The following is a 54,980-nucleotide window of genomic DNA, read 5'->3' as shown; positions in this document are numbered from 1 at the left end:
TACCGTCGCGCAGCGTCCAGTGGTCGGCGGCGGAGACGACGAAGAGGGCGCGGCCGGGTGCTGCCATGTCCGGAACTCCAGGGGTGCGAGGGGGCTTGCCGGGTCGAAGCTACGGCCGGGCGGGACGGGTACGGACGACGGCGCGCCGGGCGCGGACCCGGGCGGGTTGGCGGAGCTGTGCCCGGGGCGGCCGGATTCCGCCCCTCGAAACTCCGTTGACGACCCGTCGGCCCAGCCGGTTCGCTGCTGCCGGGAGCGATCCCGCGCACCCGGACGGAGAACGGAGCAGGCATGGCGTACCGACTGCAGGGCCCGGTGCTGGAGGGGCGGCTGGTCCGGCTGGAGCCGCTGGAGCAGCGGCACGCCGCGGGGCTGGCGCGGGCGGCGGCGGAGAGCCGGGACAGCTACGGGTTCACCTGGGTGCCGAGCACGGAGGAGAGCGCCGCCGAGTACGTCGCCACCCAGCAGGGGCGGGCCGCCGCCGGTCGGCTCGCCCCGTACGCGCAGGTCTCGCGGGCCACCGGCCGGGTCGTCGGCGCCACCGCGTTCTGGGACCCGCGGACCCTGCCGGACACCGGCGTGCTGTACGCCGTCGAGATCGGCTTCACCTGGCTCGCCGCCTCCGCGCAGGGCACCGGGATCAACGCCGAGGCCAAGCTGCTGCTGTTCCAGCACGCCTTCGAGCAGTGGCGGGTCAGCCGGGTCGACCTCAAGACCGATGCCCGCAACGCGCGCTCCCGGGCCGCGATCGCCGCGGTCGGCGCCCGCTTCGAGGGCGTGCTGCGCAAGTCGGGACGCTCCTGGGCGCCCGGGGAGGACGGCAGGCCGCGGGACGCCGCGGTCTTCTCGATCGTCGACGACGAGTGGCCGCAGGCCAAGGCCGCCCTCCAGGAGCGCGTCGCCCGCTACGGGACGTGACGCCACGGGACGGGACGCCACAGGACGTGACGCCGCGGGACGGGACGCCGGGGGAGTGGCGGGCGCGGCGTCACTTCCCGTGCGGGGGCGGCGGGTTGGCCGGGCCGGGCGGTGGCGGGGGCGCGCCGCCCATGCCGGTCGGCTTCCCGGACGGAGCTTTCTGCGGTGCCACGGTTCCCCTCCTCGGTGCGCCCGGCGGCGGAGCGGGCCGCCGCCGGCAGGTGCGGTCAACGGCTGGATTCCCTCCGGGCGCCGGGCTATGCGACCGCACATCCGTCCAGCTCCACCCGCCGCGGGCCGATGATCCGATCATCGGCCCGCAGCGCGGGTGCGCTCATCCCTCGGACGGGCCCCCGCCCGGCGGTCCGATCAGCGCACCGGTGCGCTCATCCCTCGGACGGGCCCCCGCCCGGCGGTCCGATCAGCGCACCGGTGCGCTCGGCCCGCCCCACGCCCCACGCGTACAGCGCCTCCAGCACCGGCACCAGGCTCTCGCCCTCCTCGGTCAGCCGGTACTCGACCGACGGCGGGACGGCCCCGTCCGAGTGCCGGGCGACCAGGCCCGCCGCCTCCAGCCCGCGCAGCCGCTGGACCAGCACCTTCTCGCTGACCCCGGGGATCCGGCGGCGCAGCGCCCCGTACCGGTGCACCCCCTCCTTCAGGTGGGCCAGCACCACCACCGCCCACTTGCCGCCGATCACGCTCAGCGACAACTCCACCGCGCAGTTGTGCCGCTGACCGTCCGTCAGTTTTCCCACCTGGCTCCCCGCCGGTTCCGCCACCGTTCAGCTCCCCCGTTCGGCTACTTACCGTGAAGTGCGTTCTTGTCCCGGGACGCGCCCTGCGGTTGGGTTCCGATCATGACGGTCGAATACATCCGCTACCGGATCGACGGGGCGCGCGCCGCCGCGTTCGAAGCAGCCTACGCCCGCGCCGCCGAGCCGCTGGCCCGAGCCGAGCAGTGCCTGGACTTCGAACTGAGCCGGTGCACCGAAGCCCCGGACCACTACGTCCTGCGGATCCGCTGGACCTCCACCGAGGAGCACCTCGAGGGCTTCCGCAAGGGCGAGCACTTCGCCGCGTTCTTCGCCGAGATCAAGCCGTACGTCGCGGACATCCAGGAGATGCGCCACTACGAACCGACCGCGGTGGCCGGCCGGGGCGGCGCCCACCCCACCCTGTACGACTGGGCCGGCGGCGCCGAAGCCCTGGAACGCTGGTTCACCCGCTTCTACGAGCACGTCGACGCCGACCCGCTGCTCGCCCCGCTCTTCGCCGACAAGCACCCCGACCACGCCCGCCACGTCGCCGCCTGGCTCGGCGAGGTCTTCGGCGGCCCCCGCACCTACAGCACCCGGTACGGCGGCCACCGCGGGATGGCGACCCACCACCTCCGCCGCGGCATCGACGAGGCCCGCCGTCGCCGCTGGGTCGCCCTCCTGACGGACACCGCGGACGAGGTCGGCCTCCCGGCCGACCCCGAGTTCCGCGCCGTCCTCGCCTACTACCTCGAGTGGGGCACCCGGATGGCCGTCCTCTACTCCGGCCCCACCCCGCCGCCCGTCCTCGAAGCCCCCGTCCCCCGCTGGGACTGGGGCCTCACCCCGCCCTACCGCGGCTGACCGGCGGCCCTTGCCGTCGCTGCTGTCGTCGTCGGAGCCGTCGGAGTCGTCGGAGCCGTCGGAGCCGTCGGAGCCGTCGCCCACTGGTGCGCGGTGCCCTGGTGCAGGGCCGAGTAGACGCGGTCGCGCAGGGCGTTGGCCTCGGCGTCGGTGAGGGTGCGGTGCAGGTCGCGCAGGACGACCTTGAGCAGCAGGTTGTGCTGGTCGGGGTGGGCGCCGAGGCGGGCCAGGGCCTGCGGGGGCAGGTCGCGGCAGGGGGTGGCGGCGAGGACCTCGACCGTCTCCACCCGGTCGGCGTCCGCGCCGAGCGCGTCCCGGACGCGGTCGCCGAGGTCCTCGGCGAGGTCGGCGCCGTCCACCGCGACGGACAGGTCGCGGCGGACCGCGGGCAGCGCGGAGACCGGCCGGTACGGGGCGAGGTCGGTGAGCTGGGCGGCGACGGCCGGGTCGGCGGAGCGCAGCAGGCGGATGTCGGGAATGCCCTTGCGCAGCATCAGCACCCGGTCCAGGCCCAGGCCGAGGGCCAGCCCGCTCCACTCCGGCCCCAGCCCGGCCCCGGCCAGCACCCGCGGGTGGGCCAGCCCGCACTCGGCGACCTCCACCCACTCCTCCTCGTCCGCGCCGCCGTTCCCACCGCCGTTCCCGTCGCCGTTCCCGCCGGCGTCCCCCTCGCCGTTCCCGCCCGCCGCGACGTCCAGTTGACGCCCCGCCAGGGTGTACGGGTGGACCCGCTCCTCGGTGCGGTACGCCGCCCCCGGCAGCAGCGCCCCGGCCAGCGCGGCGATCATCCCGGTCAGGTCGTCCGGCCCGGCCGGGAGCGGACGGCGGGTCAGGTACCACAGGTCCAGCTGGTGCGGGGTGCCGCTGTGCAGCCGGTCGATGCTGTCGCGCCGGTAGACCAGGCCGGGGCAGACCAGCAGCACCGACTCCGGCGCGGCACCGGCCGCGGCCCGCGCGGCGAGCGCCCGCAGCGCGCCCGGGACCAGCGCGCTGGAGTGGCTGCGCAGCATCCGCCGGTCGTCGACGTACCGGGTGTAGCGGGCGTCCCGGGTGATGTCGTCGGCACGGTAGTTGAGGTGGTCGTAGTTGTCGGCGACGGTCACCGCCCGCTCGCCCCGGTGCACCAGCACCTCGCACCCCCAGCGCCCGGCCAGCGCCCGCGCCGCGCGGTCGACCAGCAGTTGCAGGGCGTGCGGCCCGGCGGCCGGGTCGGTCAGGTCGCGGACGGCGAGGTCGCGGGCGAGCTGCTCCGCGGACAGGTGGCGGACGGAACCGCGGGTGGCGGTGCGGTCGGGAGCGGCAGTGCGGTCAGGGGTGGTGGACATGGCGGCCTCCGGGCCTGGTCGGAAGAGGGCAACGAGGGGGGAACACCACACCCCCCGGCCCCTGGGCACGACCCGCCACCGGGGGCCGACCCGCTCCGCCGGAGCCTCGCTACCGGCGCGACGGAACCCGCCCCCTGCGGCACCCATCGGGAGCCGGGGGGCCGGTAAATCGGCGAGAGTTCGCAACGACGGCCATGCCCGGAGTCTAGGCACCCCACCCGGCCCGCCCGCAACGCATTTACCGCCCCGGTCCACCGCCCCGCCCGGAACCCCGGCCCCGGCTAGGCTGAGCGCTTCCCCGGCGCCGGACGACACCGGCCGCCGGACGGGACCGGGCAGCGGGCGACGGACAGCAGGCAGCAGGCAACGGACAGCGGGAGGCGCGGGATGGGGACGGACCACGGGGTCGGACTGGCGTACGACGGGGTGGCGGAGCTGTACGCCAACCTGTTCCGGGGCGAACTCGCCACTCAGGAAGTCGAGTTGGCGCAGATCCGGCGGCTGGTAGAGGCGCCCGCGGTGGCCGGGCGCGGGCTGCCGGTGGGCGACCTCGGCTGCGGGCCGGGGGAGGCGACGGAGCTGCTGGCCGGCCTGGGCGTGCGCGCGTTCGGGCTGGACCTGTCGGCCGGGATGCTGGCGCAGGCCCGGCTGGCGCACCCCGGCCGGCCGTTCCTGCGCGGCTCGCTGCGCGCGCTCCCGCTCGCCGACGGCAGCCTCGGCGCGGTGCTCGCCCGCTACTCGCTGATTCACCTCCCGCCCGCCGAACTCCCGTCCGTGCTGGCCGAGTTGCGCCGGGTGCTGGCCCCGGGCGGGCTGCTGCTGACCGGGTTCTTCGCCGCCGACCCGGAGCTCGGCGACCGCGACCTGCCCGTCCCGTTCGACCACAAGGTGTCCACCGCCCACCGCTGGCCGGTGGACACCCTGGCCGGGCTGTTCCGCGCGGCCGGCTTCACCGAGACCGCCCGCACCCGGCGCGCCCCCGGCCCCGGCGAGCGCTTCCCGCAGGCCACCCTGCTGCTCACCCGTCCCTGAACCGGGGCCCGCCCCCGAACCGTGTCCGCAACCCCGTCCGCTCGTCCGTCCGCCCGTCCGCCCGTTCAGTCCGCCCAGCCCCGCCGGTGCGCCTGCCAGCCGAGTTGGATCCGGGTGTCGGCGCGGGCCAGTGACATCAGCCGGCTGATCCGGCGCTGCACGGTGCGCAGTCCGAGGCTGAGCTGCTTGGCGACGGCCGGGTCGGTGGCGCCGGAGAGCAGCAGGGCGAGGATGCGCCGGTCGGTCTCGTCGGGCTCCCCGGCCGGGACGGGGCCGACGGCCAGGTCGGGGCCGGTGCGGCCGAGCGGGTGCGCCCACTCCCAGGTCTGTTCGAACAGCACGGTGAGGACGGTGACCAGGGCGGGGGCCCGGATCACCAGCGCCACCGGGTCGGTGGTGGAGGCGGTGAGCGGGACGAGGGCCATCGAGCGGTCCGCGACGATCAGCTTGGTCGGCACGTTCTCCACCACCCGGACCTGCTGCTGCCGGTCCAGTGCCTCGAACAGCGGCCGGGCCGCGCCGGGTTCGTCCAGCGAGCGGCGCTCCAGCACCACCCGGTAGGTGACGCCGCGGGCCACCGCCGCAGTCTCCGCGCCGGTCTCGTCGGCGGCCACCACCTGGTGGCGCCCGGTCACCAGGGCCAGCAGTTCGCGCTCCGCGCCCGCCTGGAGCTGGGTGACCCGGTGGCTGATCGCGGCCCGCCCGGCCACCACCTCGATCAGGTCCCGATGGGCCCGGTCGTTCCCGGCGGCCGCGCTGCGGTACGCCTCGGTGAGCTGGGAGGCGGTCAACTCGGCCTCCTGGAGGGCGTGCCGCTGCCCGGTGAGCAGCGCCTCCAGGGCGACGGCCGGGGGAGCGGCGGTGAAGCGCCGGTCGGCGTCGGGGGCGACCAGGCCGCTGGCCTGGAGGAGTTCGAGCGCGCCGGTGGGCAGCGGGCCGCAGCGGGCGGCCAGTTCGGCCCGGGTCGCCGGGCCGTGGGCCACCAGGTGGGTGTAGACCCGCTCGGCGTGCTCGTCCAGACCTATCGCCGCCAGCACCCGCACTCCGTTCGCCGTACCGAGAACCACCCCTGTCCGGCCGCGCCTCCCACCGCCCCTCCCGGTGCCCGCGGTGCCCCGCCGACCGGGCCCGAACCCCCGTCAGGGGCCCGTCCCGCACCGTCGGTTCGCACCGGACGCACCCGGTGGCGGGTTGCCGCCGGGCGGTGATCCGCCAGCGCACATCATGACCGGTCAGCCGGGTTTTCTGCCAGGCTCACCGGCCATAAACCGACTCCTGGAGGCGTTCATGACACTGCCTGCGCGCATACGCGGCGCGATGGCACTGACGGTGGCGGGCATCCTCGCCACCGGCGCGCTCAGCACCACCGGCCAGGCGTACGCGGCCACCCCGGCCGCCCCGGCCACCCCGGCCGCCGCCCCCGCCGGACCGGCAGCCCCCGCGAGCACCCTGACCGGCCGTCAGCCCACCGCCCCGCGCACCGTCACCCTGGTCACCGGCGACCGGGTGCAGGTCGCCACCACCGCCGACGGCCGCACCAGCGTCACCGTCCTGCCCGACGAGCACGGCAACCTCCCGCTCACCTTCACCCAGCAGGAGAACGGCGACCAGTACGTCCTCCCGCAGCGCGCCTCCGCCGCCCTCGCCGCCGGCACCGTCGACCGCTCCCTGTTCAACGTCAGCTCGCTGCTGCGCCAGGGCTACGACGACCAGGGCACCGGGACCCTCCCGCTGATCGCCGTCTACCGGGACGCCCGGGCCGCCGACGCCAGCCCGCAACTGCGCGCCCGCGCCGCCGGGACCAAGCAGCTCAAGGCCGTCGACGGCGTCGCCTTCGCCCCCGCCAAGGACACCGCCGCCCGCACCTGGGACCAGCTCGTCGGCCCGGACGGCAAGGGCCGCGACGGCCTGGCCAAGCTCTGGCTGGACCGCAAGGTCAAGACCGCGAACGACGCCGAGACCCGGCAGATCGGCGCCCCCGCCGCCTGGGCGGCCGGCCTCGGCGGCGACGGCGTCAAGGTCGCCGTCCTGGACACCGGCATCGACGACCAGCACCCCGACCTGGCCGGACAGGTCGACGCCCGCCGCAACTTCACCGCCGAGACGCCCGACGAGGACGTGCACGACGCCGTCGGCCACGGCACCTTCGTCGCCTCCGAGATCGCCGGCACCGGCGCCGCCTCCGGCGGCAAGGAGCGCGGCGTCGCCGACCGGGCCCGGCTGCTGGTCGGCAAGGTCCTCGACGACGGCGGCTCCGGCACCGACTCGCAGATCATCGCCGGCATGCAGTGGGCCGCCGACTCCGGCGCCGACGTCGTCTCGATGTCGCTGGGCAGCCAGGAGCCCAGCGACTGCACCGACCCGATGTCGGTGGCCGCCCAGAAGATCGCCCAGCAGTCCAGGGCGCTGTTCGTGGTCGCCGCCGGGAACCTCGGCAGCTACCAGTCCGTCAGCTCCCCGGGCTGCGCGCCCGCCGTGCTCACCGTCGGCGCCGTCGACGGCAAGGATGCCACCGCGAACTTCTCCAGCCACGGCTCGGTCACCGGCACCCACACCCTCAAGCCCGAGATCGCCGCCCCCGGCGTCGACGTCAGGGGCGCCGCCGCCGGCGGCCGCGGCGTGTACGCCTACACCGCGATGTCCGGCACCTCGATGGCCACCCCGCTGGTCGCCGGCACCGCCGCCCTGGTCAAGCAGCGCCACCCCGACTGGGACGCCGCCCGGATCAAGGCCGCCCTGGTCTCCGCCGCGCTCGCCACCGTCCCCGGCGACGTCCAGCAGGTCGGCGCGGGCCGGCTGCGCGCCGACGCCGCCACCACCCAGCGCGTGCTCGGCGCCCCCGCCGTCGGCTTCGGCGACTTCGCCCACCCCCAGCAGAAGTCCGACACCCGCACCGTCCAACTCCCGTACACCAACACCGGCGACCGGCCCGTCACGCTCAAGCTCGCCGTCCAGCGCACCGACGGCGACGACGACTCCCCGGTCAGGGCCAAGGCCGTCAAGCTCGGCACCGACCGGGTCACCGTCCCCGCCGGCGCCACCGTCGAGGTGCCGCTGACCCTCGACCCGACCGCCAAGCTGGCCGGCGGCCAGTACGGCGACCTCACCGGCCGGGTGCTGGCCACCGCCGCGGACGGCAGCACCGTCTCCACCCCGTTCAACGCCTACGTCGAACCCGACACCTTCGCCGTCCGGGTCAAACTGATCGACCGCGACGGCAAGCCCGCCGCCCCCGACGCCGGCAGCAGCATCACCATGGTCGACCTCGGCCAGGCCACCGGCACCCGCCGGGCCCCCGACGCCAACGGCGAGATCGTCTACCGGCTGCGCCCCGGCAGCTACTCGCTCAGCGGCTACGTGGTCACCCCCGACCGGCGCGACACCACCGGCGAAGCCTCGCCCAAGGGCGTCACCGCGCTCGCCATGCCCGAACTCCGGCTGGACGAGGACACCGTCCTCACCCTCGACGCCCGCAAGGCTGACAAGATCGAGGTCAAGGCCGACCGGGACACCCGGGTCCGCAACGCGGTGCTCGAACTCGGCCGCTGGTGGGGCGACAAGTGGGTCGACTCCACCGGCGTGCGCACCGGCCTGCTGCCCGTCGAACTCTCCGCCTGGGGCTCCGGCAAGGCCCGCACCGGCGGCTTCGAGTTCGGCAGCTACCTGCGCCTGGCCGCCCCCGAGGTGGTGCTGCGCGGCGCCGGACTCACCCTGGAGCCGCACTACGCCCAGTACGCCGACGAGGCCCACCTGCCCGCCACCGGCAGCGCCGCCCTGACCGCCGTCGCCGCCCCCGCCGACCTGGCCGGCGCCGACCTCAAGGGCCGGCTCGCCCTCGTCCCCGACGACGGCACCTCCCAGCGCACCGTCTCCGCCGACGCGAAGAAGGCCGGCGCGGTCGGCGTCCTGACCTACCGCCCGACCCCCGGCGTCTTCGCCAAGAACGACATCAGCCTCGACGTCCCCGTCCTGCCGATCACCGCCGACCAGGCCGCCGCCCTCAAGACCGCCCTCGGCACCGGCACCACCACCCTCACCTGGACCTCCACCCCCGACAGCCCCGACGTCTACAACCTGGCCTTCCACGACACCGGCTCCATCGCGGGCCGGCAGGACCACACCGTCCGCGACCGCGACCTCGCCACCGTCACCGAGGACTGGCACGCCCTCGGCACCCCCGTCCGGATGACCGACTACACCAGCGTCGAACGCCCCTGGAACCCGTACGCGGCCCAGGCCGTCGCCCAGGGCCTGGTCGCCGCCCCGTCCGTCCGCACCGCCCGCTACACCGCCGACGACACCACCTGGCTGCACGACGCCCAGAGCAGCTGGCCGTTCAACGAGTTCATGCAGGACCTGCCGCGCCGCTACCAGGCCGGACAGCAGCGCACCGAACAGTGGTACCGCGGCGTGCTGCGCCCCACCGCCGGACGCGACACCGACGGCTCCCCGCTGCTGATCGGCGAACGCCAGGCCGACCTGATCGGCGTCGACTTCAGCCGCTCGCTGTGGGGCGACGGAAACACCGACCACACCGGCTCGATGGCCTACTTCGGCGACGGCGCCGCCGTCGAACTGTTCAGCGGCGGCCAATCGCTCGGCCGCTCCTGGTTCGGCCCCTCCAACGTCTGGGAGATCCCGGCCGAAGCCCGCGACTACACCCTGGTCCTCGAACAGCAGCGGTTCTACCACCGCGACCTGTGGCAGCGCTCCACCGCCGTCCGCACCGAGTTCGGCTTCCGCTCGGCCGGCGACCCCGCCGCCTACTCGCAGTCCCTGCCGCTGCTCCTCCCCGACTACCGGCTCGACCTGGACGGCGACAACACCGCCCCCGCCGCCCCGGTCCGGATCACCCTCACCGCCACCGGCCAGCACGGCTACACCCCCGCCCCGCTGACCGGCGCCCGGCTCTCCTACTCCTACGACGGCGGCACCACCTGGACCGACGCCCCCGTCGGCCCCGACCGCACCGCCACCCTCGACCACACCGGCGCCACCGGGAAGACCGTCACCCTGCGCACCACCCTGACCGCGGCCGACGGCGCCACCGTGACCCAGACCGTCACCGACGCGTACGCCGTGCGCTGACGAGCCGTCACTGACGGGCGCGCCGTTCGCTGACGCACCGTCACCCCGCAGGCCCGGGGCTGGCCGCCAGGAGGGGCATCTCCCGGCGGCCCGCCCCGCTGTGCCGTCCGCCCCCGCGCGGCCCGCTCAGGCGGCCAGCCACGGGGCGAACTGCTCGGCCACCAGCGCGGCCACCGCCGGGGCGTCGCGGGTGCCGTCCACCTCGATGACCCGGACGCCCAGCCGGCGGGCGCCGCGCACGGCGTCCTCGGCCACCAGCCGGTCCCGGGCCACCCGGTTGGCCTGCGCGCGGCCCGGGTCCGACACCCGGGCGCCGATCGCCCCGGCCCGCGGCAGGGTGCGGAGCTGGTGCTGCCGGAACTCCTCGGTGGGGACCAGGACGACCATCCGCCGGGGCGTGTCGAGCAGCGGCGCGACCAGCTCCGGCCGCAGCCCCCACCCCTCGGCCAGCACCGGCCGGACCGAGAACAGCCCGCCCAGGTCGTCCCGCACCCACCCGAACCGGTCCGGGAACCCGGCCAGCACCTCGGCCGCCATCTCCTCCGGCTCGCGCGCCGACCAGACCAGGTCGGGCGCCGGATCCGCCACCGCCACCCCCGCCGCGACCCGCCGGGCGACCCGGCGGTCCTGGTGCCCGCGGGCGTCGTGCCAGTCGTAGTGGTACACCGTCAGCCCGTGCGCCTCGGCCACCAGTTGCGCCACCGTGCTCTTGCCCGCCCACTGCGCGCCGCCGATCCACAGTGCCCGGCGCAGCGTCCCGTACGGATCCCGGACGTCCGTCATCGCTTCCTCCCGTTCGGGTGCGGCAGCGGCTGCCGCCCCGGAGAAGAGTGTCCGGGTTCGTCCGGGAAAATTGCAGTCTTGTTCTGCGCGCCGGTTTGCCGCAGAGTGGAATCAGGGGGAGTGCGGCTCGCGCAGGAACTCGCCCACCAGGCGCAGCAGTTCGGCCGACTGCTCCAGGTGCACGTCATGGCCCGCGCCCCGCACGCTGACCGCGCGGACCTCCGGCCGCAGGGCCAGCATCCGGTCCGCCTCGGCGGGCGGGATGATGCCGCCCTGGCCGAGCACCAGCAGGGTCGGGCAGGTCAGCGCGGCCCAGTCGGCCCAGTGGTCGCGGGCGGCGATCCCGGCCAGCGAGTCGACCAGCACCTCGGGGTCGAAGCGCGGCCACCAGCCGTCCGGGCGCCGCTCCAGGCCGTCCGCCCAGGCCTCGCCGACCGGCCCGCCGCCGAAGAAGGCGACCGCCGCGGCCCGGTCCGGGAAGGGCAGCGGCCAGCCGCGCAGCATCCCGTCGATCTGCTCGGGCACGTCCGCGTTCCGCCCGGCGGCGGCCTCCACCAGCACCAGGCCGCCGAACCGGCCCGGGTGCGCGGCGGCGGCCAGCAGCGCGGTGTGCCCGCCGAGCGACTGCCCGACCAGCAGCGGCCGCTCCAGCCCGAGCCGGTCCGCGACGGCGAGCGCGTCGGCGACGTACGCGGCCCGGCCGACGTCCGCCGGGCGGCGGGTGGAACGCCCGTGCCCGCGCTGGTCGAACGCCACCACCCGGTGCCGGGGCGCCAGCGCCCCGGCCAGCGCGTCCCACTCGCCCGCGTGCCCCGCCAGCCCGTGCAGCAGCAGCACCGGCCGCGCCCCCGGCCCGCCCGCCCAGTCCCGGCAGTGCAGCTCCACACCCTCGCGGACCACCGTCCGCGGCTCCCAGCCCGCCACCCGTTCCCCCGTTCCTGTCGGCGCCCGTCGGCCCCGGTCGGCCCCGACCTCGACCGCCGAGGATGGCACGCCGCCCCGACCATGATCAACTCTCGTGCGGCCACCGGTGCGGGTGACGCACCACCAGCACCGCCGCCACCTCCTGCCGGGCCGCCGCCCGGTACCGGTGCGGGACGTCCGCCGCCCAGGTGTGGTGCCCGCCCGGACCGACCTCGACCAGTTCCGCCCCGGCGCCCACCAGCGCGGTGCCCGCCAGGACCACCAGGTGCTCCACGGTGCCCGGCGGGTGCGCCGCGGAACGCTGCACCCCGCCCGGCCGGATCCGGATCCGGTACGTCTCCGACACCGCCGCCGCGTCCTCGAACCGCTCCAGCAGCACGGCGTCCAGCACCCGCCCCGACACCGCCGCCTCCTCGGCCGCCTCCCCGGCGGGCGGCTCGGGCGCGGGCAACGCGGCGCTCAGCGGCAGGCCGAGCGCGGTGGTCAGCGCGTACAGCGTCTCCAGGGTCGGGTTGCGGGTGCCCGCCTCCAGCCCCGAGAGGGTGGCCTTGCCGACGCCCGAGCGGCGGGCCAGCTCGGAGAGGGAGAGCCCGCGGGCCGCGCGCAGCTCGCGCAGCCGCAGCCCTATCCCCGCGGAGAGCCCGGCGCTCGCCGAAATCGGTTGATCCGTTGCTCGCACGCGGTCTATCGTTCCACACGCGGAACGTTCCGTATATGGAACGCCCGCGCCTGCCCGCCCGACCAGGAAACGCGAACGCCCCGAGGAGCCCCCGTGGAACCAGCAGCGCCCCCCGCCCTCCCGCCCCGCAGCGCCCAGGTCGCGGCCGCCCTCGCCGCCGCCGGGATCCCGGGGGAGGTCCACCTGCTCGCCGACTCCGCCCGCACCGCCGCCGAGGCCGCCGCCGCGCTCGGCTGCGAGGTCGGCGCGATCGCCAACAGCCTGGTGTTCCTCTCCGACGGCGAGCCCGTTCTGGTCCTCACCAGCGGCCGCCACCGGGTCGACACCGCCGCCCTCGCCGCCCGCTGGGGCCGCGGCCCGCTCCGCCGGGCCACCCCCGAGCAGGTCCGCGAGGCCACCGGCCAGGCCATCGGCGGCGTCGCCCCCACCGGCCACCCGCGCCCGCTGCCGACCGTCGTCGACCTCGCCCTCACCGACTACCCCCGCGTCTGGGCCGCCGCCGGCACCCCGCACACGGTCTTCCCGACCACCGCCGACGAACTCCTGCGCCTCACCGGCGGCACCCTGCTCCCGGTCACCGCGAGCCAGGCCCAGGGCTAGGTCCGTACGGCGACCGGCGAGGAGGCGCCGGGGACGCGCAGGGCGGGGGAGCCGGTGCCGTCGGCGGGGACGGTCCAGAGGTCGCTGCCGCGGCCGTTGCCCGCGGGGAGGGCGTAGCCGAGGGTGTCGCCGTCCAGCCAGGCGGCCTGGTCGTCGACGCTGCGGGTCTCGGCGAGCGGGTGCTCGCGCAGGTCGGCGAGGTCGAGGACGTACAGCCGCCACGGGGCGGCCGGGTCGTCGGAGACCTTCTTCTTGAAGGCGAGCCGGGTGCCGTCCGGGGAGAGCGACGGGCACTCGACGTTCTCCCGCAGGGTGCGGGCGGACCAGCCCGCGAGGTCGCCCTCGACCAGGTGGGTGCGGCCGCGGGTGGAGACCGTGGCGTAGAACCGGTTGTCGTCGGCGGCGAAACCGACGCCCCAGTAGTTGACGTCCGCGGCGTGGTAGCGGACGCCGTCCACGGTCAGCGGGATGTCCTCGATCGACTTGATCAGGTAGCCGGAGCGCAGGTCCAGGACGGAGGTGCGGGTGGAGAAGCCGCTGACGGCGTAGGAGTCGCCGACGGCGAAGGCCGTCCAGGAGAGCAGGTTGCCGGAGGCGGAGACCCGGGCCCGGTTCGGGACGCCGGGCACGACGACGCTCTGCAGCCGGGTGAACTCCCGGTCGTAGACGACGGCTTCGGTGCGGACCGGGGTGCCGGGCAGCGCCCGCAGGCACAGCGCGCGCTCGCCCCCGGCGTAGAAGCGCTCGCAGGACGGCCCGCCGACCGGCCCGCCCTCCCGGGCCACCCGCCCGCTGGCGGCGTCCCGGTAGTAGAGCCCGGGCCGGTCGAGGGCGAACGAGGCATCGGCCGCCACGTCCCGGCGCGCCCCGCCGCGCTCGCGGGCGTGCAGCACGTACCCGAGCGAACCGCCGAGCAGCGCGAGCAGGGCGACCCCCAGCACCACCGACCGCCACACCGGGAACCGCCACCCCGCCGCCTCGTCCTCCGCCACCCCGTCCTCCGCCACCCGGTCCTCAGCCTTCGCTCCGGGCCTGTCGACCGTGGTCATGAAACCTTCCCTTCGGGCAGGACGCGGCGGGCCGCGAGCAGGGCGGCGGCCAGGGTGAGGGCGGCGGCGGCCAGGGCGGGGCGGGTGCCCCACCAGGTCCAGGCCGCGCCGAAGCCGGCGGCGCCGACCAGCCGGGCCAGGGCCTGGCCGGTCTGGACGACGGCGAGTGCGCCGGCCCGGCCGGCGGCGGGCAGGACGGGTCCGGCCAGTGCCATCAGGACGCCGTCGGTGGCGGCGTAGAAGACGCCGAGCAGGACGAGCACCAGGGCGAGGGTGGCCCAGCCGGCCGGGACGAGCAGCAGCAGGTAGCCGGCCAGCAGGGCGAGGTGCCCGGCGAGGAACGGCGCGCGCCGCCCGGTGCGGTCGGCGAGCCGTCCGGCGGGGACGGCCAGCAGCAGGTAGCAGGCGGCGGAGCCGAGCGGCAGCAGCGGGAAGACCTCGGGCGGCAGGCCGAGGACGCGCTGCAGCAGCAGGTAGAGGAAGGAGTCGCCGACGGTGGCGGCGCCGAGCAGCATGGCGGCGCCGGTGATCCGCCGCAGCGCGGGCTCGCGCAGCAGTTGACGGACCGTCGGCCGGTCGGCCCGGGCTGCGGGCCCGGCCGGGGTACCGCCACCGGAGCCGTCGCGGACGAACAGCACCAGCACCAGCACGCCGAGCAGCCCGGTGGCGAAGGAGACCGCGAAGACGGCGTCGTACGCGTCGGCGGCGGCCCAGAGCACGGCGAAGGCGGCCAGCGGGCCGAGCAGGGCGCCGGTGGTGTCCATGGCGCGGTGCACGCCGAAGGCGCGGCCGAGGTCGGCGGGCGGCGTGCTGAGCGAGATCAGCGCGTCCCGGGGCGCGGTGCGCACGCCCTTGCCGAGCCGGTCGGCGGCGAGCGCGGCGGCGATGCCGGTGGCGGCGCCGCCGGCCAGCAGCAGGCCGAGCCGGGAGAGCGCGGAGAGCAGGTAGCCGGCCCCGGCGACGGCCTTGTGCCGGCCGCCGCCGCGGTCGGCGAGCCGTCCGCCGAGCAGCCGGACCAGTGCGGTGGCGCCGTTGAACAGGCCGTCGAGGAAGCCGAACTGGAGGGGTGACAGGCCGAGGCCGAGCACCAGGTAGAGCGGCAGCACGGCGGTGACCATCTCCGAGGAGACGTCGGTGACCAGGCTGACCGCCCCGAGCGCGAGGACGGTGCCGGGGACCCGCCGCCCCGCCCCGGTGCGGGGGCGGGACGGCGCGTCCGGTCGGCGGCCGGTGGTGGCCAGGTACATCATCAGTGGCAGCTGTAGGTCGGGCTGGTGTCCTTGACCTGGCCGTCGGTGCCGACGTAGGTCCAGCTGTAGCCGGTGTCGGTGAAGTCGAGCTTCAGGACGCCGTAGTCGCCGCTGATCCGCTTCTGGCTGTTGGGCTGGACCTGCTCGATCGGGTAGGGCTCGGCGCCGCCCGTGCCGCCGACGATCTCGACCATGCCGTCGGCGGTGGCCTTCCCGTCCGGGTCCTGCGGGGCGAAGCGCTCGTAGTGGTGGTCGTGGCCGTTGAGGACCAGGTCGGCCCCGGCGGCGTAGAGGATCTTCCAGACCGGCTTGGAGACCGGGTCGTTGCCGTGGCCGCCGGAGGAGTAGAGCGGGTGGTGCCAGTAGGCGGCGACGCACTTCTTCGCGTTGGCGGCGAGGTCGGCCTTCAGCCAGTCGATCTGGGCGCTCTGGTCGAAGGAGTTGGAGTCCAGCGCGACGAAGTGCCAGTTCCCCCGGTCGTAGCTGTAGTAGCTCTTGCCCTGCGGGTAGGCGATCGCGCCGAAGTAGGACTTGTAGCCGGACAGCGGGCCGGCCGGGTCGTAGGTCTCGTGGTTGCCGGGGACGGGGTGGGTCTTGGCCTTGAAGGCGCCCCAGGTCTTGTCGTAGTAGTTCTTGAAGTCCGACAGCCGGGCGTCGTCGTACTGGCTGTCGCCCATGGTGAGGTAGAACGCCGGGTCGATCCGCTGGGCGAGCGCGGCGGTCTTCGGATGGGCGCAGCCGCTGTCGGCGGCGGTGCACCGGTCGGCGATGTCGCCGGCCGCGACCACGGTGAACGCGCCGGTGCCCGGCGTGCCGCCGCTGGGCGAGGGGCTCGGGGAGGGGCTCGGCGTGGAGCCGTCGAACGCCCCGTAGACCTCCATCTCGTACAGCGAGTACCCGTACGAGGTGCCGCGGGCGGTGCCGTACATCCGGACGTAGCGGCCCTTGCCGGACAGGCCGGTGAACTCGTCGGTGCCGCCGTCGCCGGCCTTCTCGGTGGCGACGGGACTCCAGGCGGCGCCGTCCGCGGAGACCTCCAGCCGGTAGGCCCTGGCGTAGGCGGCCTCCCAACTCAGCTTGATCCGCGAGACGTCGGCACTCGCGCCGAGGTCGACCTGCAACCACTGCGGGTCCTTGCCCTCCGCACTGGCCCACCGGGTGCTGCCGCTGCCGTCGAACGCCTTCGCCGCGGCGTACGAGGACCCCTCGGTGGAGGACGCGGTGGCCGCCCGCCCCTTGGAGAGCAGCGGATCGGCCGCCGCCCCCGCCCGCCCGGACCAGCCGAGCAACAACCCGCCCAACAACGCGAGCACGGCGGCGTACACACCGATCCGGGCCCGCCCGGCCGTGATTCCCTGGTGCATCTGAACTCCCTGACCTGGAAGAGGGGGAGAGCTGGACACCGGCGCACACCACGGACGGGCCGCACCGGAGAAGCAGTGACCGCACACCACCGCAGCGGCCGGACCAGAGCTCTCACTGAGCGCGTCACGCCCCATCCGGTGCGGGCGCCGCGCCGAGCCGCCGTCAGCGAGAGTAGTAGAAAGTAAAGTTTCCTTCCAGTCTTGGTCATGCTCGAACTTCCGTGCGCATCACCACCGTTGGCTTCAATGCCTGACGGAGCGTCAGTCGAGGTGACGGGAAGGGGGCGTCACAGGGACGGGGCGGCAACGGCCGGGCGACGGCCGCGCGCTTCCCGCCGGTCGGCGGCCGGTCAGGCGCGGGTGCCCGGGACGCCGAGTTGGGCGGCGAGCCAGGGGAGGGCCTGGGTGAAGGTGGTGGCGCCGGTCTGCCAGGTGTGCTTGCCGGAGCCGACCGTGTCGGTGGTGCGGATGCCGTCCTTCTCGGCGGCGGTCTTCAGCAGCTTGGCGGACTCGATCTGGCCGTGCTCCTCGTCGCCCTGGCCGAAGTAGCCGGAGACGCCCTGGTACTTGCCGTGGTGGGCGCCGAGCACGGTCAGCGGGTCGTGGGCGGCCCAGGCGGCCGCGTTGCCGCCGTACAGCTCCTGGATGGTGTGGTCCTTGTCGCCGATGTACGGGCCCTTGTCGCCGGAGAAGTCGCCGAAGTGGGTGAAGCGGGTGGGGTGTTCGACGACCAGGTCGACGGCGCAGGTGCCGCCCATGGACCAGCCGGCCACGCCCCACTTGTGCGGGTCGGCGGACGCGTTGAAGGTCTTCTCGATGTACGGCGGGACGTCCTTGAGCAGGTGGCTCTCCGCGTTCCCGTGCGGGCCGTCCACGCATTCGGTGTCCACCCGGAAGCCGCCGGTGGCGTCCACGAAGACCAGGATCGGGGCGAAGCCGTTGTGCTGAGCGGCGAAGGCGTCGGCGGTCTTCACGGCGTTGCCGGAGCGGATCCAGTTGTCGGGCGCGGCGAACTCGCCGCCGATCATCTCCAGCACCGGCAGCTTGGGCCGGGCCTGGCTGCGGAACCAGGCGGGCGGCAGGTAGACCAGCTCCTGGCGGTGGGCGAAGCCGCTCGCGGTGTCCGGGATGTCGACCTGGACGATGCGCCCGGTCCGGGTCCTGCCGTGGATCTTGGCGAGGTCCGCCACGGTGATCTGGTCCGGCAGCGGCCGGCCACTGAGCTCGCCGATCGCGTCGTCGACCGTCGGGTAGTAACCGGTGGCCATGTTCACGCTGTTCGCGGCGCAGAACAGCGCCAGCAGCGCGACCGGCAGCACCAGCACCCGCCGCCACCACCGGGCGCTGCGCCAGCCGAAGCCGAGCACCGAGAACGCCCCGACCGCCACCCCGCCCCACAGCCACACCCCGAACGGGACCGGGTCGGTGATCCCGGACAGCGAGAGCACGGCGACGGCGCCGGCCGCGGTGACCGCCAGCGCCGTGCCGAGCGCGATCGGACCCCACTTGCGCCGCCAGACCCGGTCCCGCAGGCCCACCGCGGTCAGGAACAGGGCGAGGGCGGCGGCCTGGACCGTCCAGGGGAACCAGCCGTCGAGCAGGGAGACGTTCATGCGGGGAGGCTAGGCGCGGTGGATGAGAAACGAGTGAGAATCTGACCGGCAGCTGAGAACGGGCCGGCCGCCCCCTGGGAACCGAGGGGACCCGGACGGTCGGACGAGGATCGGGGTCCAGCCGGTGGGACCGGGGCCTGCGCGGCACTAGTCAGCGGGGCCGATCCGCCCGTGCAGGTCGGTGAGCAGCCGGTCGAGCAGGGTGGCGAGGTGGTCGCGCTCGGCGGGGGACAGGCCGGTGACCAACTCGGCCTCCCGGCCCAGCACGGCGTCCACCGACCGCTCGACCAGGGCGTGCCCCTCCGGGGTGAGCGCGACCAGCACCGCCCGGGCGCCGGCCGGGTCGGGGGAGCGGCGCACCAGCCCCTCGCGCTCGGCCCGGGCCACCCGCTGCGAGATCGCCCCCGCGGTGACCAGGGTGCGCCGGGTCAGCTCACGGGTCGTCAGCGCGTACGGCGCGCCGGAGCGGCGCAGCACCGCCAGCAGGTCGAGGGTGGCGGCGTCGATCCCGGCCGCCCGCAGCACCCGGTTGCGGTCGTCCGCGAAGAGCTTGGCCAGCCGCCAGATCGGGGTGACGATCTCGATCGAGTCGGTCGGCGTGCCCGGCCGCTCGCGCTGCCACGCCGCCGCGATCGCCGCCGCCGACCGCTCCCCGGGCCCGGGCCCGCCCGCGCCGCCGTCCGGGCCGCCGCCCGCTGCGCCGTCCGCCGGTTCGGCCATGGGTTGCCTCCTGCCGCTCCCGAGCCGTGTTTAGCGCTAAACGTAGCAGTCGCGGCCGCAGCGGGAAGCAGCGACCCGGCCCGGCGCCCGACCGCCCGTCGCCCGACCGCCCGCCGACCCCGGGTCAGGCGTTCTGCCGCGCCCGGAGCTCGGCCTCGCGCAGCAGGCCGGCGGTGTCGGCCAGCCGGCGGGAGGCGTTGGTCAGGGCCAGCCCGGTGTCGGGGGTGGTACGGCGCTCGCCGGCGGCCCCGGTCAGCTCCTGCACGGACTCCACCACCGCGGCGATCGCCCCCAGCAACAGGTGCTCGTCCGCCGCCGGAACGTCCTCCCGGCGGGCCCGCAACGGCGCGAGCGACTCCTCCCGGAGCCTGGCCCGCGACTCCTCCAGCCCGGTGACGGCCTTCCGCAGTTCGGCGTCCACGCCCGCTCCCTCCGCCCGGGCGGCCCACCGCCGCCCACTCCCGTCCGACCTACCCCGCCGCGGATCACCACACCCCTCCCGCGCCCCGCACGCCGCCCGCGCCCCGCACCCCTCCCACACGCCGCCCACACCCCGCGTCCGTCCAGGTCACCGCCGCCGCGTCCTTCCCGGCCACCCCCGCCCCGCCCGGCTAGCCTGGCCCGATGAGCGAGCAGCACAGCCCGAAGCGCCGGCCGCGGTACCGGGCGCTGTCGCCCCTGCGGGAGCACCTGCGCGAGGCGTTCTGGTTCGCCCCGCTGCTGACCTGCCTCGGCGCGGTGCTGCTGGCCGGGCTCACCGACCTGCTGGACCGGGAGATCTTCGCCGAGGCGTCCGCCGCCCAGACCGCCGACACCCTGCTGTCGTTCAGCTCGGCCGCCAAGAGCGTGGTCTCCACCGTCAGCTCGGCGATGCTGACCTTCATCGGCGTGGTGTTCTCGATCTCGCTGGTCTCGCTGCAGATGGCCGCCAGCCAGTTCAGCCCCCGGGTGCTGCGCCTGTACGTGCGCAGCCGCCTGATCAAGGCGACCTTCGCCACCTGCCTGGCCACCTTCGTCTACACCCTGCTCGTCCAGCTCGGCTACGACGACACCGCCGACCCGTCCCGCGCCGTCTCCGTCCCGATCGTCTCCACGGTCGTCGCGCTCGCCATGGTGATGCTCAGCCTGGCGCTGTTCGTGCTGTACGTGCAGGCGACGCTGCGCCTGCTGCGGGTGCCGCACGTGATCGACCGGGTCACCCGGGAGTCCCTCCAGGTGCTGCAGGACTACCGCTGGCTGGCCCCCGAGGTCGGCCCTGCGCCCGGCACGCCGCCGCAGGGCCCGACCCTGCTGCACGAGGGCCGCGGCGGCGTCCTGCGGGACGTCAACATCCGGTGGCTGATCCGGGTCGCCCGGCGGCACGGCACGGTGCTGCACCAGGTGCCCCGGATCGGCGACTTCATCGCCCCCGGCACCCCCACCGTGGTCGTGGTCGGCGGCACCCCGCCCCGGCCGCGCCGGATCACCACCGCGCTGAACGTCGGCGTCGACCGCACCATGCACCAGGACCTCAGCTTCGGCTTCCGCCAGCTCGTCGACATCGCCATCCGGGCGCTCTCCCCGGCCGTCAACGACCCCACCACCGCCGTCCAGGCCGTCGACCGGATCCACCAGCTGCTGGCCGTCCTCGCCCCCGTCCACCTCGGCGAGCTGCGCCACCGCGACAAGGACGGCGCGGTGCGGCTGGTCCAGCCGGTGCCGGGCTGGGAGGCCACCGTCGACCTGGCGTTCACCGAGATCCGGATCTGCGGCGCCGGCCAGCCCCAGGTCACCCGCCGCCTCACCGCCGCCCTCGACGACCTGCTGCGGATCACCCCCGAACCCCGCCGCGCCCCGCTGCTGCTCCAACGCGCGCTCCTGGAACGGGCCGTCGCCGCCGCCGTCCGCGACGAGGACAACCGCCTGTTCGCGCTGACCCCCGACCGCCAGGGCATCGGCTGACGGCCCCCGCAAACGCGAACCGCCCGGAACGGGAAGTCCCGTTCCGGGCGGTGCGGTGCGCTGCCGCCGCGAGGGGCTCAGCCGGCGGCGCGGTTGGCGCCCCGCTCCAGCGAGGCCAGGTACCGGTTGTACGCCTCCAGCTCGGCGTCGCCGTCCCGGTCGGCGGCCCGGTCCCGGCGGCGGGCCTGCCGCTCCTCGGACTTGGCCCACTGCAGGGTCAGCGCGATCAGCACGATCGCGGTCGGGATCTCGCCGAACGCCCAGGTGATGCCGCCCGCCAACTGCTGGTCGTCGTGCAGGTTGGTGCCCAGCGGCGCCATCTCGGAGGTGAAGGTGGACACCAGCTGCCCGGAGGCCATCATCACCGCGACGCCGAAGAACGCGTGGAACGGCATCCCCATGAACAGCTCGATGATCCGCATCACGAAGCCGGGGCGGTGCGGGCCCGGGTCGACGCCCATGATCGGCCAGAAGAACAGCAGGCCGACGGCCAGGAAGTGCAGCATCATCGCCAGGTGCCCGATCCGGTACTGCATCAGGAAGTCGAACAGCGGCGTGAAGTACAGCACGTACAGGCTGGCGATGAACGCCGGGATGGTGAACGCCGGGTGCGAGACGATCCGCACGTAGGTCGAGTGCAGCAGGGCCACCAGCAGCTCGCGCGGCCCCTTGCCGCTGCCCTTGCGGGCCGGGCGCAGGGCGCGCAGCGACAGCGTGATCGGGGCGCCGAGCAGCAGCAGGATCGGCGACAGCATGGACAGCACCATGTGCTGCATCATGTGCGCGCTGAACAGCACCATGCCGTAGTCGTTCAGCCCGGTGTTGGTGACCAGCAGCACCGTGCCGACCCCGGCCGTCCAGGCGACCACCCGGCCGACCGGCCACTTGTCGCCGCGCCGCCACAACCGGACCGCCCCCGCCAGGTACAGGCCGAGGGCCAGCAGGCAGAACACCAGGTAGGGCCAGTCCGGCGACCACTCCAGCGCACGGGAGAAGGAGAAGGGGGGAAGTGGTCCCCCTCCGTGGTGGTGCATCCCCGCCATGCCGTCGCCCATCGGGCGGCCCCGCTTTCGTCCATGCCGCCCGGCCCGCCGCACGCGCGGCAGCCCGACCCGACCCGGTGTGGCCCGGTCCGCTTTGGACCGGTTTCGTTCGGCCCCCAGCCTAAGCGCCGCTTACCGCGCCCCGCCGGGCGCCCCCGGCGGCGGGAGCGTCCCGGTCAGAACTCCTTGCCCAGCAGACGGTCGAAGACCATGCTCCACCAGCAGTCCTCCTCGGCGAACGCCTGCGGGTCGCGGGCTTCGAGGTACGCGCGGAGCTGCTCGGTGTACTCGTCGGCCTGCCGGTCGCCGACCGCGCCGACGTGCCCGAAGCGCAGCCCGAACCGGTACAGGAACTCGACGAAGTCGTCCAGCGTGGTGTTGACGATCTCGGCGCCCGGCTGGTCCCCGAGGGTGAGCAGGATGACGTAGCCGTCCTCGAGGTCGAGGCAGTAGCGCATCTCGCGGTTGCCGGTGGGGCCGCCGAGGCACAGCACCTTGACGACGCTGTCGCCGGTGTCCACCGGCACGAGGGTGAACGCCTCGGGCCCTCCCGGGGCGGCCAGGCTGAAGACGACGCTGAGCTCGGCCGGCAGCCCGACCTCGGCGAGCACCCGGGCGTCCGCCTCGGGCACGCCGTTGGCAGCCGCCTCGGCCCGCGGGACGGTCACGATCCCTTCGGTTCCGAAGAGTTCGGTCAGTTCGGCGTGCGTGGCCACGGTGCTCCTGGGTCCGGCCGGCGTGCGGGTCTCCAGTATGCGGGGCCGTCCGCGCGGGTTCTCCGCCGGCACCGGAAGTCCCGCCGGGGCGTCAGCCCTTCGGCACCAGGGTGTTCTCGTTGGTGCGCCCCGCCGCGTAGTCGTCGATGTTGCGGGCGGTGGTGTCGATGATCTGGCCGACGGCGGTGCGGGTGTAGTAGGCCTGGTGGGAGGTGACCAGGACCTGGGGGAAGGTGACGAGGCGGGCGAGGGTGTCGTCGGTGATGCCCTGGATGGACTGGTCGGTGAAGAAGACGCCGGTCTCCTCCTCGTAGACGTCGAGGCCGACGCCGGAGAGGCGGCCGGCGCGCAGGGTCTCGACGAGGGCGGCGCTGTCGACGAGGCCGCCGCGGCTGGAGTTGACGAGGATCGCGTCGTCCTTCATCCGGGCGAGGGCGGCGGTGTCGATCAGGTGGTGGGTGCTGGGGAGGAGGGGGACGTGGAGGCTGATCAGGTCGGCCTGGGAGAGGAGTTCGGGCAGTTCGGTGTAGGTCATGCCGAGGTCGAGGCAGGCCGGGTTCTCGGCGATGTCCCAGCCGAGCAGGCGGGTGCCGAAGCCGGCGGCGATCCGGGCGAAGCACTCGCCGATCTTGCCGGTGCCGATGACGCCGACGGTCATGCCGTGGATGTCGCGGCCGAGGAGGCCGTCGAGGCGGAAGTCGAACTCGCGGGAGCGGTTGGCGGCGCGGGTGAGCCGGCGGTTGACGGCGAGGGCGAGGGCCCAGGCGTGTTCGGCGACCGCGTAGGGGCTGTAGTGGGAGACCCGGGCGACGGTGAGGCCGAGTTCGGCGGCGGCGTCGAGGTCGATGTTGTTGAAGCCGGTGGAGCGCTGGGCGATCAGCTCCGTGCCGCCGGCGGCGAGGACGGCGAGGGTGCCGGCGTCGAGTTCGGCGTTGACGCTGGTGCTGACGGCGGGGTAGCCGGCGGCGAGGGGTGCGGTGTCGCGGTTGAGGAACACGGCCAGGGTCCGCAGGGCGTGCCGGCCGGCGAAGGCCTTCTCCAGGAGGGGCTGCTCGTCTGCTTGGACGCCGTACGCGAGGATCTCCATGCGCCGAGGCTATCGCCGGGGGCGCGGGCGGGCGGGCCGCGACGCGCCCCCGGGGCGGGGCGAGGGGCCGTCAGACGACGGTCTCGGCCTCCTTGTAGCGCTCGGCCGGGACGGTCTTCAGCTCGGCGACGGCCTCGCCCAGCGGCACCAGCTTGATCTCGGTGCCCTGCAGCGCGGTGATGTGGCCGAAGGCGCCCTTGTGGGCGGCCTCGACGGCGTGCCAGCCGAAGCGGGTGGCCAGGACGCGGTCGTACGCGGTGGGGGTGCCGCCGCGCTGGGTGTGGCCGAGGATGACCGGTCGGGCCTCCTTGCCGAGGCGGTGCTCCAGCTCGCGGGAGAGCTGGGTGGCGATGCCGGTGAACCGCTCGTGGCCGTACATGTCCTTGGTGCCCTCCTCCCACGGCATGGTGCCGGGTTCGGGCTTGGCGCCCTCGGCGCAGACCACGATGGCGAACTTCTTCTGCCGGTCGAAGCGCTCGCGCACGACCTCGGTCAGCTTGTCGATGTGGAACGGGCGCTCCGGCACGATGATGGCGTGCGCACCGGCCGCCATGCCCGCGTTCAGCGCGATCCAGCCGGTGTGCCGGCCCATCACCTCGACGACCATGACGCGCTGGTGCGACTCGGCGGTGGTCTTCAGCCGGTCGAGCGCCTCGGTGGCCACCGAGACGGCGGTGTCGAAGCCGAAGGTGACGTCGGTGCAGGCGATGTCGTTGTCGATGGTCTTCGGCACGCCGACGACCGGCAGGCCCGCGTCGCTCATCAGCTTCGCGGCCTTCAGGGTGCCCTCGCCGCCGATCGGGATGACCGCGTCGATGCCAAGGTCCGCACAGTGCTGCTTGGCGCGCTCCACGCCGTCGCGCAGGTGGCTGGGCTGCACCCGGGAGGAGCCGAGGATCGTGCCGCCCTGGGCGAGGATGCCGCTCACCGAGTCGAGCGTCAGCGGACGGTGCACGCCCTCCAGAAGACCGCGCCAGCCGTCCTCGAAGCCGATGATCTCGTCGCCGTGGTCGACCACCCCCCGGTGGACCACGGAACGGATGACGGCGTTCAGGCCGGGGCAGTCACCGCCGCTGGTCAGGACACCAATACGCATTGCTTTGCCAACTCCCGAGCAGGATCGGACGGCCGGACTGGTGGGTGGGAATCGGACATGTCGCCCGAAACTGACCTGCTGCACAGCATACGGTTCCTGCGTCCGGCCGAGCCGAAACCGACGCGGGGGCGGCTTCCTCGACGCACCACACGTAACTGCGACCCGACCGCCGAGGAGGGTGTTGCGCCCGGGCTCTCCTATTCTCCTATGAAGTTGTCCCGCGACGGGAAGGCTGACCACATGGCGGTCAGCCGTCCACCGTCGTGACCTCGGCTTACGCGTGGATGAACGCGCAGCGGGGCCGCTCCGGCGCTACGCGGGGCGGGCCGCGGCGATCCGCTCCGCGCGCAGCGCGTCGTACCAGGTGGTGTCGGCCGGCGGCAGCGCGTTCACGTCCAGCGCCAGCTTGATCAGCATGTCGGCGACGGCGGGGTTGCGGGCCATCACCGGGCCGTGCAGGTAGGTGCCGAACACGGTGTCGCGCCAGGCGCCCTCGGTGCCGTCGCCGGTGCCGTTGCCCCGGCCGACCTGCACGGTGGCGAACGGGCTGACGCCCTCGCCGAGGTGGGTGACGCCCTGGTGGTTCTCGAAGCCGGTCAGCTGCGGCAGGTTGAGCTGCGGGCTGACGTCCGCCAGCACGTCGCCCACGCAGCGCGCGCCCTCGCCGCGGACCGTCCACACGTCCAGCAGGCCCAGGCCCGCCTCGCGCTCGCCGAGGTCGTTGACGAACTCGTGGCCCAGGATCTGGAAGCCCGCGCAGACCGAGAAGATGATCGCGCCGTTCTCGGCCGCCCGGACCAGCCCGCCGTCGTTGCGCAGCCGCTCCGCGGCCAGGCGCTGCGGACGGTCCTCGCCGCCGCCGATCAGGTAGATGTCGCCGCTGGTCGGCACCGACTGGTCGGAGCGCACGTCGATCCGCTGCACCCCGAGGCCGCGCTGCCGGGCCCGCCGCTCCACCACCAGCGCGTTGCCGCGGTCGCCGTACGTCGACAGCAGGTCCGGGTACACCCAGACCACCCGAAGGCTGCTCTCGCTCATCCTCGAAGACCTCCCGAACTGCTGCTGGGGCGCGGGCTGCTGCGGAGCGTCCCCGCCGTACTGCTGGTGCTGCTGCGGCTCGCCGTACGCCTGCTGCTGCTCGTACTGGCCGTACTGCTGCTGTTGCTGCTGCGGGTCGTACTGCTGCTGCTCGTAGGACGGCTGCCCGCCGTAGGGCTGCTGCTGTCCGTAGCCGCCCTGGTCGCCGAACTGCTGCTGTCCGCCGTAGTACTGATCGCTCATCAGGACACCACGGCCTTGCGCAGCTGCTGGAAGGCGGTGTAGTTGGCGATGGCCTCGATCCGGCCGCCCGGGGCGGCGTCCACCGCCTGGGCGAGCGAGTCGACCACCTCGAACTGCAGGTCGGCGACCTCCAGGCGGACCGCGAGGTCGAGCTTGCGCTGGCCCATCACGTAGATCGGGTGCCCGGCCAGGCGCTCGTAGTCGACGTCCCACAGCCAGGAGGTGTCGGTGCCGTCGGCGTCCATCGCGTTCACCGACAGGACCACCGGCGCGGGCGGGCCGTCGATCAGCGAGAAGGTCTCCAGCCAGCCGGCCGGGTTCTTCGCCAGCAGCAGCCGGATGTCCCGGCCGCGGTACTGCACCACGTCGTAGCGGCCGGCCACCGCGGCCACCGACTGCATCCGCTGCAGCGCGACCTGCGGGGCCACCCCGAAGACCGCCGCGACGGCGGCCGAGCTGGTGGCGTTCGCCAGGTTGGCGCGGCCCGGCAGCTGGAGCTGGATCGGCCAGGCGCCGCGGTGCGGGTCGATCACGTGGGTGCCCTGGAGCGCCCAGTGCGGGTTCGGGCGGCGGAAGCCGCACTCGCCGCAGAACCAGTCGTCGCCCGGGCGCTGCATCACGCCGCCGCAGGACGGGCACGACCAGGCGTCCTCCTTCCACGCCTGCCCGGCGGCCACCCAGACCACCTTCTTGCAGGACGAGGCGGCCCAGGTCACCAGCGGGTCGTCCGCGTTGGCGATGATCACCGCGTCGGTGTCCTTGAGCCCCTCGCGCCACTTCTCGGCCATCATCCGGGTCTCGGCGGCGCGGTCCAGCTGGTCGCGGGAGAGGTTCAGCAGCGCTATGGCCTTCGGCCGGGTGTCCCGGGCGACCATCGGCAGGTACTTCTCGTCCACCTCGATGACGCCGAACCGGGCGCCGGTGCCGCCGGCCAGCGCGCCGGTGATGCCGGCGGGCATGTTCGCGCCCAGCGCGTTGGAGACCACCGGGCCGGCCGCCCGCAGCGCCTCGGCGATCAGCCGGGTGGTGGTGGTCTTGCCGTTGGTGGCGCTGACCAGGACCACCTCCAGGTGCTCGGCGAGGGTCGCCAGCAGGTCCGGGTCGAGCTTGAGCGCGACCTTGCCGCCGATCACCGAGCCACTGCCGCGCCCGGCCTTCTGGGACAGCGCGGCGGCCATCTTGCCGGCCGTCACAGCGATCTTTGCGCGGGCGGGCAGCGAGGCGTCGCGCGCGGCTTCCGAATCGGTGCCTGGCATGCTCAGGGGTTCCTCCTTGCTGCGGCACCGCCCTGGCCGTTCGACGGCCCGCGGGCGGCGGGGACGGGCTCAGCCTACCGACTCCCGCCCGCACACTTGAGCAGGGGCGACAACCTTCGGTGCCCGGCTCAGCCCTTCGGCAGCGCGAGCGGCCCTCCCGGGCGGAGCGGTTCAGCGGGCGGGCCAGGGGGCGGGGAGCTTCTCGGCGGCCTCGGCGAGGTGGGCGGTGATCACCAGGGTGCCGTCCTCGACCTGGTAGTCGAGCGGGGCGCGGAGCCGGCGCATGGTGGAGATCAGGCCGGTGTTGGCCGAGGTGGTGACGGCGTAGACGGTGCGCACGCCCGCCTCCAGGGCGAGCGCGGCCATCCGGCGCACCAGGTCGACGCCCAGGCCGCGGCGCTGCCAGGCGTCCTCGACCAGCAGGGCGATCTCGGCGCCCTCGTCGTCCCACATCAGGTGGGCCAGGGCGACCAGGCGGCCGTGCGCGGTCTCCACGGCCAGGGTCTGGCCGTGCCGGGGGTCGAGCAGGTGGTCGAGGTAGCGGTCGGCGTCCTTGACCGGGCCGTGGTAGCGGCGGCGCAGCGACTCCGCGGAGCAGCGGGCGTGCATGGCCAGCGCGGCGGGCTTGTCCCCGGGGGTGGCCCGGCGGACGGTGAGCTCGTCGTCCTGGTGGCTGATCCGGGCGGCGACGGCCGGGACGCGCGGGCCGAGGACGGTGTCCAGCTCGACCAGGGCGCGGGCCCGGGCGAACTCGGTGGGCGTGAACGGCAGGTGCGGGCGGGAGAGTTCGAGCAGGTCGCCGCCGGGCAGCGGCAGCCGCATCAGGTGCCCGGCCAGGCCGGCCGGGGTGTCGTCGCCGCGGCCGGGGTACTGCCGGATCGTCGCGCGGCCGAACAACTGGCGCAGGGCGACCGGGAGTTCGGCGGCGTCCAGGGCGGTGCGGGTGGCCAGGGCGAGGACCTGGCGGGGGACGTCGACGAGTTCGTGGGCGTCGGCCCGGTCGGTCCAGATGTCCCAGCCGCCGGCGGCGGCGACGGCCGCGGCGAGCTCGGTGCGGGGCAGCGCGGCCGGGGTGCGGAGGATGAACTCGTCGACGGTGCAGTCGGGCAGCGGGTGGGCCTGCATGGAGACGATGTTGACCCGCAGGCCGGCCAGTGCCGTGCACACCCGGGCCAGGCTGCCGGGGGCGTCGGAGACGCTGGTGCGCAGCCGCCACAGGGCGGTCGGCTCCTCCGGTGCGTTCATCGCGCCGCCGCCCGGCGGTGCGTCCGCTCCCGGCGGGGCGGTGGCCCCGGGCGGCCCGGTCGGGTGCCGGTGGGCGAGCCAGCCGCGGAACAGCGCGGTGGCGAGCATGGCCGCTGCGGAGGCGGCCAGCAGCACCGGCCCGTCGTGGCCGTGCACGACGACGTTGGCGACCAGGTCGGCGGCCGCGACGGCGGCGAAGACCGCCGCGAGCTCGACCGTCTCCTTGCGCCAGCGGTGCCCCCGGCTCCGCCGCCGCTGCTGCTTGTCGTCGGTGACTCTGTGCTGGGTGTACGCCATGGTGTCCATGCCTGCATGGTGGCGCTCCGCTGTTTCACGATCACGAATCCCCCGTGACCTGACGGTAAATGTCTCCGCGGGCCCCCGTCGGATCGGCGCTGATCCGCGCCCGCGATCAGTTGGACGTACGGCACCGGTCCAGGAGTTCCGCTCCGGCGGACTTCACCTCGTCCAGCAGCAGCCGCAGGTCCGCCTCGGTGGTGGCGGCGTTCAGCAGGCAGGCCCGGAGCACCTCCCGGCCGCGGTACACCGCGCCGGTGACGAAGACCTCCCCGCGCTGCTGGACGGCCACCGGGAGCAGCGAGTTGAGCTTCTGCAGGCCCGCCTCGTCGAGCCCGGCCGGGCGGTGGCGGAAGGCGACGATGGAGGTCTCGACGGGTGCGACGAGCTCCAACTCCGGGTCCTGCTCGATCCATTGGCCCAGCTGCCGGGCCTGCGCGGTGCAGTGCGCGACGTCCCGGGCGACGCCGGCGCGGCCGCGGTGGGCGATGGACGCCCAGACCTTCAGCGAGCGGAACGGGCGGGTCTGCTCGGTGCCGTACTCGGAGAACCAGCCGAGGTCGCCGGCCGCGTCGTCGCGCAGGTAGGAGGGGACGAGGCTGAAGGTGCCGCGCAGCTCCTCGGCGTCGCGCACCAGCGCGCAGCCGCAGTCGACCGGCACGCCCAGCCACTTGTGCGGGTCCAGGGCCAGCGAGTCGGCCCGGTCCATGCCCGCGTAGCGGTGCGCGATCGCCGGGTCCAGGACGCCGAACGCGCCGTAGGCGCCGTCGACGTGGAACCACAGGCCCTCGCGCTCGGCCAGGTCCGCGATCGGTTCGAACGGGTCGACGGCGCCGGTGCCGACGGTGCCCGCGGAGGCGACCACCAGGAACGGCAGCCGCCCGGCCGCCCGGTCCTCGGCGATCGCGGCCGCCAGCGCGTCCAGCACGAGGTGGCCGTCGGCGTCGGAGGCGACGGTGCGCAGGTGCCTGGAGCCCAGGCCGAGCAGTTCGGCGGCCTTGCGCACGCAGCTGTGCGCCTCGCCGGTGACGTAGCCGACCAGCGGCGGCATCCCGGCCAGGCCGTCCTCGCGGACGTCCCAGCCGGCCTTGCGGGCGGCCCGGCCGCGGGCCGCGGCCAGGCAGACGATGGTGGCCATCGAGGTGCCGGAGGTGAGGATGCCGCCGCCGGGCGGGTGCGGGAAGCCGACCAGTTCGGCGATCCAGCGCACCACGGCGCGCTCCAGGTGCACGTCGGCGTGGTCGCCGCCGGCCGAGCTGGGGTTCATCGCGCTCGCGGCCAGGGTGGCGAGCACCCCGGCGGGCTGCGGGGCGGAGTTCACCCAGCCGAAGAAGCGCGGGCTCCCGTTGCCCATCGGGTGCGGCATGATCCGCTGCTCGACGGCCTCCAGCAGCCCGGCCAGGTCGGTGCCGTGCTCGGGCAGCGGGAGGTCGAGCAGCGCGGCCCGCTCCGCCGGGTCCATCGGCTGCCACACCGGGCGGTCGGGCACCGCGTCGAGGTAGTCGGCCACCAGGTCTGCGGCCGCCCGTGCGGCCCCGCGGAAGTCGTCGTTCACACCGGGCATCGTATGCGCAGGTGGGCGGGGTCGGACCGCCGCCCGCCCGCGGGAGGGCCGGGGGTCAGTCCAGGGTGCTGGACAGGCCGCCGGCCGAGCGGCAGTAGCCCTGGATCTCCTTGTTGCTGATCTGGGCGCACAGGCGGCCGGCGGCGCCCGCGGTGGTGTCGTTGACGGTGTAGTAGCTGACCAGGCCCTGGGTGCAGGCCTTGCGCTGCCAGCCGTCCTTGGGGGTGGCGCACTGCTGGGCGGCCCAGTCGGGGCGGTCCAGGTTGTACTTCATGGTGCGCGAGCCGGCGCCCCGCGAGCAGTCCTCGGCGCCTCCACTGGCCTGCCCGTTCAGGCACCACTGGAGGGCCTGGGCGAACGCCTCGGGGTGGTTGGCGTAGTCGTGCGAGGAGAGGAAGAAGGTCGGCGCGTAGAAGAAGCAGGCCGACTGGTAGAGGGCGGGCTGCTCCGGGCACGGGTAGAGCGGTTCGGCGGCGAGCTTGTCGGCGGGGAGGTTGGCCTTGGCCTTCTCGTCCTCCTCGTCGGGTGCGAACAGCTGCATGAAGACGCCCTCGGAGCAGGTGATCCGGCGGCTCTGGCTGGGGAACTTGTCGCACAGCGCGCGGGCGGCCGGGATGTCCTGCTTGGTGACGAACATGATGCCGTGGCCGACGCCGTGGATGCACGGGCCGGTGTTGGCCGGGGCGCACAGGGTGAGGATGTCGCTCTGCGGGTCCTTGGAGTTGGCGAGCATCTCCTCGACCGCGCCGTGCAGGTAGCCCGCCGCGCAGGTCTCGTGCGGGAAGGAGATCACCTTCTGGAAGTCCTGGTGGTAGCGCTCCACGGCGGCGTGCCCGAGCTCGTGCGCGATCGGGTGGCAGAACCGCACCGTGTACGGCTTGTCCTTGGAGATCTTGTCCAGGTCGGCGAGCGCCACCCCCGGGTCGGTGGCGGCCATCTCGGTCATCAGCTTGTTGCGCAGGGTGGAGCGGGTCCACACCGCCGGGTCGCCGGTGGGGGAGGGGGACGCGGCGGCGTCCGGCGCGGCGCCGGGGCGCGGGCCGCCGGGGTCGGCCGCGGCGGCCGCGGTGGCGGACTTCGGCGTCCAGTCGGTCACCATGACCGACCCGAGGCCGAGGACGGCCAGCAGGACGGCGGTGACGACGGCGAACACGCGCGGTTGCATGACGGACGTTCCCCCTGTGATCGACACGGACAGTACACGGCCCATCCTGCGGGGTGACCGCCGGAAACCCGGGCAGGGACACCGCCGACGGGATCGGAAGGCCCCCACGATCACCCGAACACCGTCCGCGTGCCGTCCGCGCACCGTCCTTCAACGAACGGCCCACATCATAGGGGCGCCCCCGCGCGCGGCCCCGACCGCCGTCATGGCTGGTGATCCTGCCCGAATTCGGGCAGGATCTTTGGCAAATGGACACTTCACGCCTAGGCTCCCGATCCGTGCCTGCCTCACCGCACCCTCATGAGGACCTGCTGGCCCACCTCGCCAGGACCACTGCGCTGGCCCCGGGGGAGGCCGCGCGGGTCGTCGCGGAGGTGCTGGCGTACTTCGCGGAGACCACCGAGGAGTACGTCCGCCGCCGCCACGGTGAGCTCCAGGCCCGGGGGCTGACCAACGACCGGATCTTCGCCCGCCTCGGCGGGGAGCTGGCCGCCCGCCGGGTGGCCGCCCCGCAGTTGACGGTGCGCCAGCTGCGGCGGATGGTCTACGGCTGACGGACCGGCCCCACCGCCTTCTCACGACTGACAGGAGCCCACGTCATGTGCGGAATCGTGGCCTACATCGGCCCCAAGGACGCGTCCCCCATCCTGCTGGAGGGGCTCCAGCGGCTGGAGTACCGGGGCTACGACTCGGCGGGCGTCGCGGTGGTCGCCCCCGCGACCAAGTCCGCCCCGGCCAGGCTGCGGGTCTGCAAGACCAAGGGCCGGGTCGCCGACCTGGCCGCCGCGCTGCCCGCCCGCTTCAAGGGCTCCGTCGGCATCGGCCACACCCGCTGGGCCACCCACGGCGTCCCCTCCGACGCCAACGCCCACCCGCACACCGACAACGAGGGCCGGATCGCCGTCGTCCACAACGGCATCATCGAGAACGCCGACGAGCTGCGCGCCAAGCTCGCCGCCGACGGCGCGCTCTTCCGCTCCGAGACCGACACCGAGGTCCTCGCCCACCTGGTCGCCGCCCACCGCGCCGAGGGCGGCGAACTGGAGGACGCGGTGCGCGCCGCCCTCAAGCTGGTCGTCGGCACCTACGGCATCGCGGTGCTGGACGCCGAGCAGCCCGACCGGATCGTGGTGGCCCGCAACGGCAGCCCGATCGTGCTCGGCATCGGCGAGAAGGAGATGTTCGCCGCCTCCGACGTCTCCGCCCTGGTCCGCTACACCCGGCAGGTCGTCCACCTGGAGGACGGCGAGCTCGCCACCGTCCGCGCCGACGGCTTCCGCACCTTCACCGAGGACGCCCGCACCGTCACCCGGCAGCCCTCCACCGTGGACTGGGAGGTCGGCTCCTACGACACCGGCGGCTACGCGCACTACCTGCTCAAGGAGATCCACGAGCAGCCCGGCGCCGTCGAGCGCACCCTCTCCGGCCGGCTCGACGAGCGCTTCGCCACCGCGCACCTCGGCGGCCTCAACCTGGACGCCCGGGAGCTGCGCGAGATCCGCCGGGTGAAGATCCTCGGCTGCGGATCCGCCTACTACGCGGGCGAGATGGGCGCCCAGCTGATCGAGGAGCTGGCCCGGATCCCCGCCCACTCCGAGCCCGCCTCCGAGTTCCGCTACCGCAACCCCGTCATCGAGGCCGACACCCTGTACGTCGCGGTCAGCCAGTCCGGCGAGACCTACGACACGCTGGCCGCCGTCCAGGAGGTCAAGCGCAAGGGCGGCCGGGTCCTCGGCGTGGTCAACACCGTCGGCTCGGCGATCGCCCGCGAGTGCGACGGCGGCATCTACCTGCACGCCGGCCCGGAGATCTCGGTCGCCTCCACCAAGGCGTTCACCTCCACCGTGGTCGCCTTCGCGCTGCTCGCCCTGCACTTCGGCCGCATCCACGACCTCTCGCCCGCCGACGGGCGCCGGATCGTCGCCGGGCTCAAGGCGCTGCCCGACCAGATCCGCGAGGTGCTCGGGCAGCAGGCCGAGATCGAGAAGCTGGCCGCCGCGTACGCCGACAGCCAGGGCATGATGTTCATCGGCCGGGTCCGCGGCTACCCCGTGGCCCGGGAGGGCGCGCAGAAGCTCAAGGAGATCTCCTACGTCCACGCCGAGGCGTACCCGGCCAGCGAGCTCAAGCACGGCCCGCTCGCGCTGATCTCCCCCGAGCTGCCGACCGTCGCCCTCGTCCCCGACGACGAACTGCTCGACAAGAACCTCACCGCGCTCGGCGAGATCAAGGCCCGCGAGGGCCGGGTGCTGGCCGTCGCCCACCGCCAGGTCGAGGCCAAGCTCGCCGACCACTGCCTGGTCGTCCCCAAGAGCGAGCCCGAACTCGACCCGCTGCTGCTCAACATCCCGCTCCAACTCCTCGCCTACCACGCCGCGGTGGCCCTCGGCCGGGACGTCGACAAGCCGCGCAACCTGGCCAAGAGCGTCACCGTCGAGTAGCCCCCGGCCCCGGCTACCGCTGCCCGGCCGCCCACCGCGCGAGGGCGGCGCGGGCCGCCCCGGCGAGCTGCGCGGTGAAGTCCGCGGCGCAGAAGGCGTACCAGGAGATGGCCTCCGGCCCGGTGCCGCCCAGGTCCGCGAGGTCCGCGGGCGTGGAGCCTTCGCAGTCCCCGCCCCGGCCCTCCAGCAGCTCCGGCCAGGCCGCCCTCGTCGTCGTGTCGCTCATGCGATGCCCTCCGGCGCCGACGGATTTCCGGACGCCGGGCCCCGGCATGGACCGCCCGCCACCGGGCAACCGCCCCGAGCGGCCGGGACGGAACGCCCGCCCCGCCGGGGCCGCCCGAACGGAGGGACGAGCATGAGCGAGCAGCGCCACGACGTCGACCTGTGGACCTACCGGGACGCGTCCGGGCACCGGGTGGGGGCCGACCTGGTCGGGTTCCACGTGGAGGCCGAGGACGGGCCGATCGGCAAGGTGGACCGGATGGCCGAGGACTTCGGGCCGCAGTACCTGGTGGTCGACACCGCCCCGTGGATCTTCCACCACCGGGTCCTGCTGCCCGCCGTGACGGTCCGTGAGGTCGACCTGGAACGGCGCACCGTCCGGGTCGACCGCACCAAGGAGGAGATCGGCGCCGCCCCGCCGCTGGTGCGGGCCGAACAGCACACCGACCTCGACCTGCGGGCCGAACTCGCCCTCTACTACGGCCCGTTCTACGGCGGCCGACTGCCCTGAGCGGCCCGCTCCACCACGGCTGGACCTCCTGCGGGCCGGGGGCCACGGCGGCTGCGCGGCTGGCTCCCGGGCTGTCCGAGCCGACCTACCTCGGCCAGCTACGGGCACGCTCCTCGCGTTCGAGGGCCGGCCGCTGTGGCACACGGCCCTCGACGACTTCGCCGATCGGTCATCGTGGTTGCGTCCGATGGCCGGGTTCCCTCCGGCCCGCAGGGCTCGACTCCCAGGGCCGTGAGGTGTCCGGAGGGGAGGGGAGCGCGCTGTTTCGAGTCGGCAGGCTGGCGGTGGGGTCGTCGGGCCGGGGCTGGACGGCGCGGCGGAGGGGTTCCATGCGGCGGGGGAGGGGGTGCCAGCCGGGTTGGCCGGCCATGTCGGTGTTGAGGTCGTGGACGGCGCGGGCGTAGGCGCGGGCGAGGCCGCGGAAGTGGAGGGGGAGGCCGGGGCGGGGGTGGCCGCTGGGGGCGATGCTGACCCAGAGGGCGTCGGTGGTCCGGTTGTCGGGGCCGGGGGGCTTGGTGGGGTCGCGGAGGGTGAGGCGTTCGCGGGCGGTGAGCCAATTGCGCAGGGCGGCGCGGGTAGTGGGGGAGAGGGGGACGGTCTCGGTGGCGGGCGGGGTACGGGGGTCGCGGTGCTGGGGGAGGCGGGTGAGGCGGAGGGTGCCGCGGTGCAGGTCGACGTCGTCGGTGCGCAGGGCGCAGAGTTCGCCGGCGCGGCAGCCGGTGTCCAGGACGGTGGCGACGACGGCGAGGATGCGGGTGCGGGCGTCGTCCTGGCCGGGGCGGGTGGCGTGTTCCAGGTGGGCGAGGAGGATGCCGCGCGGGCGGGCGGCGACCACCTCCCGGAGCGTGACGGCGGGCCGGTCGCGGTCGGGGAGGGCGAGGGGGATGCCCGCCCGGCTGGCGAGGATGCGCAGGCAGTTCTCCCGCACGTGCATGGACGCGGGTGAGGCGCGGTCGGGTCGGGCGGCGGGTCTGCGGCGCAGCAGGCCCTGTCCGGCGGCGGTGAGGTAGGCGTCGAGGGTGTCCGGGGCGAGGAGCGCGGCCAGGGAGCCGGCGGCGGTCGGCGGGAGCGCGCCGCGTTCCAGGGCGGTGCGCAACTCCCCGGCGACCCAGCGCAGTTGCTTCGCGCGGGAGGCACCGGTGGGCGGTTCGCAGGCGCGGTCGGCCACGGCGTCCAGGGCCGCGAGGGAGGGTGCCGCTGCCGCCGGGGTGTCCGCCATGGAGGTCACCCTAGCGCCGGGAGCGGGAGGGTCTCCGGGAGCGGGTTCCGACACCTCGCATTAAGAGGTAAATATTAATAACTGGCCTGGAGCGCGCTGTCCGTGCAGGGTCGGCGGCGTGGTGGCTGCTTTCTCCGCCCTCTCCCGTCTCGGTGGTGGCCGTCCTTCGGCAGTCGATGGCCGGGCGCTTCGAAAGATTCGAGAATTTTTCCGAACCGAAAGGGCTCGATCTCCCCCGAACTCGGCTACGCTACCGCCCGTCCACTTAGCAAGTAACGGCCCGTCAGGCTTCGAAACTTTTCGATCGGGGTGCCATGACCGGGCCGGACAGGATCGGGAGAGGGCCGTACGTGAAAACAACCGCACTGCGCCGATGGACGACGACCACGGCGGCCGTGGTCGCCACCGTGGCCCTCACCGTGACGGCCGCCGCGTTCGGCGGGTCCCTGGCCGGCCGCGCCGGAAGCGGGTCGCGCGCCGGTGCGCAACCCGCCGCCGCGGCGGACGCGGCGGGCCGCGGGCACGAGCACTGGGTCGACACCTGGACCTCGATGCCGCAGCTGACCGAGCCGGGCAACATGCCGCCGGCCCCGTACACGCAGGACGGCGCGGTGTTCGCCGACACCACGCTGCGGCAGACCGTGCACGTCACGCTCGGCGGCCGCTCCCTGCGGCTGCACGTCTCCAACGCGTTCGGCGGCGCCGCGCTGCCGGTGACGGCCGTGTCCGTGGCCCGCCCGGACGGCGGCCGGTCGGGTGCGCGGGCGATCGTGCCCGGGAGCGCGCGGGCGGTGACCTTCGGCGGGCGGCCCGGGGTCACCGTGCCGGTCGGCGCGCAGATGGTCGCCGACCCGCTGGACTTCCCGGTCGCCGCGGGGGAGACCCTGACCGTCACGATGTACCTGGCCGCCGGCCAGCAGTCGACGGCCATCACCTCGCACCCCGGCTCGCGCACCACCTCGTACATGCTGCGCGGCGACCACCTCGACGACGCCGACCTGGACGGCGCGGCCCAGGTCAACCACTGGTACTTCCTGAGCGCCGTCGAGGTGCAGGCACCGGCCGCCGACCGGGCGACCGTCGTCCTGGGCGACTCCCTGGCGGACGGCCGCGGCTCCACCGACAACGGCGACGACCGCTGGCCCGACCGGCTGCGGGCCCGGCTGGCCCAGCACGGCGACACCGCGGGCACCGCGGTGCTCAACCAGGCCGCGGGCGGCAACCGGGTCCTCAACGACGGGCTCGGCCCCAACGCCCTGTCCCGCCTGGACCGCGACGTGTTCGCGCAGCCCGGCGTCACCTCGCTCGTCGTCTCCGAGGGCGTCAACGACCTCGGCACCGCCGACGCCACCCCGGCGGCCCAGCAGGCCGTCACCGCGGACCTGATCGACGCGTACCGGCAGATCGTGCTGCGCGCCCACGCCCAGGGCATCTCCGTCCACGGCGCCACCCTCACCCCCTTCGGCGGCAGCCAGTACGACGACGCCGCGGGGCTGCGCGAGGCGTCGCGCCAGGCGGTCAACGCCTGGATCCGCACCAGCGGGGAGTTCGACGCGGTGCTGGACTTCGACCGCGCCGCCCGCGACCCGCAGGCCCCCCGCCGGCTCCGCCCCGACCTGGACGTCGGCGACCACCTGCACTTCAACCCGGCCGGCTACCAGGCCCTCGCCGACTCCGTCCCGCTGCGCCTCTTCGGCCCCGGGGCCCGCTGACCCGCCGGCCGGGCACCGGACCGCGACCCGGGAGGGCGGCGCGGGCCGCTCCTCCCGGGTCAGGGGCTGACCGCGAGGACCAGGTAGGCGCCGAGGATCGCCAGGTGGACGCCGCCCTGCAGCGGGGTGGCGCGCTTGGGGATGACGGTGAGGGTGCCGACCGCGACGGTCAGCGCCAGCAGGATCATGTGGTTGGCGCCGAGGCCGAGTTCGAGCGGGCCGGAGAGCCAGCTGGAGGCGATCGCCACCGCCGGGATGGTCAGGCCGATCGAGGCCAGCGCCGAGCCGAGGGCCAGGTTGAGGCTGATCTGGACCCGGTTGCGGACCGCGGCCCGGACCGCGGCGATCGACTCGGGGAGCAGGACCAGCAGCGCGATCACCACGCCGACCACCGCGTTGGGCAGGTCGGCGGCGGCGACGCCGCGCTCGATGGTGGGGGAGACGCCCTTGGCCAGGCCGACCACCGAGACCAGGGCGACGGAGAGCAGGGCGACGCTGACCAGGGTCTCCCTCATGGTCGGCGGTTCGGAGTGGTCGTCCATCGGGTCGACCAGCTCGCCCGCCGGGGTGACCGGCAGGAAGTAGTCGCGGTGACGGACCGTCAGGGTGGAGACGAACAGGCCGTAGATGACGATCGAGGCGGTCGCGGCGAACACCAGCTGGGTGGTGGAGAACTGCGGGCCGGGCTGCGAGGTGGTGAAGGTCGGCAGCACCAGGCTGAGGGTGGCCAGGGTGGCGATCGCGCCGAACGCCGCGCCGGTGCCCTCCGCGTTGAACACCGCGACGCGGTACTTCAACGCGCCCACCAGGATGGACAGTCCGAGGATCCCGTTGCAGGTGATCATGACGGCCGCGAACACGGTGTCCCGGGCCAGGCCGGCGCTCTTGTCGCCGCCGTCGGCCATCAGCGTCACGATCAGCGCCACCTCGATGATGGTGACGGCCACCGCCAGCACCAGCGAGCCGTACGGCTCGCCGACCCGGTGGGCGATCAGCTCCGCGTGGTGCACGGCCGCCACCACCGACACCGCCAGGAAGCACGCCACCAGCGCCACCACCGGCCAGGGCAGGTCGCGGTGCCAGGTCGCCAGGAGCAGCAGGAACGCCAGCACCGGGGCGACGGTCGTCCACTGCAGGTAGTGCGGTCGCGGGGAGGAAGCCATACGGCCGAGCTTCGCAGATGGCACCGGCCGCGCCGGGAAGTGACACTCGTGGCGGTGGGCACGATGGACGGCGAGGAGCTGCGGCGATGGTCGGACGGCGGACGGTACTGGCGGCGGCGCTCGGGCTGACGGCGGCGGCCTGCGCCGCACCCGCGGCGCAGCGGACCCCTGACGTACCGTCAGCGTCGCCGGCACCTGACGCACCGTCGTCCCCGTCGCCGTCGCCCGTGCGGCCGCCCGCGCAGCCCGACCGGGAGCAGGTGCTGGCCCGCTACGCCGGGCGGGTGCCGCAGCAGTGGGGGACCGACCTGCCGGGGGTGGTGGCCACCGTCCCGGGCGGGGCGCTGGCGCTGACCTTCGACGCGTGCGGCGGGCCGGGCGGGGACGGCTACGACGCGGCGCTGATCGGCACGCTGCGCCGCCTCGCGGTGCCCGCCACGCTGTTCCTGAACGCCCGCTGGGTGGACGCCAACCCGGGGCCGTTCGCCGAACTGGCCGCCGACCCGCTGTTCGAACTGGGCAACCACGGCACCGCGCACCGCCCGCTGTCGGTGACCGGCCGTTCGGCGTACGGCATCACCGGGACGGCGGACCCGGCGGCCGCGTACGAGGAGGTGGCGGGCAATCGGGCGAAGCTGACCGCCCTGCTGGGGCGGGCGCCGGGCTGGTTCCGGTCGGGGACGGCGCACTACGACGAGGTCGCGGTGGCCCTGGTGGGGGAGTTGGGCGAGCGGGTGGCCGGGTTCGCGGTGAACGGCGACGGCGGGGCGACGTTCACCCCCGGGCAGGTCGCGGCGACGGTGGCCGCCGCGCCGCCCGGCTCGATCGTGATCAGCCACTTCAACCACCCGGACGCGGGCACCGGCGCGGGCTACGCGCAGGTGCTGCCGCGACTGGTGGACGCCGGGCGGCACTTCGTCCGGTTGTCCGGCTGACGGCTGTGCGGCTGACGGCTGTGCGGCTGACGGCTGTGCGCTTGGCGGCCGTCCGGCCGGGGAGCGCGGCAACTCTCAGGCGATGTCGGTCAGTTCGCGGGCGCCGCGCAGCCTGGAGGAGAGCAGGAGGACGGGGGAGAGCACGGTCAGCGCGCAGGCCAGGGCGAGGGCGGTGCGGGCGCCCCAGAGCGAGACGGCGCTGCCCGCGGCCAGGGCGCCGACCGGGATGGCGCCCCAGGAGACGAACCGGACGGTGGCCATCACCCGGGGCAGCAGGGCGGCCGGGACGGTGGTCTGCCGGTAGGTGCGGGTCAGGATGCTGAGCACCACCACGGAGGCGCCGAACCCGGCGTTGCCGAGCGCGAACAGCAGCAGGCCGGGGCCGCCGGGGGCGAGCGGCATCAGCGGGGCGGCCGCGACGCCGAACAGCGAGCCGTACACCAGGGTGCGGGCGGTGCCGAAGCGGGCGGCCAGCCGGGGGGTGAGCGCCGCGCCGAGCAGGCTGCCGGCGCCCTCGGCGGCCATCAGCACGCCGACCAGGCCGGCCGGGGCGTGCAGGGTGCGGACCAGGAACAGCGGGACGACGGCCATCAGCGCGCCGCAGACGAAGTTGACGCAGGTCGCCTCGGCCAGGCACGGGCCGACCACCGGGTGCCGGGTCGCGTAGCGCCAGCCCTCGCGGATCTGGGCGCCGAAGGACGGGCGTGCGGCGCCCGGTGCGGGGCGCTCGGCGGCGGCCCGGGGCAGCGTGCGCAGCAGCGCCGCCGAGCACAGGAAGCTCACCGCGTCGGTGACCAGCGCCGTTGCGGCGCCCAGCAGTTGGACCAGCAGGCCGCCGAGCGAGGGCCCGGCGAGCTGGTTCGCGGCGTGGGTGGCGGAGGTGAGGCTGTTGCGGGCGGTCAGCTGCTCGGGCGGCACCACGGCGGGCAGGAAGGTGGAGTTCCCGACGTCGAAGACCACGCCGGCGAAGCTGACCAGCAGGGCCGCCGCCACCAGGTGCGGCAGGCCGAGCACGCCGAGCGCGGCGGCCAGCGGGACGGAGGCGATCGCGGCGGCGCGCAGCAGGTCCATGGCGATCTGGGTGCCGCGCAGCGGCAGGCGCTGCACCAGGACGCCGGCCGGCAGGCCGATCACCAGCCAGGCCACGTACCCGGCGGCGGTGACCAGGCCGACCTGGAAGCCGCCGGCGTGCAGCACCGAGACGGCGGTCAGCGGGAGGGCGATCGCGGTGACGGCGTCGCCGAGGCCGCTGACGGTGGTGGCCGTCCAGTAGCGCCAGAACGCGGCGGCCGCCCCGGCGGCGGGGGCCCGCAGCGGGCGGTCGGTGCTGGTGGGACTGGACGTGCTCATGTGGCGTTCCCCCTGGTGGCAGGCAGTGAGTTCCCTTTGGGAACTCACTATAGGTGATGCGGGGGCGACAGTGGCAAGGTGGTTCCATGCGCTACACCGACGTCGGCGACACCGACTGCTCCATCGCCCAGGCGCTGTCCGTGGTCGGCGACTGGTGGACCCTGCTGCTGGTGCGCGACCTCGCGGGCGGCACCCACCAGTTCGACGCCCTGCACGAGTCGCTCGGCATCAGCCGCAAGGTGCTCACCGCCCGGCTGCGCGCCCTGGTCGAGGACGGCGTGGTCGAGAAGCGCCTCTACCACGCCCACCCGCCGCGCTACGCCTACCACTTGACCGACAGGGGCTGGGCGCTGTTGCCGGTGCTGGTCGCCCTCCAGGACTGGGGCGGCCGCCACCTGCTCGGCGACGGCACCCTCACCGCCACCGCCGGGCCGGACTCCGCCGAGAGCCGCCGGGTGCACGCCCTGGTCGGCGCCCGCGTCCCCGAACTCGCCCTGCCCGCCGCATCGGAGAGCGCCCGCCCGCCGCTGACCGACCCGGTCGGCCGCACCCCCTGGACGGTGCTGTACTGCTTCCCCGGCGCCTACGCCCCCGGCACCCAGGGCTACCCGCCCGGCTGGGACGACATCCCCGGCACCGTCGGCTGCACCCTGGAGTCCTGCACCTACCGCGACCGGCTGGCCGAGTTCACCGCGCGCGGCGCCACCGTGCACGGCGTCTCCACCCAGCGCCCCGACCAGCAGGCCGCGTTCGCCGCCCACCAGAACATCCCGTTCCCGCTGCTCTCCGACGCCGCCCTGCGGCTGACCGGCGCCCTGCGGCTGCCCACCTTCCGGGCCGGCGGCGCCGACCGGCTCAAACGGCTCACCCTGCTGGTCGACGCCGCCCGCACCGTGCGCGCGGTGCTCTACCCGGTGCCCGACCCGGGCGGCTCGGTGGGCGAAGTGCTGGCGCTGCTCGACGAGTTGACGGCCGCCCAGCGGTAGAGCAGCACCGAGGCGAGCGCGGCCAGCGCGCACCAGGTGGAGACGAACGCCAGCCGCCACAGCAGCGCGCAGGCCAGTGCGCCCAGCCCGGCGACCCACCCCAGCAGCCGCAGGCGCCGGCCGCCCGAGCCCAGCAGCGCGCCCAGCACCGCCGCCAGGTACCCGGCCAGCAGCAGGCCGGGCGCCGGGACGCCGACCGCGTACCCCAGGGTGTGGCCGTGCACGTGCGCCGCCACCGGGTGCCGGACCAGCGCGAGCGCCAACGGGACCGCCACCGCCGCGCCCAGCAGGGTGCACCACGCCGCGCTCCGGCGGCGGGTCGCGCACCACACCGCCGCCGGGACGTACAGCGGCAGCAGCGGCAGCGCGACCACCGCCCACACCGTCCGGGCCCACGCCCAGCCCGCCCACACACCCGCCTCCACCAGCCGGTGCGCGCCCAGCAGCAGCGGCAGCGCGGCCAGCGGCAGCCGCCGGGTCGCCCCGGCGCGCACCGCCGCGGCGGCGCCGACCGCCGCCACGGCAGCCCCGGCGACCAGGTCGGCCTGCGCGCTCCAGCACATCCGGCCAGCGTACGAGCGGACGGGCCGTCAGTACGACTGGAACTCGAGCAGCCGGCCCTCCGGGTCGCGCAGGTGGGCGGTGCGCATCGTCGGGCCCCACTCCGGCCGGTCCGCGGGCGGCCGCACCGCCGTGCCCCCGGACCGCACGGCCAGCGCGTACGCGGCGTCCACGTCCGCGACCCGGCAGACGAACGCGTCGCCCCGGGGCGCGGCCGGCTCCTCGCCCAGGGCGGCCGCCATCGCGGCCCGGTCGAACAGCACCAGCAGCGCCTGGTCGCCGACGTCCCAGTGCGCGTACGGGCCCTGCGCGGAACCCTGGACGCGGTGGGCACCGAGCAGCGGCGGCAGCACGGCGTCGTAGAAGGCGAAGCAGGCCGGGAAGTCGGCGACCAGCAGGCGGGGGTGCAGCGCGTCCACGGGATCCCTCCGGGGGTTCTCGACAATCGTGGGTGTTCACCCACTATAGGGGTGAACCTATGATTACCTCCATGGCCACCCCCGACCGGACCCCGCCCTCGCTGCTCGACCTGACCACCTACCTGCTCTCCCGCACCGGCAAGGACGCCCGCACCCGGCTCGCCGACCGCCTCGCCGCCGACGGCCTGCGCCTGTACCACCACGCCGCCCTCGCCGCCCTCGCCGACCTCGGCCCGCACACCCAGCGCGAACTCGCCACCCGCCTGCGCCTGGACCCCAGCGACCTCGCCAAGGCCGCCGACCTGCTCGCCGCCCGCGGCTGGATCGACCGCACCCGCGACCCCGCCGACCGCCGCCGCCTCACCCTCACCCTCACCGCCGCCGGCCGCACCCGCCTCGCCGCGCTGCACGCCGAGGCCCGCACCGTCCAGGACGCCGTCCTCGCCCCCCTCGACCCCGCCGAACGCGCCACCCTGCACGCCCTGCTGCTGCGCCTGCACACCGCCGCCGCCCCGGAGTAGCGTGGAAGGACGGCCGTCCCTGGCGCAGCCCGGCCCGCGCAGCCCGGCCCGCGCGGCACGGCAGCGGCGGGCCGCGGAACTGATCACCCGTCAAGGCCGCCTCTTGTAGGGTGCGTTCGGGTCGGCCGGGCACCCGGCGACCCATCGACGAACCGACACGGGGACGGAGCACACGGATGCGGATCGGAATCATCGGCACCGGAACGGTCGGACGGACCCTGGGCGGCAGACTGGTCGCCCTCGGCCACGAGGTCACCCTCGGCTCGCGCACCAAGGGCAACGCCGCCGCCGAGGACTGGGCGGCCCGCACCGGCCCGCTCGCCCACCCGGGGACGTTCGCCGAGGCCGCCGCCTTCGGCGACCTCGTCATCAACGCCACCGGCGGCACCGTCGCCCTCGCCGCGGTCGAACTCGCTGGCCCGGAGAACCTGGCCGGCAAGACCCTGCTGGACGTCTCCAACCCGCTGGTGTTCGCCCCGGACGGCACCGTCACCCTCGACCCGGTCAACGACGACAGCATCGGCGAACGCCTCCAGCGCGCCCTGCCCGACACCAAGGTCGTCAAGGCGCTCAACACCGTCAACTGCGAGGTCATGGTCGACCCCGGCCGCGTCCCCGGCGAGCACCAGCTGTTCGTCGCGGGCGAGGACGCCGGCGCCAAGGCCCAGGTCACCGCGCTGCTCGGCGAGTTCGGCTGGCCCGCCGACGCCGTCCTCGACCTCGGCGGGATCGACGCCGCCCGCGGCCTGGAGATGCTGATGCCGTTCTGGCTGCGCCTGATGCGCCACTACGGCCACGCCGACTTCAACTACGCCATCCGCACCGCGCGCTGAACCCCGCGCACCGCCCCGGGGCGGGGCCCGGACCAACGAGAGGCAGCACCATGAGCGACACCACCCACCAGGCCCCGCCCCCCTACCAGCCGCTCGACGAGGACTGGGACACCGCCCTCGCCGTCGTCGCCCACCCCGACGACATGGAGTACGGCGCCGCGGCCGCCGTCGCCCGCTGGACCGGGCAGGGCAAGCGGATCAGCTACCTGATGGTCACCAGCGGCGAAGCCGGCATCGACGGCATGGACCCCGAGCAGTGCCGCCCCGTCCGGGAGCGCGAACAGGTCGAATCGGCCCGGCTCGTCGGCGTCGAGACCGTCGAGTTCCTCGGCTACCCCGACGGCGTCCTCGAGTACGGGCTGCCGCTGCGCCGCGACCTGGCCCGGGCGATCCGCCGCCACCGACCGGACGTCGTGATCACCACCAACTTCCGCGACACCTACGGCGGCGTCTTCCCCAACCAGGCCGACCACATCGCCGTCGGCCGGGCCACCCTCGACGCGGTGCGCGACGCGGGCAACCGCTGGGTCTTCCGCGAACTCACCGCCGAGGGCCACCAGCCCTGGAACGGCGTCCGCCAGCTCTGGGCGGCCGGCTCCCCCGACGGGCGGCACGCCGCCGACACCACCGACACCTTCGCCGCCGGCGTCGCCTCGCTGGAGGCCCACCGCGCCTACCTGGACGGCCTCGGCGGCGACATGGCCAACGCCGCCGAGTTCCTGGAGGGCATGAGCCGCGAGGCCGGCTCCCGGCTCGGCACCCGGTTCGCCGCCGCCTTCGAGGTGATCGCCTTCCGCTGACCCGCCCCGGCGGCCCGCCCCGGACGGCCTCGACCTCAAACGGCCTTGACCTCAAGCGGACTTGAGCTTCTACGGTGATCGGGTTCCGTCACGCAGGAGAGGCACGAGAGGGAGGGACGCATGGGCGTCGAGCTCAAGGAGTACTCGCCGCAGGAACTGGCCGCGCAGCCCGTCGGCGCGTGGACCGGCACGGCCTGCCGGCTGGTGGTCGGGGCGATCCGCGAACAGCTGGCGGTGGAGGACCTCACCCAGCCGCACTGGTGGACGCTCAACCACGCCGCCGGGAGCCCGGGCCGGTGGACCCGGGCCGCCCTGGCCGAACGGCTGGCGCCGTGGGACGACCTCGGGACCGACTTCGACCGGGTCTTCGACGACCTCGCCGCCCGCGGCTGGCTGACCGAGGACGCCGCCGGCGGCCTGGCGCTGACCGAGGAGGGCGAGGCCGGGCGCCTCCGGGCCAGGGAGCGCAACCTGCGGGTGCACCGGCGGGTGCACGAGGGCGTCGACCCGGAGGACTTCGTGACCACCATCAACGTCCTGCGCCGGATGGTCGCCAACCTGGGCGGCGACGGGAACCTGCCCACCTGATCCTCAGGACCGACCGCTGCCGTTGTTGTCGTTGTCGTTGTCGTTGTCGTTGTCGTTGTCGGCGGGGGCGCCGTCGCCGTTCTGGTGCGGGATCCGGCCGGCGGCGGCGTCCCGGGGCGGCCGGTGGCGGCGGCGCAGCCAGGTGCGGACGAGCAGGAGCAGGGCCAGGGCCGCCAGGACGGCGAACAGCAGGACCTGGTAGCGGACGGCCTGGCGGTAGAGGGTGTCGATGTTGCTGCCCGCGAAGTAGCCGACCGCCGTCCAGACGCCCGCCCACAGCGCCGCGCCCAGCACGTTGGCGGGCATGAAGCGGCGCCAGGGCATCTCGGTGGTGCCCGCGATCAGGCCGTTGGTCTGGCGCAGGCCGTCGACGAAGCGGGCCCCGGTGACCACCAGCGCGCCGCGGCGGCGGAAGAAGGACTCGGCGCGCTCCATCCGCTCCGGGGTGAGCCGGACGTACCGGCCCCAGCGGTGCACGACGGCCAGGCCGCCGGTGCGGCCCAGCACGTACGCGAGGGTGTCGCCCGCGACCGCCGCCAGCACGGCGACCAGCAGCAGCACCGGCAGGGACAGCTGCCCCGCGCCCGCGTACACCGCGGCCAGCACCAGGATGGTCTGGCCCGGCACCGGGACCACGCAGTTGTCGAGGAACACCAGCACCCCGACCGCGAGGTAGCCGTAGTGGTCGAGCAGCGGGGCGAGGTGGGCCAGCGGGCCGGGCAGGGGCGGCGACAAGGTCGGGATCTCCTCCCACCGGGCCCGGCGGGGGCCCTGGGGTCAGCGCTGCTCCTCGCCGGAACGGTGCTCGACGAGGCAGTCGGGGCCGGGGTAGACGAGGCCGGCGTGGCCGTCCTCGAAGCGGACCAGGTACGGCGGTTCGCCGTCGGTGCCGCGCACCTCGACGATCTCACCCTTGCGGTCGGTCATGCCGACCGACCTGCTGAACATGTGGACGCGGTCTCCCACGGTGGCTTGCATCGGACACTCCCGCCGGCGGGTCGGACAGGGACTTTCGGGCTCCCTTCCACTGTGCGGCGGGCACCCGGACGGCGCAATGGCGGGGTGTTCAAGCAGGCCGGCGGGGTGCTCGGCAGGCCGGCGGGGTGCTCACGCGGGCTGGCGGGGTGCTCACGCGGGCTGGCGGGGTGCTCAGCTGGCCGGCGGGGTCTGGGCGAGGTAGCTGCACACCAGCCGCTTGCACTCGGCGATCAGCGCCGGGTCGCCCGCCGGGTCGGCCCGGAACGCCAGCTTCAGCACCGCGTCCGCGCACTCCATCGCCACCCGCAGGGCCAGCGCGTACCCGGGCGCCGCGAACAGCTCGCCGCCGATCGTGCGCAGCCGGACCGCGACCGCCGCGTTGTTGTCCAGCTCGGCGTCCAGCAGGTGCAGGTCGTCGACCTCGGCGGGGACGGTGTCGACCAGGCCGAAGTCCAGGTGGCCGAAGCCCGGCACGTCGCGCTTCATCGCCACGAACTCGTCCACCGCGTGGTCGGTGAAGGACGCCAGGTCGGGCGGGCCGGCGGCCGCCACCCGGCGGGCCAGGCCGTCCAGGAAGCGGGCCAGGTTGCGTTCGGCGAGGGCCGCCAGCAGGCCCTCCTTGCCGGCGAAGAACTGGTACAGGGTGCCGATCGGCACCTCCGCGCGCAGCGCCACCTCCTTGGTGGTCAGCCCCGCCGACCCGCTCTCGTCCAGCAGCCCCGCGCAAGCGTCCAGCAGCCGCTCGTACCGCTCCTGGCTGCGCTGCTGCACCGGCCGGCGGCGGGCCCCGGCCGCCGGGGCGCGGGGGGCACGGGCGGTGGACGCGGAGGGCTGCGGGGTCATGGCGCCACTCTGCCGCATCCGGTCGGGGCGGGGCGAATTCCGACCGTTCCGGTGTGGTTGGGTGTCGGATCATGAACGAGGAGCGGGCGGTGGAACGGGTGGCGGCGCGGGCGGTGACGGTCCAGCGGGCCGGGCGGATCGAGGACGGGGCGTGCCGGCACCTGCTGGTGTGGCGGGCCGGACCGGGCTGGCGGATGGCCGGCTCCGGTGTCCTCGGCGGCGGGCTGGGCGAGCGGCACTGGGTCCTCAACGCGCAGGTCCGGGCCGGGTACGGGCGCCTCGACCCGGCCGAGCACCTGGCCGAACTCGCCGCCGCGCAGGGTCTGTCCGGGCCCGGGACGGGCCTGATGACGGCCGCCGAGGTCGACGCCTGCACCTGGGCCGAGGACGGCGGCGCCACCGCGCTGGCCACCACCGGCATCGGCGTCCCCACCTGGGCCGCCGCGCCCGAGGCCGCCGCCGGGGCTGCCGGGGCCGCCGGGGCCGGGTACGTGCCCGGCACCATCAACATCCTGGCCGTCGTCCCCGCGCCGGTCTCCGACGCCGGGCTGCTCAACCTGCTCACCACCGCCACCGAGGCCAAGGTCCAGGCCCTGCTGGAGGCCGGCTACGACTGCTCCGGCACCCCCTCCGACGCGGTCTGCGTCGCCGTCCGCACCGCCGGGCCGGGCGAGCCGGCCGAACCCTTCGGCGGCCCCCGCTCGTTGTGGGGCGCCCGGCTGGCCCGCGCCGTCCACCGCGCCGTGCTGGCCGGGGCCCGCGCCGACCGGGAGCGCCGCGCGGAGTGGGACGGCCCGCCGACCCACCCGGCCACGCTGCCGGGCTGCGGCTGCGAGGACGTCCTGGCGGGGGCGCCGAGCCCGGTGCCGTCGGGTCGGGGGCCGTCGGGGCAGGGGCCGGGGGCGGTGGTCCGGGCGCGGGGCGCGGGCTGACGGTGGGTGCTGACGGCGGGTGCTGACGGTGGGGGCTGACGACCAGTCAGGTGCCGGGGAGCTGCTCCTGGTCGATGACGTAGACCAGGGTGCGCTCGGGGGCGTCGGCGCAGTGCCGGCCGAGCTTCTCCCAGCGGGACTCGGGGCTGCGCAGCGGGCGGTGGCAGCGGCGGCAGCGGACCACGGGGGCCGGGCGGCGTTCGACGGCCGTGCCGGGGAGCGGGGGTTCGGTGCTGCCGCGCTGATCTTTCACCGGACCAGTTCACCACCGGGCGGCGGCGGACGCGAGAGGGGGGTGCGCCCGGGGCGGGCGCGGCGGGCCCGGGCGGGGTGCGGGTTCGGGCCAGATGCGGGGGTGGGCGAAGGGAGTTGAGGTGCCGTCAGGAGGCGGGCGGCACGGGCGGGGGACGAGCGGCGCAGGTGGGCGGTGGTGGTCCGGGTGGCCCGAAGTGAATGCACATGACCAACACTTGGTTGTCGAATGCACCCATCGGGCCTAGCGTCGGGGCGCCGGTGCGGTCGTACGGGAACGACCTCGCCCCCGCCGGGGCGGTGCGGCACCGGCCTGTTCGAGGAAGGGCCACCCCTCGCATGTGCGGGATCACCGGATGGGTCTCGTTCGACCGGGACCTGAGCACCGAGCACGCCACCCTCGCCGCGATGACCGCCACCATGGCCTGCCGCGGACCGGACGCCGCGGGCGTCTGGCTCGGCACCCACGTCGGCCTCGGCCACCGCCGGCTCGCCGTCATCGACCTCGACGGCGGCCGCCAGCCGATGACCGCCGAGCACGACGGGCGCACCGTGCTGGTCACCACCTACAGCGGCGAGATCTACAACTACCGGGAGCTGCGCGCCGAGTTGAAGGCCCGCGGCCACGCCTTCCGGACCGCGAGCGACACCGAGGTCGCGCTGCACGCCTACCTGGAGTGGGGCGAGGCGTTCACCGAGCACCTCAACGGCATGTACGCCTTCGCGCTGTGGGACCCGCGCAGCGAGGAGCTGCTGCTGGTGCGCGACCGGATGGGCATCAAGCCGCTCTACTACTGGCCCACCCCCGACGGCGTCCTGTTCGGCTCCGAGCCCAAGGCGATCCTCGCCCACCCCGAGGTCCGCGCCGTGGTCGACGCCGAGGGCCTGGCCGAAGTGCTCTCCTTCACCAAGACCCCCGGCCACGCCGTCTACCGCGGCATGCGCGAACTCAAGCCCGGCCACACCCTGCGGGTGCGCCGCGAGGGCCTGGCCGAACGCCGGTACTGGGCGCTCGAATCGCACGAGCACACCGACGACCTGCCGACCACCATCGCCACCGTCCGGGAACTCCTCGACGACATCGTGGCCCGCCAGCTGATCGCCGACGTCCCGCTGTGCACCCTGCTCTCCGGCGGCCTCGACTCCTCGGTGATCACCGCGCTCGCCGCGCAGGGCCTGGCCGCCGCCGGACAGGGGCCGGTCCGCTCGTTCGCCGTCGACTTCACCGGCCAGGCCGAGAACTTCGTCCCCGACGAACTGCGCGCCACCCTGGACGGCCCCTACGCGCACGCCCTGGCCGAACACGTCGGCTCCGCGCACCGCGACATCGTGCTCGACACCGCCGACCTGATGGAGCGCCGCCACCGCGAGGCCGTGCTCACCGCCCGCGACCTGCCGCTCGGCCTCGGCGAGGGCGACACCTCGCTGTACCTGCTGTTCAAGGCGATCCGCGAGCAGTCCACCGTCGCGCTGTCCGGCGAGTCCGCCGACGAGGTGTTCGGCGGCTACCTGTGGTTCCACGACCCGGCCGCCGTCGCCCACGACGGCTTCCCCTGGATGTACACCTTCGCCAGGGGCTTCGGCGGCGGCGCCGCCACCCTCAACCCGCAGTCGCTGCTCGCCCCCGGCCTGCTCGCCAAGCTCGACCTGCCCGGCTACCGGGACGCCCGCTACCGCGAAGCCCTCGCCGACGTGCCCCGGCTGGCCGGCGAGAGCGCCCACGAGCGCCGGATGCGGGAGATCAGCCACCTGCACCTGACCCGGTTCGTCCAGATCCTGCTGGACCGCAAGGACCGCGCTTCGATGGCCGTCGGCCTGGAGGTCCGCGTCCCGTTCTGCGACCACCGCCTCGTCCAGTACGTCTTCAACACCCCCTGGGCGATGAAGAGCTTCGACGGCCGGGAGAAGTCGCTGCTGCGCGCCGCCGCCCGCGACGTGCTCCCCGACGCGGTCGCCCAGCGCGTCAAGAGCCCCTACCCCTCCACCCAGGACCCGCGCTACGCCGAGGCGCTCCGCGCCGAACTGCGCGAACTGCTGGCCGACCGGGACGCCCCCGGCCGCGACCTGCTCGACCTGGCCGCCGCGACGGCCGCCGTCGCCGACGCCCCCGGCCGGGACCTGCGCAACGCGGGCGAGGTGGTGCTGCTGCTGGACGGCTGGCTGCGGCGCTACCAGGTCACGCTGGAGCTGTAGGGCGCCGGCCCGCGGCCGGGCGAGGGCGGCCCGGCCGCGGGTCGGCGGTGCGTCAGTTCGCGGGCCGGCGGTGAGTCAGCTCGCGGGGGCCTGCAGGTAGACGGTCCGGGTGTCGCTCGCGATCTTGGTGACCTGGATGATGACCGGGTAGGTGCCGTTCCGCATCCAGGCCACGCCGGCGCCGACCTCGACCGGACCGACGGTGTAGAGCTGCTCCCGGGCGGGCCGCCTCCGGTCGGCGAAGGTGTGCTCGGCGCCGTCGCAGGTGGCGCCCTGGTACATGCCGAGCGTGCCGGAGAGGACGCCCACCCCGGTGGGGAGCGGCGAGCACCGGTAGGTGCCCGAGACGGTCACGAACCCGTTGGCGTCGACGGTGCCGGTGGAGTCGAGGGTCACCGTCGCGGTGACGGTGGCGGGGGTCGTCCCCGTGGTGGCGGCCTGGGCCGGTGCGGCGGCCCAGGGTGCGGAGAGCAGCGTGACGGACGCGGCGGTGGACAGTGCGGCGGCAGCAGAGCGTCGCAAGGAACTTCTCCTCAGCAGGGGAATCGGCCCAGTTTGGTCTAGACCTGTTGTCGGAACCGTACCGGCTGCTCCACCGGGGGAGCTGTCGCACCGTCAGGAACTGCCCAGGGCAAGGGAGATGCTGCCTGATCGGGCATCCACGGCCCGGCGGGAGGGCGCGGAGGTGCAGGAGCGAGGGCGGGGGCCTCCTATCCTGGGGGCTTGCGGACCGAAGGGGGCGGGACACGTGGTGAGAGTGCTGTTGGCCGAGGACATGCACCTGGTGCGCGGCGCGCTGCGGGCGCTGCTCGCCGAGGCCGGGGACATCGAGGTGGTGGCCGAGACCGGGCACGGCGACCAGGTGGTGCCCACCGCGCTGGCGCACCGGCCCGACGTGGCGGTGCTGGACATCGACCTGCCCGGGGCCGACGGGATCGTCGGCACCGCCGCGCTGCGCGAACGGCTGCCCGAGTGCCGGGTGCTGATCCTGACCGCCCACCGGCGGGTCGAGGTGCTGCGGGCCGCGCTGGCCGCCGGGGCGGCCGGGTTCATGCCCAAGGACGCCCCGCCGGACCGGCTGGCCGACGCCGTCCGCCTGGTCGCGGCCGGGGAGAGCGCCGTCGACCCCGACCTGGCGGCCCGCGCCCTGACCGCCCCCGCCAGCCCGCTGACCGAGCGCGAGGCGCAAGTGCTGGGCCTGGCCGCGGAGGGCTGCGAGCCCCGCGAGATCGCCAAGCGGCTGCACCTCTCGGCCGGTACGGTGCGCAACTACCTCGCCGCCGCCCAGCTGAAACTCGACGCCCGCACCCGCCTGGACGCCGTCCGGATCGCTCGGGAGGCGGGTTGGTTGCCGCATCGGGGGTGAGGGCGGGTGGGGGCCGGCCTGCTGTCGGGTGGGGCTTCGTCAGGGTGGGGCTTCGTCGGGGTGGTGGCGGGGTGTCAGGGGGTGGTGGGGAGGGTCGTGGTGAGGAGCCAGCCGCCGTGGCCGTCCGGGGTGGAGGTGAGGGTGGCGCGGTGGGTGGTGGCGCGGGTGGTCAGGTTGGGGGTGCCGTGGCCGGGGGAGTGCGGGCCGGGGCGGGCGTGGTCGTTGGACAGGTGCAGGCCGTTCCGGTCCAGGACCAGGGTGCAGCGGGTGGCGCGGCTGTGCCGCAGGACGTTGGTGGTGCCCTCGCGGAGGACGGCGGCGAGCAGGGGGCGGTCGGCGGGCGGGACCTGCTCGGGGTCGCCGGTGCGGTCCAGGGCGATTCCGGCGGCGGTCAACAGGGCTTCGGCGGCGGCGAGTTCGGTGGACAGGTCGAGGACGGCCCCGTCCGCGGGGACGGCCCGCAGCTCGCCGAGGGTGCGTTCGGCGAGTGCGGCGGCCCGCTCCAGGTGCCCGGCGGACGGCTGCCGGACGGCGAGTTCGGCGCTCACCGCGACGGCGGTCAGGCCCGAGCCCAGCAGGTCGTGCACGTCCCGGGCGATCCGCCGCCGCTCCCGGGCCACGGCGAGTTCGGCCAGGGCCAGCCGGGCCTCCCGGACCCGCTGCACCATCGCGGTGAGCAGCGCCAGCCCGTAGCAGACCAGTGCGATGGTGACCACGTCGACCGCCGCCGCGCCGCTCACCGCGCCCGCCGCCAGGACCGCCGCGGCCAGCACCGGCCACCCGGCGGCGGGCGGCAGCAGCACCAGCGCCGACGCGGCGGCGAACGCCAGCAGTTGCGGGTGCGTTCCGTCCGGCCCGAACAGCACCGCCACCGCCACCGCGCACTGCAGCGCCCACGTCCAGCCGAACCCGGCCGGGCGGACGCCCGGCGGGCGGGGCAGCGAGTGCCGCACCTGCAGGCCCGTCACGGTGGCCAGCGCCGCCAGCGCGGCGGCCAGCGGGAGCGGGGCGAGGTGGCGCTCCGTCAGGTAGACCACGCCGACGGCCAGGTAGCCGGCGTGCACCGCCACCAGGACCGGCAGCACCGGCGCGGGCAGCGGGCCGTCCGGCGGGTCGGCGGCGGCCCGGGCTCCGGGGCCCGGCGGACCCCGGCCGCGGCCCGCCGTGCGGTGGCCGCCACCCCGGCGGCGTCGCCCGCGGCGGCCAGCCGCAGCACCGCCGCCAGCGGCACCCCGAGCGCCGCGTGCAGGTCGCGGGCCGCCCGCTGCCGTTCCGCGGCCACCCGCGCGGACGCCAACCGGCCCCGGGTGGCGTGCAGTTCGGCGTACCGGTGGAACAGCCGGGTCAGCGCGTACACCGTCAGCCCCTGGGCGAGCGCGTTGCCCGCGCCGTTCGCCGCCCCGTACGGGCTGTCCGCCGCGAGGACCGCGGCCCCCGCCACCACCAGGGCGAACAGCGCCCAGCGCACCGGGCGGCGGACCAGCAGCAGCACCGACGCCGCGGCGAACCCCGGCACGCCGGACCACGGGACGAGCAGCAACTGCGCGGCCAGCGTCCAGGCCCCGCGCAGCCGCGCCGTCCACGGCAGGCAGTGCACCGCCTGCACCCCGAGCGCCACCCACGCCACCGGGTGCGGCCACCACCCGCCGTCGGCGGGCGCCGCCATCCCGAACATCGCCCCCAGCAGCACCAGCGACAGCACCACCGGGCCGGGCAGGCCCTCGTCCGCGCCGCCGTCCTCTCCCCGGTCTCCCCTGTCTCCCCTGAACACGCAGGTCATTCTGCCGGGGCGCCCAGGGGCCGGGAGCGGTGGGCCCCGGCCCGGTGCGCGGGACCGGTGCGCAGGGTGATGTGCAGAATGCATGTCGACGGGTGCGCCACGCACTGCCGCCGGGGCCCGGGCGGGCCGAATGATCGAGGCATGAACGGTTCCCGCCCCGCCCTGTTCGGGCTCGCCCTCGCCCTCGCCGCCCTCCTCCCGCTCGCCGCCGCCCCGGTGGCGGGAGCGACCGAGGGGCCCACCGCCGGACCGGCCGATCTCGGCGGGCTGGTCGACCGCACCGTGGCGGAGCAGTTGCGGCGCGACCGGATCCCCGGCGCGGCCGTCGCCGTGGTCAGCGGGGAGCAGGTGCTGCTGCGCGGCTACGGCGTCGCCGACACCGGCGCGGGCACGCCGGTCGACCCGGAGCGGACCGGGTTCTACCTCGGCTCGCTGGCCAAGCTGTTCACCGCGCAGGCCGCCGCGCAGCTCGTGGCCGACGGGCGGATCGACCCGGCCGCCGACGTCAACCGCTACCTGCCGCCCGCCGACCGGATACCCGACAGCTACCCCGGCCGCCCCGTCACCACCGACCACCTGCTCACCCACACGTCCGGCTTCGACAGCGACCTGGTCGGCGTCAACTCGGCCACCCCGGACGGCATTCCGAGCCTCGCGCAGAGCCTCGCCGACCACCGTCCGGCCCGGGTCCGGCCGCCCGGGACGCTTGCCGCG

At 75.1% G+C, this 54,980-nt stretch carries 55 protein-coding genes (2 of these 55 only partly in view); 20 read left to right on the top strand and 35 right to left on the bottom strand.

Features of this window, described 5'->3' with window-relative positions:
- Positions 1-67: the beginning of a type 1 glutamine amidotransferase domain-containing protein gene (locus tag OU787_RS01580; protein ID WP_030460812.1), read on the bottom strand. 644 nt of this gene lie to the left of the window's left edge; 67 of the gene's 711 nt are visible here — the first part of the coding sequence; the start codon lies at positions 65-67; the stop codon falls past the left edge of the window.
- 224 nt (positions 68-291) lie between these two features.
- Between OU787_RS01580 and OU787_RS01575 the strand changes: the two genes are divergently transcribed.
- A complete protein-coding gene (locus OU787_RS01575; RefSeq protein ID WP_030460811.1) occupies positions 292-918 on the top strand; it encodes a GNAT family N-acetyltransferase in 627 nt (208 codons plus the stop codon).
- A 386-nt stretch (positions 919-1,304) separates the two neighbouring features.
- Here OU787_RS01575 and OU787_RS01570 read toward each other — a convergent pair whose 3' ends face one another.
- Positions 1,305-1,676: a winged helix-turn-helix transcriptional regulator gene (locus OU787_RS01570; RefSeq protein WP_268658248.1), complete on the bottom strand. Its 372-nt coding sequence runs from the start codon at positions 1,674-1,676 to the stop codon at positions 1,305-1,307.
- 102 nt (positions 1,677-1,778) lie between these two features.
- Here OU787_RS01570 and OU787_RS01565 point away from each other — a divergent pair, with 102 nt between their 5' ends.
- Positions 1,779-2,540: a group II truncated hemoglobin gene (locus OU787_RS01565; RefSeq protein ID WP_268658247.1), complete on the top strand. Its 762-nt coding sequence runs from the start codon at positions 1,779-1,781 to the stop codon at positions 2,538-2,540.
- Here OU787_RS01565 and OU787_RS01560 read toward each other — a convergent pair.
- Positions 2,528-3,865 (bottom strand): tRNA ligase subunit PheS family protein, encoded by a 1,338-nt coding sequence (locus OU787_RS01560; protein ID WP_268658246.1) that lies wholly within the window; start codon positions 3,863-3,865, stop codon positions 2,528-2,530. The two genes, OU787_RS01565 and OU787_RS01560, sit on opposite strands and share 13 nt — an antisense overlap.
- A 387-nt stretch (positions 3,866-4,252) precedes the next feature.
- On the opposite strand from OU787_RS01560, the gene OU787_RS01555 reads away from it, so the two are divergent.
- Entirely contained in the window at positions 4,253-4,897 is a 645-nt protein-coding gene (locus OU787_RS01555; protein WP_268658245.1) for a class I SAM-dependent methyltransferase, read from the top strand.
- A 65-nt stretch (positions 4,898-4,962) separates the two neighbouring features.
- Here OU787_RS01555 and OU787_RS01550 read toward each other — a convergent pair whose 3' ends face one another.
- Positions 4,963-5,934 carry a helix-turn-helix transcriptional regulator gene (locus OU787_RS01550; protein ID WP_268658244.1) on the bottom strand — a complete coding sequence of 324 codons (972 nt, stop codon included), beginning with the start codon at positions 5,932-5,934 and terminating at the stop codon, positions 4,963-4,965.
- Between the two features lie 250 nt (positions 5,935-6,184).
- On the opposite strand from OU787_RS01550, the gene OU787_RS01545 reads away from it, so the two are divergent.
- Positions 6,185-9,985, top strand: a complete 3,801-nt coding sequence (locus OU787_RS01545; protein ID WP_268658243.1) for a S8 family serine peptidase — start codon at positions 6,185-6,187, stop codon at positions 9,983-9,985.
- A 126-nt stretch (positions 9,986-10,111) separates the two neighbouring features.
- Here OU787_RS01545 and OU787_RS01540 read toward each other — a convergent pair whose 3' ends face one another.
- From OU787_RS01540 to OU787_RS01530, 3 genes are all read right to left on the bottom strand, one after another.
- Positions 10,112-10,768, bottom strand: a complete 657-nt coding sequence (locus OU787_RS01540; RefSeq protein WP_268658242.1) for a hypothetical protein — start codon at positions 10,766-10,768, stop codon at positions 10,112-10,114.
- 111 nt (positions 10,769-10,879) lie between these two features.
- Positions 10,880-11,692 (bottom strand): alpha/beta fold hydrolase, encoded by an 813-nt coding sequence (locus OU787_RS01535; RefSeq protein ID WP_268658241.1) that lies wholly within the window; start codon positions 11,690-11,692, stop codon positions 10,880-10,882.
- An 85-nt stretch (positions 11,693-11,777) separates the two neighbouring features.
- Complete coding sequence (locus OU787_RS01530) at positions 11,778-12,371, bottom strand: helix-turn-helix domain-containing protein (protein WP_232795005.1); 594 nt, start codon at positions 12,369-12,371, stop codon at positions 11,778-11,780.
- Between the two features lie 93 nt (positions 12,372-12,464).
- Between OU787_RS01530 and OU787_RS01525 the strand changes: the two genes are divergently transcribed.
- The gene (locus OU787_RS01525) at positions 12,465-12,971 is read left to right on the top strand and encodes a YbaK/EbsC family protein (RefSeq protein WP_030460801.1); all 507 of its coding nucleotides are present in this window, start codon (positions 12,465-12,467) and stop codon (positions 12,969-12,971) included.
- Here OU787_RS01525 and OU787_RS01520 read toward each other — a convergent pair.
- The 6 genes from OU787_RS01520 to OU787_RS01495 form a co-directional block, all read right to left on the bottom strand.
- A complete protein-coding gene (locus OU787_RS01520; protein WP_268658240.1) occupies positions 12,968-14,020 on the bottom strand; it encodes a TolB family protein in 1,053 nt (350 codons plus the stop codon). The genes OU787_RS01525 and OU787_RS01520 overlap by 4 nt on opposite strands.
- The gene (locus tag OU787_RS01515) at positions 14,017-15,267 is read right to left on the bottom strand and encodes an MFS transporter (RefSeq protein WP_268661782.1); all 1,251 of its coding nucleotides are present in this window, start codon (positions 15,265-15,267) and stop codon (positions 14,017-14,019) included. The genes OU787_RS01520 and OU787_RS01515 overlap by 4 nt, the downstream gene beginning before the upstream one ends.
- A 2-nt stretch (positions 15,268-15,269) precedes the next feature.
- Positions 15,270-16,634, bottom strand: coding sequence for a discoidin domain-containing protein (locus OU787_RS01510; RefSeq protein WP_051817058.1), 1,365 nt, complete (start codon positions 16,632-16,634; stop codon positions 15,270-15,272).
- A gap of 350 nt (positions 16,635-16,984) precedes the next feature.
- The gene (locus OU787_RS01505) at positions 16,985-18,247 is read right to left on the bottom strand and encodes an alpha/beta hydrolase (RefSeq protein WP_030460797.1); all 1,263 of its coding nucleotides are present in this window, start codon (positions 18,245-18,247) and stop codon (positions 16,985-16,987) included.
- Between the two features lie 147 nt (positions 18,248-18,394).
- Complete coding sequence (locus OU787_RS01500; RefSeq protein WP_268658239.1) at positions 18,395-18,967, bottom strand: MarR family winged helix-turn-helix transcriptional regulator; 573 nt, start codon at positions 18,965-18,967, stop codon at positions 18,395-18,397.
- Between the two features lie 124 nt (positions 18,968-19,091).
- Entirely contained in the window at positions 19,092-19,388 is a 297-nt protein-coding gene (locus OU787_RS01495) for a hypothetical protein (protein WP_030460795.1), read from the bottom strand.
- Between the two features lie 203 nt (positions 19,389-19,591).
- Between OU787_RS01495 and OU787_RS01490 the strand changes: the two genes are divergently transcribed.
- Positions 19,592-20,908, top strand: coding sequence for a DUF2254 domain-containing protein (locus OU787_RS01490; RefSeq protein WP_030460794.1), 1,317 nt, complete (start codon positions 19,592-19,594; stop codon positions 20,906-20,908).
- Between the two features lie 77 nt (positions 20,909-20,985).
- Here OU787_RS01490 and OU787_RS01485 read toward each other — a convergent pair whose 3' ends face one another.
- The 9 genes from OU787_RS01485 to OU787_RS01445 form a co-directional block, all read right to left on the bottom strand.
- Positions 20,986-21,942, bottom strand: coding sequence for a cytochrome c oxidase assembly protein (locus OU787_RS01485; RefSeq protein WP_030460793.1), 957 nt, complete (start codon positions 21,940-21,942; stop codon positions 20,986-20,988).
- A 185-nt stretch (positions 21,943-22,127) separates the two neighbouring features.
- Complete coding sequence (locus OU787_RS01480) at positions 22,128-22,667, bottom strand: SUKH-4 family immunity protein (protein ID WP_030460792.1); 540 nt, start codon at positions 22,665-22,667, stop codon at positions 22,128-22,130.
- Between the two features lie 91 nt (positions 22,668-22,758).
- Positions 22,759-23,754: a 2-hydroxyacid dehydrogenase gene (locus OU787_RS01475; RefSeq protein ID WP_030460791.1), complete on the bottom strand. Its 996-nt coding sequence runs from the start codon at positions 23,752-23,754 to the stop codon at positions 22,759-22,761.
- Between the two features lie 70 nt (positions 23,755-23,824).
- Positions 23,825-24,850, bottom strand: a complete 1,026-nt coding sequence (locus OU787_RS01470) for a 6-phosphofructokinase (RefSeq protein WP_030460790.1) — start codon at positions 24,848-24,850, stop codon at positions 23,825-23,827.
- 312 nt (positions 24,851-25,162) lie between these two features.
- The gene (locus OU787_RS01465) at positions 25,163-25,888 is read right to left on the bottom strand and encodes a type 1 glutamine amidotransferase (protein WP_030460789.1); all 726 of its coding nucleotides are present in this window, start codon (positions 25,886-25,888) and stop codon (positions 25,163-25,165) included.
- 242 nt (positions 25,889-26,130) lie between these two features.
- Positions 26,131-27,387 (bottom strand): Mur ligase family protein, encoded by a 1,257-nt coding sequence (locus OU787_RS01460; protein WP_051817057.1) that lies wholly within the window; start codon positions 27,385-27,387, stop codon positions 26,131-26,133.
- Positions 27,388-27,558: 171 nt separating this feature from the next.
- A complete protein-coding gene (locus OU787_RS01455) occupies positions 27,559-28,938 on the bottom strand; it encodes a GNAT family N-acetyltransferase (protein ID WP_030460787.1) in 1,380 nt (459 codons plus the stop codon).
- A gap of 106 nt (positions 28,939-29,044) precedes the next feature.
- Positions 29,045-30,493: a pyridoxal phosphate-dependent decarboxylase family protein gene (locus OU787_RS01450; protein WP_051817056.1), complete on the bottom strand. Its 1,449-nt coding sequence runs from the start codon at positions 30,491-30,493 to the stop codon at positions 29,045-29,047.
- 55 nt (positions 30,494-30,548) lie between these two features.
- The gene (locus OU787_RS01445; protein ID WP_030460785.1) at positions 30,549-31,658 is read right to left on the bottom strand and encodes a hypothetical protein; all 1,110 of its coding nucleotides are present in this window, start codon (positions 31,656-31,658) and stop codon (positions 30,549-30,551) included.
- Positions 31,659-31,906: 248 nt separating this feature from the next.
- On the opposite strand from OU787_RS01445, the gene OU787_RS01440 reads away from it, so the two are divergent.
- A complete protein-coding gene (locus tag OU787_RS01440; protein WP_051817055.1) occupies positions 31,907-32,212 on the top strand; it encodes a hypothetical protein in 306 nt (101 codons plus the stop codon).
- Positions 32,213-32,257: 45 nt separating this feature from the next.
- Complete coding sequence (gene glmS / locus OU787_RS01435) at positions 32,258-34,099, top strand: glutamine--fructose-6-phosphate transaminase (isomerizing) (protein ID WP_030460783.1); 1,842 nt, start codon at positions 32,258-32,260, stop codon at positions 34,097-34,099.
- Positions 34,100-34,112: 13 nt separating this feature from the next.
- Here glmS and OU787_RS01430 read toward each other — a convergent pair whose 3' ends face one another.
- Positions 34,113-34,325 carry a hypothetical protein gene (locus OU787_RS01430; RefSeq protein ID WP_268658238.1) on the bottom strand — a complete coding sequence of 71 codons (213 nt, stop codon included), beginning with the start codon at positions 34,323-34,325 and terminating at the stop codon, positions 34,113-34,115.
- Between the two features lie 132 nt (positions 34,326-34,457).
- On the opposite strand from OU787_RS01430, the gene OU787_RS01425 reads away from it, so the two are divergent.
- Positions 34,458-34,835 carry a PRC-barrel domain-containing protein gene (locus OU787_RS01425; RefSeq protein WP_268658237.1) on the top strand — a complete coding sequence of 126 codons (378 nt, stop codon included), beginning with the start codon at positions 34,458-34,460 and terminating at the stop codon, positions 34,833-34,835.
- Between the two features lie 169 nt (positions 34,836-35,004).
- On the opposite strand, the gene OU787_RS01420 is transcribed toward OU787_RS01425, so the two are convergent.
- Entirely contained in the window at positions 35,005-36,054 is a 1,050-nt protein-coding gene (locus tag OU787_RS01420; protein WP_268658236.1) for a site-specific integrase, read from the bottom strand.
- A 350-nt stretch (positions 36,055-36,404) separates the two neighbouring features.
- On the opposite strand from OU787_RS01420, the gene OU787_RS01415 reads away from it, so the two are divergent.
- Positions 36,405-37,766 (top strand): SGNH/GDSL hydrolase family protein, encoded by a 1,362-nt coding sequence (locus tag OU787_RS01415; RefSeq protein ID WP_442788404.1) that lies wholly within the window; start codon positions 36,405-36,407, stop codon positions 37,764-37,766.
- Positions 37,767-37,825: 59 nt separating this feature from the next.
- Here OU787_RS01415 and OU787_RS01410 read toward each other — a convergent pair whose 3' ends face one another.
- Entirely contained in the window at positions 37,826-38,929 is a 1,104-nt protein-coding gene (locus OU787_RS01410) for a calcium:proton antiporter (protein WP_030463722.1), read from the bottom strand.
- 227 nt (positions 38,930-39,156) lie between these two features.
- Between OU787_RS01410 and OU787_RS01405 the strand changes: the two genes are divergently transcribed.
- Complete coding sequence (locus OU787_RS01405; protein ID WP_268658235.1) at positions 39,157-39,864, top strand: polysaccharide deacetylase family protein; 708 nt, start codon at positions 39,157-39,159, stop codon at positions 39,862-39,864.
- Positions 39,865-39,939: 75 nt separating this feature from the next.
- Here OU787_RS01405 and OU787_RS01400 read toward each other — a convergent pair whose 3' ends face one another.
- Positions 39,940-41,214 carry an MFS transporter gene (locus OU787_RS01400; RefSeq protein WP_268658234.1) on the bottom strand — a complete coding sequence of 425 codons (1,275 nt, stop codon included), beginning with the start codon at positions 41,212-41,214 and terminating at the stop codon, positions 39,940-39,942.
- Positions 41,215-41,300: 86 nt separating this feature from the next.
- Between OU787_RS01400 and OU787_RS01395 the strand changes: the two genes are divergently transcribed.
- Positions 41,301-42,200 (top strand): winged helix-turn-helix transcriptional regulator, encoded by a 900-nt coding sequence (locus OU787_RS01395; RefSeq protein ID WP_268658233.1) that lies wholly within the window; start codon positions 41,301-41,303, stop codon positions 42,198-42,200.
- Here OU787_RS01395 and OU787_RS01390 read toward each other — a convergent pair.
- Both OU787_RS01390 and OU787_RS01385 read right to left on the bottom strand, forming a co-directional pair.
- Positions 42,122-42,763, bottom strand: coding sequence for a DUF6629 family protein (locus tag OU787_RS01390; RefSeq protein ID WP_268658232.1), 642 nt, complete (start codon positions 42,761-42,763; stop codon positions 42,122-42,124). The two genes, OU787_RS01395 and OU787_RS01390, sit on opposite strands and share 79 nt — an antisense overlap.
- 27 nt (positions 42,764-42,790) lie before the next feature.
- The gene (locus tag OU787_RS01385) at positions 42,791-43,180 is read right to left on the bottom strand and encodes a VOC family protein (protein ID WP_030463727.1); all 390 of its coding nucleotides are present in this window, start codon (positions 43,178-43,180) and stop codon (positions 42,791-42,793) included.
- 71 nt (positions 43,181-43,251) lie between these two features.
- On the opposite strand from OU787_RS01385, the gene OU787_RS01380 reads away from it, so the two are divergent.
- From OU787_RS01380 to OU787_RS01365, 4 genes are all read left to right on the top strand, one after another.
- Positions 43,252-43,701 (top strand): MarR family winged helix-turn-helix transcriptional regulator, encoded by a 450-nt coding sequence (locus OU787_RS01380; protein WP_030463728.1) that lies wholly within the window; start codon positions 43,252-43,254, stop codon positions 43,699-43,701.
- 176 nt (positions 43,702-43,877) lie between these two features.
- Positions 43,878-44,534: an NADPH-dependent F420 reductase gene (locus OU787_RS01375; protein ID WP_268658231.1), complete on the top strand. Its 657-nt coding sequence runs from the start codon at positions 43,878-43,880 to the stop codon at positions 44,532-44,534.
- A 50-nt stretch (positions 44,535-44,584) separates the two neighbouring features.
- Positions 44,585-45,334 carry a PIG-L deacetylase family protein gene (locus OU787_RS01370; RefSeq protein ID WP_268658230.1) on the top strand — a complete coding sequence of 250 codons (750 nt, stop codon included), beginning with the start codon at positions 44,585-44,587 and terminating at the stop codon, positions 45,332-45,334.
- Positions 45,335-45,454: 120 nt separating this feature from the next.
- A complete protein-coding gene (locus tag OU787_RS01365) occupies positions 45,455-45,922 on the top strand; it encodes a MarR family transcriptional regulator (RefSeq protein ID WP_268658229.1) in 468 nt (155 codons plus the stop codon).
- A gap of 3 nt (positions 45,923-45,925) precedes the next feature.
- Here OU787_RS01365 and OU787_RS01360 read toward each other — a convergent pair whose 3' ends face one another.
- From OU787_RS01360 to OU787_RS01350, 3 genes are all read right to left on the bottom strand, one after another.
- Positions 45,926-46,657 carry a DedA family protein gene (locus OU787_RS01360; protein WP_268658228.1) on the bottom strand — a complete coding sequence of 244 codons (732 nt, stop codon included), beginning with the start codon at positions 46,655-46,657 and terminating at the stop codon, positions 45,926-45,928.
- 42 nt (positions 46,658-46,699) lie between these two features.
- A complete protein-coding gene (locus OU787_RS01355) occupies positions 46,700-46,900 on the bottom strand; it encodes a DUF1918 domain-containing protein (protein ID WP_268658227.1) in 201 nt (66 codons plus the stop codon).
- A gap of 171 nt (positions 46,901-47,071) precedes the next feature.
- The gene (locus OU787_RS01350) at positions 47,072-47,743 is read right to left on the bottom strand and encodes a TetR/AcrR family transcriptional regulator (protein WP_268658226.1); all 672 of its coding nucleotides are present in this window, start codon (positions 47,741-47,743) and stop codon (positions 47,072-47,074) included.
- A 71-nt stretch (positions 47,744-47,814) separates the two neighbouring features.
- Between OU787_RS01350 and OU787_RS01345 the strand changes: the two genes are divergently transcribed.
- Entirely contained in the window at positions 47,815-48,675 is an 861-nt protein-coding gene (locus tag OU787_RS01345) for an adenosylcobinamide amidohydrolase (protein WP_327059345.1), read from the top strand.
- Positions 48,676-48,721: 46 nt separating this feature from the next.
- Here the strand turns inward: OU787_RS01345 and OU787_RS01340 are convergent, their stop codons facing one another.
- The gene (locus tag OU787_RS01340) at positions 48,722-48,928 is read right to left on the bottom strand and encodes a DUF6011 domain-containing protein (RefSeq protein ID WP_030463736.1); all 207 of its coding nucleotides are present in this window, start codon (positions 48,926-48,928) and stop codon (positions 48,722-48,724) included.
- Positions 48,929-49,266: 338 nt separating this feature from the next.
- On the opposite strand from OU787_RS01340, the gene asnB reads away from it, so the two are divergent.
- Entirely contained in the window at positions 49,267-51,120 is a 1,854-nt protein-coding gene (gene asnB / locus OU787_RS01335) for an asparagine synthase (glutamine-hydrolyzing) (protein ID WP_268658225.1), read from the top strand.
- A 75-nt stretch (positions 51,121-51,195) separates the two neighbouring features.
- Here the strand turns inward: asnB and OU787_RS01330 are convergent, their stop codons facing one another.
- On the bottom strand, positions 51,196-51,642 hold the full coding sequence (locus OU787_RS01330; protein WP_268658224.1) for a DUF6299 family protein: 447 nt from the start codon (positions 51,640-51,642) through the stop codon (positions 51,196-51,198).
- 226 nt (positions 51,643-51,868) lie between these two features.
- Between OU787_RS01330 and OU787_RS01325 the strand changes: the two genes are divergently transcribed.
- Entirely contained in the window at positions 51,869-52,486 is a 618-nt protein-coding gene (locus OU787_RS01325; RefSeq protein ID WP_268658223.1) for a response regulator transcription factor, read from the top strand.
- A gap of 74 nt (positions 52,487-52,560) precedes the next feature.
- On the opposite strand, the gene OU787_RS01320 is transcribed toward OU787_RS01325, so the two are convergent.
- Both OU787_RS01320 and OU787_RS01315 read right to left on the bottom strand, forming a co-directional pair.
- Entirely contained in the window at positions 52,561-53,571 is a 1,011-nt protein-coding gene (locus OU787_RS01320) for a sensor histidine kinase (RefSeq protein ID WP_268658222.1), read from the bottom strand.
- A complete protein-coding gene (locus OU787_RS01315; protein WP_268658221.1) occupies positions 53,511-54,257 on the bottom strand; it encodes a hypothetical protein in 747 nt (248 codons plus the stop codon). The genes OU787_RS01320 and OU787_RS01315 overlap by 61 nt, the downstream gene beginning before the upstream one ends.
- A gap of 150 nt (positions 54,258-54,407) precedes the next feature.
- Between OU787_RS01315 and OU787_RS01310 the strand changes: the two genes are divergently transcribed.
- A protein-coding gene (locus OU787_RS01310; RefSeq protein WP_268658220.1) for a serine hydrolase domain-containing protein crosses the window boundary here: on the top strand, positions 54,408-54,980 show its 5' portion. Its footprint extends 1,377 nt past the window's final position; 573 of the gene's 1,950 nt are visible here — the first part of the coding sequence; its start codon is at positions 54,408-54,410; the stop codon falls past the right edge of the window.

This window comes from Kitasatospora sp. YST-16, from assembly GCF_026802215.1.
GTDB lineage: Bacteria > Actinomycetota > Actinomycetes > Streptomycetales > Streptomycetaceae > Kitasatospora > Kitasatospora cineracea.
This window is presented reverse-complemented; position numbering and strand designations above follow the sequence as displayed.

Bases quoted from the DNA above. Each gene is read 5' to 3' on its own strand.
- OU787_RS01560 (WP_268658246.1), bottom strand. From the start codon at position 3,865: ATGTCCACCACCCCTGACCGCACTGCCGCTCCCGACCGCACCGCCACC.
- OU787_RS01420 (WP_268658236.1), bottom strand. From the start codon at position 36,054: ATGGCGGACACCCCGGCGGCAGCGGCACCCTCCCTCGCGGCCCTGGAC.
- OU787_RS01425 (WP_268658237.1), top strand. From the start codon at position 34,458: ATGAGCGAGCAGCGCCACGACGTCGACCTGTGGACCTACCGGGACGCG.
- OU787_RS01500 (WP_268658239.1), bottom strand. From the start codon at position 18,967: ATGGCCGAACCGGCGGACGGCGCAGCGGGCGGCGGCCCGGACGGCGGC.
- OU787_RS01465 (WP_030460789.1), bottom strand. From the start codon at position 25,888: ATGAGCGAGAGCAGCCTTCGGGTGGTCTGGGTGTACCCGGACCTGCTG.
- OU787_RS01380 (WP_030463728.1), top strand. From the start codon at position 43,252: ATGGCCACCCCCGACCGGACCCCGCCCTCGCTGCTCGACCTGACCACC.
- OU787_RS01370 (WP_268658230.1), top strand. From the start codon at position 44,585: ATGAGCGACACCACCCACCAGGCCCCGCCCCCCTACCAGCCGCTCGAC.
- OU787_RS01515 (WP_268661782.1), bottom strand. From the start codon at position 15,267: ATGTACCTGGCCACCACCGGCCGCCGACCGGACGCGCCGTCCCGCCCC.
- OU787_RS01520 (WP_268658240.1), bottom strand. From the start codon at position 14,020: ATGACCACGGTCGACAGGCCCGGAGCGAAGGCTGAGGACCGGGTGGCG.
- OU787_RS01350 (WP_268658226.1), bottom strand. From the start codon at position 47,743: ATGACCCCGCAGCCCTCCGCGTCCACCGCCCGTGCCCCCCGCGCCCCG.
- OU787_RS01355 (WP_268658227.1), bottom strand. From the start codon at position 46,900: ATGCAAGCCACCGTGGGAGACCGCGTCCACATGTTCAGCAGGTCGGTC.
- OU787_RS01445 (WP_030460785.1), bottom strand. From the start codon at position 31,658: ATGCAACCGCGCGTGTTCGCCGTCGTCACCGCCGTCCTGCTGGCCGTC.
- OU787_RS01410 (WP_030463722.1), bottom strand. From the start codon at position 38,929: ATGGCTTCCTCCCCGCGACCGCACTACCTGCAGTGGACGACCGTCGCC.
- asnB (WP_268658225.1), top strand. From the start codon at position 49,267: ATGTGCGGGATCACCGGATGGGTCTCGTTCGACCGGGACCTGAGCACC.
- OU787_RS01450 (WP_051817056.1), bottom strand. From the start codon at position 30,493: ATGCCCGGTGTGAACGACGACTTCCGCGGGGCCGCACGGGCGGCCGCA.
- OU787_RS01400 (WP_268658234.1), bottom strand. From the start codon at position 41,214: ATGAGCACGTCCAGTCCCACCAGCACCGACCGCCCGCTGCGGGCCCCC.
- OU787_RS01430 (WP_268658238.1), bottom strand. From the start codon at position 34,325: ATGAGCGACACGACGACGAGGGCGGCCTGGCCGGAGCTGCTGGAGGGC.
- OU787_RS01395 (WP_268658233.1), top strand. From the start codon at position 41,301: ATGCGCTACACCGACGTCGGCGACACCGACTGCTCCATCGCCCAGGCG.
- OU787_RS01460 (WP_051817057.1), bottom strand. From the start codon at position 27,387: ATGCCAGGCACCGATTCGGAAGCCGCGCGCGACGCCTCGCTGCCCGCC.
- glmS (WP_030460783.1), top strand. From the start codon at position 32,258: ATGTGCGGAATCGTGGCCTACATCGGCCCCAAGGACGCGTCCCCCATC.
- OU787_RS01345 (WP_327059345.1), top strand. From the start codon at position 47,815: ATGAACGAGGAGCGGGCGGTGGAACGGGTGGCGGCGCGGGCGGTGACG.
- OU787_RS01390 (WP_268658232.1), bottom strand. From the start codon at position 42,763: ATGTGCTGGAGCGCGCAGGCCGACCTGGTCGCCGGGGCTGCCGTGGCG.
- OU787_RS01440 (WP_051817055.1), top strand. From the start codon at position 31,907: ATGGACACTTCACGCCTAGGCTCCCGATCCGTGCCTGCCTCACCGCAC.
- OU787_RS01565 (WP_268658247.1), top strand. From the start codon at position 1,779: ATGACGGTCGAATACATCCGCTACCGGATCGACGGGGCGCGCGCCGCC.
- OU787_RS01545 (WP_268658243.1), top strand. From the start codon at position 6,185: ATGACACTGCCTGCGCGCATACGCGGCGCGATGGCACTGACGGTGGCG.
- OU787_RS01365 (WP_268658229.1), top strand. From the start codon at position 45,455: ATGGGCGTCGAGCTCAAGGAGTACTCGCCGCAGGAACTGGCCGCGCAG.
- OU787_RS01490 (WP_030460794.1), top strand. From the start codon at position 19,592: ATGAGCGAGCAGCACAGCCCGAAGCGCCGGCCGCGGTACCGGGCGCTG.
- OU787_RS01510 (WP_051817058.1), bottom strand. From the start codon at position 16,634: ATGCACCAGGGAATCACGGCCGGGCGGGCCCGGATCGGTGTGTACGCC.
- OU787_RS01485 (WP_030460793.1), bottom strand. From the start codon at position 21,942: ATGCACCACCACGGAGGGGGACCACTTCCCCCCTTCTCCTTCTCCCGT.
- OU787_RS01470 (WP_030460790.1), bottom strand. From the start codon at position 24,850: ATGCGTATTGGTGTCCTGACCAGCGGCGGTGACTGCCCCGGCCTGAAC.
- OU787_RS01475 (WP_030460791.1), bottom strand. From the start codon at position 23,754: ATGGAGATCCTCGCGTACGGCGTCCAAGCAGACGAGCAGCCCCTCCTG.
- OU787_RS01575 (WP_030460811.1), top strand. From the start codon at position 292: ATGGCGTACCGACTGCAGGGCCCGGTGCTGGAGGGGCGGCTGGTCCGG.
- OU787_RS01540 (WP_268658242.1), bottom strand. From the start codon at position 10,768: ATGACGGACGTCCGGGATCCGTACGGGACGCTGCGCCGGGCACTGTGG.
- OU787_RS01375 (WP_268658231.1), top strand. From the start codon at position 43,878: ATGCGGATCGGAATCATCGGCACCGGAACGGTCGGACGGACCCTGGGC.
- OU787_RS01505 (WP_030460797.1), bottom strand. From the start codon at position 18,247: ATGAACGTCTCCCTGCTCGACGGCTGGTTCCCCTGGACGGTCCAGGCC.
- OU787_RS01555 (WP_268658245.1), top strand. From the start codon at position 4,253: ATGGGGACGGACCACGGGGTCGGACTGGCGTACGACGGGGTGGCGGAG.
- OU787_RS01455 (WP_030460787.1), bottom strand. From the start codon at position 28,938: ATGGACACCATGGCGTACACCCAGCACAGAGTCACCGACGACAAGCAG.